General features: G+C 60.9%; 52 protein-coding genes, 1 pseudogene and 1 other annotated feature (1 of these 54 running past the window's edge). Of the genes and pseudogenes, 24 read left to right on the forward strand and 29 right to left on the reverse strand.

The window, feature by feature from the left end; all coding sequences use genetic code 11:
* The 3 genes from C1N62_RS08860 to C1N62_RS08870 form a co-directional block, all read left to right on the forward strand.
* Positions 1–126, forward strand: partial view of an exoribonuclease II gene (locus C1N62_RS08860; protein WP_137763291.1) — the end only. 1,809 nt of this gene lie to the left of the window's left edge; 126 of the gene's 1,935 nt are visible here — the last part of the coding sequence; its start codon lies beyond the left edge, outside the window; its stop codon occupies positions 124–126.
* 206 nt (positions 127–332) lie between these two features.
* A complete protein-coding gene (locus C1N62_RS08865) occupies positions 333–2,399 on the forward strand; it encodes a carbon starvation CstA family protein (RefSeq protein WP_137763292.1) in 2,067 nt (688 codons plus the stop codon).
* Positions 2,392–2,685, forward strand: coding sequence for a YbdD/YjiX family protein (locus C1N62_RS08870; protein ID WP_137763293.1), 294 nt, complete (start codon positions 2,392–2,394; stop codon positions 2,683–2,685). The genes C1N62_RS08865 and C1N62_RS08870 overlap by 8 nt, the downstream gene beginning before the upstream one ends.
* A 51-nt stretch (positions 2,686–2,736) precedes the next feature.
* Here C1N62_RS08870 and C1N62_RS08875 read toward each other — a convergent pair whose 3' ends face one another.
* The 3 genes from C1N62_RS08875 to fsa form a co-directional block, all read right to left on the reverse strand.
* Positions 2,737–4,461 (reverse strand): hypothetical protein, encoded by a 1,725-nt coding sequence (locus C1N62_RS08875; RefSeq protein ID WP_137763294.1) that lies wholly within the window; start codon positions 4,459–4,461, stop codon positions 2,737–2,739.
* Between the two features lie 298 nt (positions 4,462–4,759).
* The gene (kdgT, locus tag C1N62_RS08880; protein ID WP_137763295.1) at positions 4,760–5,749 is read right to left on the reverse strand and encodes a 2-keto-3-deoxygluconate transporter; all 990 of its coding nucleotides are present in this window, start codon (positions 5,747–5,749) and stop codon (positions 4,760–4,762) included.
* 285 nt (positions 5,750–6,034) lie between these two features.
* A complete protein-coding gene (fsa, locus tag C1N62_RS08885; RefSeq protein WP_137763296.1) occupies positions 6,035–6,700 on the reverse strand; it encodes a fructose-6-phosphate aldolase in 666 nt (221 codons plus the stop codon).
* Between the two features lie 129 nt (positions 6,701–6,829).
* Here fsa and C1N62_RS08890 point away from each other — a divergent pair, with 129 nt between their 5' ends.
* The 3 genes from C1N62_RS08890 to C1N62_RS08900 all read left to right on the forward strand — a co-directional run bounded on the left by C1N62_RS08890 (position 6,830) and on the right by C1N62_RS08900 (position 10,980).
* Positions 6,830–7,729, forward strand: a complete 900-nt coding sequence (locus tag C1N62_RS08890) for a glycyl-radical enzyme activating protein (RefSeq protein ID WP_137763297.1) — start codon at positions 6,830–6,832, stop codon at positions 7,727–7,729.
* A 3-nt stretch (positions 7,730–7,732) separates the two neighbouring features.
* A complete protein-coding gene (locus tag C1N62_RS08895) occupies positions 7,733–10,165 on the forward strand; it encodes a formate C-acetyltransferase/glycerol dehydratase family glycyl radical enzyme (RefSeq protein WP_137763298.1) in 2,433 nt (810 codons plus the stop codon).
* Positions 10,166–10,233: 68 nt separating this feature from the next.
* Positions 10,234–10,980, forward strand: a complete 747-nt coding sequence (locus C1N62_RS08900; RefSeq protein ID WP_137763299.1) for a DNA-binding transcriptional regulator YciT — start codon at positions 10,234–10,236, stop codon at positions 10,978–10,980.
* A gap of 6 nt (positions 10,981–10,986) precedes the next feature.
* Here C1N62_RS08900 and araD read toward each other — a convergent pair whose 3' ends face one another.
* Positions 10,987–11,682, reverse strand: coding sequence for an L-ribulose-5-phosphate 4-epimerase (araD, locus tag C1N62_RS08905; protein WP_137763300.1), 696 nt, complete (start codon positions 11,680–11,682; stop codon positions 10,987–10,989).
* Between the two features lie 449 nt (positions 11,683–12,131).
* Between araD and osmB the strand changes: the two genes are divergently transcribed.
* Positions 12,132–12,350: an osmotically-inducible lipoprotein OsmB gene (osmB, locus tag C1N62_RS08910; RefSeq protein WP_137763301.1), complete on the forward strand. Its 219-nt coding sequence runs from the start codon at positions 12,132–12,134 to the stop codon at positions 12,348–12,350.
* Positions 12,351–12,614: 264 nt separating this feature from the next.
* Here osmB and yciH read toward each other — a convergent pair whose 3' ends face one another.
* From yciH to pgpB, 5 genes are all read right to left on the reverse strand, one after another.
* On the reverse strand, positions 12,615–12,938 hold the full coding sequence (gene yciH, locus C1N62_RS08915; RefSeq protein WP_137763302.1) for a stress response translation initiation inhibitor YciH: 324 nt from the start codon (positions 12,936–12,938) through the stop codon (positions 12,615–12,617).
* A gap of 10 nt (positions 12,939–12,948) precedes the next feature.
* Positions 12,949–13,677 carry an orotidine-5'-phosphate decarboxylase gene (gene pyrF, locus C1N62_RS08920; protein ID WP_137763303.1) on the reverse strand — a complete coding sequence of 243 codons (729 nt, stop codon included), beginning with the start codon at positions 13,675–13,677 and terminating at the stop codon, positions 12,949–12,951.
* A 125-nt stretch (positions 13,678–13,802) separates the two neighbouring features.
* On the reverse strand, positions 13,803–14,972 hold the full coding sequence (gene lapB / locus C1N62_RS08925) for a lipopolysaccharide assembly protein LapB (RefSeq protein ID WP_137763304.1): 1,170 nt from the start codon (positions 14,970–14,972) through the stop codon (positions 13,803–13,805).
* A gap of 6 nt (positions 14,973–14,978) precedes the next feature.
* Complete coding sequence (locus C1N62_RS08930; protein WP_137763305.1) at positions 14,979–15,287, reverse strand: LapA family protein; 309 nt, start codon at positions 15,285–15,287, stop codon at positions 14,979–14,981.
* 202 nt (positions 15,288–15,489) lie between these two features.
* Positions 15,490–16,251: a phosphatidylglycerophosphatase B gene (gene pgpB / locus C1N62_RS08935; RefSeq protein ID WP_137763306.1), complete on the reverse strand. Its 762-nt coding sequence runs from the start codon at positions 16,249–16,251 to the stop codon at positions 15,490–15,492.
* A 262-nt stretch (positions 16,252–16,513) separates the two neighbouring features.
* Between pgpB and ribA the strand changes: the two genes are divergently transcribed.
* Entirely contained in the window at positions 16,514–17,104 is a 591-nt protein-coding gene (gene ribA, locus C1N62_RS08940; RefSeq protein ID WP_137763307.1) for a GTP cyclohydrolase II, read from the forward strand.
* 73 nt (positions 17,105–17,177) lie between these two features.
* Here ribA and acnA read toward each other — a convergent pair whose 3' ends face one another.
* The 3 genes from acnA to topA all read right to left on the reverse strand — a co-directional run bounded on the left by acnA (position 17,178) and on the right by topA (position 23,976).
* Complete coding sequence (acnA, locus tag C1N62_RS08945; RefSeq protein WP_137763308.1) at positions 17,178–19,844, reverse strand: aconitate hydratase AcnA; 2,667 nt, start codon at positions 19,842–19,844, stop codon at positions 17,178–17,180.
* Positions 19,845–20,093: 249 nt separating this feature from the next.
* Positions 20,094–21,068, reverse strand: coding sequence for an HTH-type transcriptional regulator CysB (gene cysB, locus C1N62_RS08950; protein ID WP_137763309.1), 975 nt, complete (start codon positions 21,066–21,068; stop codon positions 20,094–20,096).
* Between the two features lie 313 nt (positions 21,069–21,381).
* The gene (gene topA / locus C1N62_RS08955) at positions 21,382–23,976 is read right to left on the reverse strand and encodes a type I DNA topoisomerase (RefSeq protein WP_137763310.1); all 2,595 of its coding nucleotides are present in this window, start codon (positions 23,974–23,976) and stop codon (positions 21,382–21,384) included.
* Between the two features lie 432 nt (positions 23,977–24,408).
* Between topA and C1N62_RS08960 the strand changes: the two genes are divergently transcribed.
* Positions 24,409–24,660 carry a DUF2498 family protein gene (locus tag C1N62_RS08960; RefSeq protein ID WP_137763311.1) on the forward strand — a complete coding sequence of 84 codons (252 nt, stop codon included), beginning with the start codon at positions 24,409–24,411 and terminating at the stop codon, positions 24,658–24,660.
* A gap of 38 nt (positions 24,661–24,698) precedes the next feature.
* Here C1N62_RS08960 and sohB read toward each other — a convergent pair whose 3' ends face one another.
* Positions 24,699–25,742, reverse strand: a complete 1,044-nt coding sequence (sohB, locus tag C1N62_RS08965; RefSeq protein WP_137763312.1) for a protease SohB — start codon at positions 25,740–25,742, stop codon at positions 24,699–24,701.
* Positions 25,743–26,040: 298 nt separating this feature from the next.
* On the opposite strand from sohB, the gene C1N62_RS08970 reads away from it, so the two are divergent.
* Together C1N62_RS08970 and cobO are read left to right on the forward strand one after the other, a co-directional pair.
* Entirely contained in the window at positions 26,041–26,802 is a 762-nt protein-coding gene (locus C1N62_RS08970) for a YciK family oxidoreductase (RefSeq protein WP_137763313.1), read from the forward strand.
* Between the two features lie 7 nt (positions 26,803–26,809).
* Positions 26,810–27,397, forward strand: coding sequence for a cob(I)yrinic acid a,c-diamide adenosyltransferase (gene cobO, locus C1N62_RS08975; protein WP_137763314.1), 588 nt, complete (start codon positions 26,810–26,812; stop codon positions 27,395–27,397).
* Position 27,398: 1 nt separating this feature from the next.
* Here cobO and cobT read toward each other — a convergent pair whose 3' ends face one another.
* The 6 genes from cobT to C1N62_RS09005 all read right to left on the reverse strand — a co-directional run bounded on the left by cobT (position 27,399) and on the right by C1N62_RS09005 (position 32,350).
* On the reverse strand, positions 27,399–28,445 hold the full coding sequence (gene cobT / locus C1N62_RS08980; RefSeq protein ID WP_137763315.1) for a nicotinate-nucleotide--dimethylbenzimidazole phosphoribosyltransferase: 1,047 nt from the start codon (positions 28,443–28,445) through the stop codon (positions 27,399–27,401).
* Between the two features lie 63 nt (positions 28,446–28,508).
* Positions 28,509–29,240 (reverse strand): adenosylcobinamide-GDP ribazoletransferase, encoded by a 732-nt coding sequence (cobS, locus tag C1N62_RS08985; protein WP_240775678.1) that lies wholly within the window; start codon positions 29,238–29,240, stop codon positions 28,509–28,511.
* Between the two features lie 272 nt (positions 29,241–29,512).
* Complete coding sequence (gene rluB / locus C1N62_RS08990; RefSeq protein ID WP_137763317.1) at positions 29,513–30,385, reverse strand: 23S rRNA pseudouridine(2605) synthase RluB; 873 nt, start codon at positions 30,383–30,385, stop codon at positions 29,513–29,515.
* A 190-nt stretch (positions 30,386–30,575) separates the two neighbouring features.
* Positions 30,576–30,692, reverse strand: a complete 117-nt coding sequence (locus C1N62_RS08995; protein ID WP_137763318.1) for a YmiA family putative membrane protein — start codon at positions 30,690–30,692, stop codon at positions 30,576–30,578.
* Between the two features lie 141 nt (positions 30,693–30,833).
* Entirely contained in the window at positions 30,834–31,454 is a 621-nt protein-coding gene (locus tag C1N62_RS09000; protein ID WP_137763319.1) for an L-threonylcarbamoyladenylate synthase, read from the reverse strand.
* Between the two features lie 29 nt (positions 31,455–31,483).
* Positions 31,484–32,350 (reverse strand): PHP domain-containing protein, encoded by an 867-nt coding sequence (locus C1N62_RS09005; RefSeq protein ID WP_255508600.1) that lies wholly within the window; start codon positions 32,348–32,350, stop codon positions 31,484–31,486.
* Between the two features lie 228 nt (positions 32,351–32,578).
* Positions 32,579–32,679 (forward strand) — a sequence feature (Trp leader region).
* Between the two features lie 28 nt (positions 32,680–32,707).
* On the opposite strand from C1N62_RS09005, the gene C1N62_RS09015 reads away from it, so the two are divergent.
* From C1N62_RS09015 to C1N62_RS09045, 6 genes and pseudogenes are all read left to right on the forward strand, one after another.
* Complete coding sequence (locus tag C1N62_RS09015) at positions 32,708–34,270, forward strand: anthranilate synthase component 1 (RefSeq protein ID WP_137763322.1); 1,563 nt, start codon at positions 32,708–32,710, stop codon at positions 34,268–34,270.
* A pseudogene (gene trpD, locus C1N62_RS23330) lies at positions 34,270–35,888 on the forward strand (bifunctional anthranilate synthase glutamate amidotransferase component TrpG/anthranilate phosphoribosyltransferase TrpD). The gene C1N62_RS09015 and the pseudogene trpD overlap by 1 nt, the downstream one beginning before the upstream one ends.
* A gap of 7 nt (positions 35,889–35,895) precedes the next feature.
* The gene (gene trpCF / locus C1N62_RS09030; protein WP_137764962.1) at positions 35,896–37,257 is read left to right on the forward strand and encodes a bifunctional indole-3-glycerol-phosphate synthase TrpC/phosphoribosylanthranilate isomerase TrpF; all 1,362 of its coding nucleotides are present in this window, start codon (positions 35,896–35,898) and stop codon (positions 37,255–37,257) included.
* A gap of 40 nt (positions 37,258–37,297) precedes the next feature.
* Positions 37,298–38,488 (forward strand): tryptophan synthase subunit beta, encoded by a 1,191-nt coding sequence (trpB, locus tag C1N62_RS09035; protein ID WP_137763325.1) that lies wholly within the window; start codon positions 37,298–37,300, stop codon positions 38,486–38,488.
* Positions 38,488–39,294, forward strand: coding sequence for a tryptophan synthase subunit alpha (gene trpA, locus C1N62_RS09040; RefSeq protein ID WP_137763326.1), 807 nt, complete (start codon positions 38,488–38,490; stop codon positions 39,292–39,294). The genes trpB and trpA overlap by 1 nt, the downstream gene beginning before the upstream one ends.
* A gap of 164 nt (positions 39,295–39,458) precedes the next feature.
* Complete coding sequence (locus C1N62_RS09045; RefSeq protein ID WP_137763327.1) at positions 39,459–39,773, forward strand: BON domain-containing protein; 315 nt, start codon at positions 39,459–39,461, stop codon at positions 39,771–39,773.
* A gap of 55 nt (positions 39,774–39,828) precedes the next feature.
* On the opposite strand, the gene ompW is transcribed toward C1N62_RS09045, so the two are convergent.
* The gene (ompW, locus tag C1N62_RS09050) at positions 39,829–40,461 is read right to left on the reverse strand and encodes an outer membrane protein OmpW (protein ID WP_137763328.1); all 633 of its coding nucleotides are present in this window, start codon (positions 40,459–40,461) and stop codon (positions 39,829–39,831) included.
* 287 nt (positions 40,462–40,748) lie between these two features.
* Between ompW and C1N62_RS09055 the strand changes: the two genes are divergently transcribed.
* The 4 genes from C1N62_RS09055 to yciA all read left to right on the forward strand — a co-directional run bounded on the left by C1N62_RS09055 (position 40,749) and on the right by yciA (position 43,149).
* A complete protein-coding gene (locus C1N62_RS09055) occupies positions 40,749–41,141 on the forward strand; it encodes a YkgJ family cysteine cluster protein (RefSeq protein WP_137763329.1) in 393 nt (130 codons plus the stop codon).
* 49 nt (positions 41,142–41,190) lie between these two features.
* Positions 41,191–41,943, forward strand: a complete 753-nt coding sequence (locus C1N62_RS09060) for a YciC family protein (protein ID WP_137763330.1) — start codon at positions 41,191–41,193, stop codon at positions 41,941–41,943.
* 170 nt (positions 41,944–42,113) lie between these two features.
* Complete coding sequence (locus C1N62_RS09065; RefSeq protein ID WP_137763331.1) at positions 42,114–42,671, forward strand: septation protein A; 558 nt, start codon at positions 42,114–42,116, stop codon at positions 42,669–42,671.
* 52 nt (positions 42,672–42,723) lie between these two features.
* Complete coding sequence (gene yciA, locus C1N62_RS09070; protein ID WP_137763332.1) at positions 42,724–43,149, forward strand: acyl-CoA thioester hydrolase YciA; 426 nt, start codon at positions 42,724–42,726, stop codon at positions 43,147–43,149.
* A 55-nt stretch (positions 43,150–43,204) separates the two neighbouring features.
* Here yciA and C1N62_RS09075 read toward each other — a convergent pair whose 3' ends face one another.
* A complete protein-coding gene (locus C1N62_RS09075) occupies positions 43,205–43,951 on the reverse strand; it encodes an energy transducer TonB (protein ID WP_137763333.1) in 747 nt (248 codons plus the stop codon).
* A 200-nt stretch (positions 43,952–44,151) separates the two neighbouring features.
* Here C1N62_RS09075 and C1N62_RS09080 point away from each other — a divergent pair, with 200 nt between their 5' ends.
* Positions 44,152–44,448: a YciI family protein gene (locus C1N62_RS09080; protein WP_137763334.1), complete on the forward strand. Its 297-nt coding sequence runs from the start codon at positions 44,152–44,154 to the stop codon at positions 44,446–44,448.
* A gap of 43 nt (positions 44,449–44,491) precedes the next feature.
* On the opposite strand, the gene C1N62_RS09085 is transcribed toward C1N62_RS09080, so the two are convergent.
* Entirely contained in the window at positions 44,492–44,665 is a 174-nt protein-coding gene (locus C1N62_RS09085) for a YciY family protein (protein ID WP_137763335.1), read from the reverse strand.
* Between the two features lie 262 nt (positions 44,666–44,927).
* Here C1N62_RS09085 and cls point away from each other — a divergent pair, with 262 nt between their 5' ends.
* Together cls and C1N62_RS09095 are read left to right on the forward strand one after the other, a co-directional pair.
* Positions 44,928–46,388 carry a cardiolipin synthase gene (gene cls / locus C1N62_RS09090; RefSeq protein WP_137763336.1) on the forward strand — a complete coding sequence of 487 codons (1,461 nt, stop codon included), beginning with the start codon at positions 44,928–44,930 and terminating at the stop codon, positions 46,386–46,388.
* A 111-nt stretch (positions 46,389–46,499) separates the two neighbouring features.
* Positions 46,500–46,823 (forward strand): HI1450 family dsDNA-mimic protein, encoded by a 324-nt coding sequence (locus C1N62_RS09095; protein ID WP_137763337.1) that lies wholly within the window; start codon positions 46,500–46,502, stop codon positions 46,821–46,823.
* A 284-nt stretch (positions 46,824–47,107) separates the two neighbouring features.
* Here C1N62_RS09095 and oppF read toward each other — a convergent pair whose 3' ends face one another.
* The 7 genes from oppF to C1N62_RS09130 all read right to left on the reverse strand — a co-directional run bounded on the left by oppF (position 47,108) and on the right by C1N62_RS09130 (position 55,832).
* Complete coding sequence (gene oppF / locus C1N62_RS09100; protein WP_137763338.1) at positions 47,108–48,109, reverse strand: murein tripeptide/oligopeptide ABC transporter ATP binding protein OppF; 1,002 nt, start codon at positions 48,107–48,109, stop codon at positions 47,108–47,110.
* Complete coding sequence (locus C1N62_RS09105) at positions 48,106–49,125, reverse strand: ABC transporter ATP-binding protein (protein WP_137763339.1); 1,020 nt, start codon at positions 49,123–49,125, stop codon at positions 48,106–48,108. Before C1N62_RS09105 ends, oppF begins: the two co-directional genes overlap by 4 nt.
* Before the next feature lie 10 nt (positions 49,126–49,135).
* Complete coding sequence (gene oppC, locus C1N62_RS09110; RefSeq protein ID WP_137763340.1) at positions 49,136–50,044, reverse strand: oligopeptide ABC transporter permease OppC; 909 nt, start codon at positions 50,042–50,044, stop codon at positions 49,136–49,138.
* 15 nt (positions 50,045–50,059) lie between these two features.
* Positions 50,060–50,980 carry an oligopeptide ABC transporter permease OppB gene (gene oppB, locus C1N62_RS09115; protein WP_137763341.1) on the reverse strand — a complete coding sequence of 307 codons (921 nt, stop codon included), beginning with the start codon at positions 50,978–50,980 and terminating at the stop codon, positions 50,060–50,062.
* A 101-nt stretch (positions 50,981–51,081) separates the two neighbouring features.
* Positions 51,082–52,728, reverse strand: coding sequence for an oligopeptide ABC transporter substrate-binding protein OppA (oppA, locus tag C1N62_RS09120; protein WP_137763342.1), 1,647 nt, complete (start codon positions 52,726–52,728; stop codon positions 51,082–51,084).
* Between the two features lie 172 nt (positions 52,729–52,900).
* Positions 52,901–54,496, reverse strand: a complete 1,596-nt coding sequence (locus C1N62_RS09125) for an ABC transporter substrate-binding protein (protein ID WP_137763343.1) — start codon at positions 54,494–54,496, stop codon at positions 52,901–52,903.
* 691 nt (positions 54,497–55,187) lie between these two features.
* Positions 55,188–55,832, reverse strand: coding sequence for a YchE family NAAT transporter (locus C1N62_RS09130; protein ID WP_137763344.1), 645 nt, complete (start codon positions 55,830–55,832; stop codon positions 55,188–55,190).
* Positions 55,833–56,235: the final 403 nt, after the last annotated feature.

Here is a 56,235-nt window from a genome sequence, read left to right on the forward strand (position 1 = left end):
AGCCAGGAGACCGGCACCGTGCAGATCAAGGGCGAAGTTGCCTACCGCCAGAGCGATGTGATTGAGGTGGAGATCGCCGAAGTGCGCATGGAAACCCGCAGCGTGATCGCCCGTCCGGTCGCCTGATCGCTGTCGCATTGACTGTCTGAATAATCCTGCACCCCGGTGCAGGATTTTTTTTATCTACCAAAATCCCGCCTGCTTCACACTTCTTCGCCGCCCTGCTTCTCAAGCGCGCCACAAGCCCTATGTTTAACGGGTTCAACGGTCTTCGCCGCCCGGCGTCGCCGCTTGAAACCCCCTCTCCCCTATAACGACAAGGAGCAGTTCCCATGAGCAACGTCAAAACCAGAGTGGTCTGGTTCGCGGTGGCGTTAGTTGGCGCCCTGGCCTTCGCCATGCTGGCCCTCCAGCGCGGTGAGCCGGTCAACGCCCTGTGGCTGGTGGTGGCGGCCGTCGCCTGCTACAGCATCGCCTACCGTTTCTACAGCCGGTTTATCGCCGACAAGGTGTTTGAGCTGGATGACCGGCGCATGACCCCGGCGGAGCGCCACAATGATGGGCTGGACTATGTGCCGACCAACAAGTGGGTGCTGTTCGGCCACCACTTTGCGGCGATTGCCGGTGCCGGGCCGCTGGTTGGCCCGATTCTGGCGGCGCAGATGGGCTTTTTGCCCGGCACGCTGTGGATTTTGATTGGCGTGATGCTGGCCGGTGCGGTGCAGGACTTTCTGGTGCTGTTTATCTCCACCCGCCGCGATGGCCGGTCGCTGGGCGAGATGGCCAAGCAGGAGCTGGGGGCGTTTGCGGGCGTGGTGACCATGCTCGGCGCGCTGGGGGTGATGATCATCATTCTGTCGGCGCTGGCGCTGGTGGTGGTGAAGGCGCTGGCCGACAGCCCGTGGGGGCTGTTCACCATTGCCGCTACCATCCCGATCGCGCTGCTGATGGGCATCTACATGCGCTTTATCCGCCCCGGCAAGATCGCCGAAGTCTCTATCATCGGCTTCGTGCTGATGATGCTGGCGATCGTCTACGGCGGCAACGTGGCGCAAGACCCCTACTGGGGGCCGCTGTTTACCCTCTCCGGCACCTCGCTGACCTGGGTGCTGGTGATCTACGGCTTTGTTGCCTCGGTTCTGCCGGTCTGGCTGCTGCTGGCGCCGCGTGATTATCTCTCCACCTTCCTGAAGATTGGTGTAATCGTCGGGCTGGCGATCGGCATCGTGTTCGCCATGCCGGAGATGAAGATGCCGGCGGTGTCGCGCTTCATTGATGGCAGCGGGCCGGTGTTCGCTGGCAGCCTGTTCCCGTTCCTGTTCATCACCATCGCCTGCGGTGCCATCTCCGGCTTCCATGCGCTGGTCTCCAGCGGCACCACGCCCAAGCTGGTGGAACGCGAGAGCCACACCCGCTTTATCGGCTATGGCGCGATGCTGATGGAGTCGTTCGTCGCCATCATGGCGCTGATCTGCGCCTCGGTGATTGATCCGGGCGTCTACTTCGCCATGAACTCGCCCTCCGCGCTGATTGGCACCACGGTGCAGAACGCCGCCGAGGTGATCAATGGCTGGGGCTTTGTGGTGACGCCGGAGATGCTGTCGGGGATCGCGCGTGATGTCGGCGAGGCCTCGATCCTCTCCCGCGCCGGTGGCGCGCCCACCTTTGCGGTCGGCATGGCCCACATCATCACCGAGGTGTTCAACAGCCGGGCGATGATGGCCTTCTGGTATCACTTCGCCATCCTGTTTGAGGCGCTGTTCATCCTGACGGCGGTGGATGCCGGTACCCGCGCCTGCCGTTTCATGGTGCAGGATCTGGCGGGCGTGGTGGTGCCGGGGCTGGCGAACAACCGCTCCTGGCTCGGCAACATGGCTGGCACCACGGTGGCGGTGGCCTGCTGGGGCTTCTTCGTCTATCAGGGGGTGATTGACCCGCTCGGCGGCATCAATACCCTGTGGCCGCTGTTTGGCATCGGCAACCAGATGCTGGCCTCCATGGCGCTGATCCTCGGCACCGTGGTGCTGTTCAAGATGAAGAAACAGCGCTACGCCTGGGTGACAATTCTGCCCACCGTCTGGCTGTTCATCACCTCGATGACCGCTGGCTGGCAAAAGATCTTCCATGAGAAACCGGCCATCGGCTTTTTGGCACAGGCGCGCAAATTCTCCGCTGGCATCGATGCCGGGACGGTGATCGCCCCGGCCAAGTCGCTGAAGGATATGGAGACCATCGTGTTTGCCAACCAGATTAACGCCGTGCTGTGCGGCTTCTTTATGCTGGTGGCGGTCACCATGCTGGTCGCCGCCTTCTTTGCCATCCGCCGTGCGCTGCGCGCTGACCGCCCGACGGTGCATGAGACCGATGCCCGCCTGCGCCCGGAGGTGAAACATGGCTGACCTGCCCTATGCCGCGCCGCGCCGCCCGGCCTTCACCATCATCCGCTGCTGCCCGCTTAGCGAGCCGCTGCCGCGCACCTGGCCGGGCCGGGTACGGCGCGTTTTCCGCCGGCTGGCGCAAAGCTTCCGGCTGATGGTGGGCGTGCATGACTACCCGGCCTACCTGCGCCACCACCAGCTGCACCACCCCGGTGAGCCGCCGCTGAGCGAGGCGGCCTTCCATCGCCGCTGTCTGGAGGCGCGCTTCCCCAGCCAGGGGGGAAAAATGGGCAAATGCCCCTGCTAAAAAGGCAAAAAAAACGGCTCCCGAGGGAGCCGTTTTGCTGCATGTCGAATGTTAAGGCAATTTCACAACCGGCGTCCAAGCCACGGCCCCATTGGTGTTGACGTAAACCAGCCCGGCCTTGGCGGTATCCACCCCCAGCCGTTCGGTAAATGTCCCGGCTGGGTAGTTGGTGCCCGTCGGTGTCGCCCACTTGGTGACTTTCGTCGCGCGGCAGCCGCGGGTGATATACCCTACTTCGCCGGTATAGGCGAAACTGTCCATCAGCACGTCATTGAAGATCACTGCCGCCCCACTCACCAGATTGACGTCGGTCAGGTGGCCGCCGTTGATGACGGCAGACTGGCGGTAGGCGCCACTGTAGGTGCCGGTGATGTTACAGTCGTTGAAGGTGACAGGTGCATACCCGGCCGCTGGCACTTTGGTGGCGGTGATGTCACCGCTGATATAGGTGCCGTTGAAGGTAATGTCCCCTTTGATGTTGTTCGGGAAACTCACGTTGGTGATGTTGCCCTTGGTGATTTTGACCTTGTTGGCGTTGTAGAAGAACGACAGGTTGGTCGCCGTCGGGTTAACGATGTTGAGGTCAGACTCCACCATAAAGACGTTTGACACCGCCGGCTCAATCACTGACAGGTCATAGGTCGGCGCCTTGATGTACCAGGAGCCAAACAGGCAGGTGGAGTAGACCGAGTTGGTGCCGTAGGCGGTGCTCACCACCGAGCTGCCGCAGTTCCAGTTGCGGAACTCCGAGCGGTCGGCCGCCAGATAGATGGAGGGCACCAGCGAAACGCCCACCGTCTGCTGGGTCACGCTGTCCACCTTGTCCGCATCGATGATCACCTGCTGGATGATGGAGTTACCGGCCACGATGTAGTGGTTCATGTACTTCAGGCCGGACGCCAGCCCCGTGGTGCCGTCATCCTCTTTCAGGATGATCAGGCGCTCGGCGTGGATGTTGTTGATGACGTTACGCACCTTGTTGGAGATTTTGATGCCGCGATGGTACGCCTGCTCACACTGCACCGAGGCGATGTGGGTGGCGTTCATGGTGTCGGTGTCCGACCCCATCTCCAGCGCATAGTCCGTCAAGTTGCCGCAACGCTCCACGCTCAGGCGCTGGAAGGTGGAGTCCCAGATGGTGTCCTGATGGATGCCGATGCCGTTAAAGCCCTGAGCACGGATATGCTCGCCCACGAACCACTGCCCCTTCATATAGATGCCGTTCAGGACGGTGTCGCGGCTGTCACACTCCACCACCAGCGAGCCATCGATGATCTGCCGACTGGTACGACCGGCGTTGGCGGCCTTGGTCGGGTCGCCCAAGGTCAGCACGTATTTGCCGGTAAAGCCTTTCGGCGTCACTTTGAAGCGACCGGCCTGATCGGCAATGATACGGGTGACGTTGGTCAGGTCGATGGTGGCATTGACGCGCCACGGGCCATACCGGAAGTCCACCACCTTCCCGGCGGAGGCCGTGACATAGGCCTTCATCTGGGTGGTGCAGTCCACGGTACCGCCTGGGCGGCAACCGAAGTGCACCGGCAGCAGCTGATCAACCGAGCGTTTCCAGCGTTTACCGCCGGCGGTGACGATGACGGAGCCGCCATTGTCAACGCTGGTGGTGTCCTTGGCGTCATAGGCGAACAGCCCGCCGCCGTTTGGCACGCTGTCGGTATAGGTCACACCGGCATAATAGGCGGCAATGTTGACGGTTTCACCGTCAGCACTCGGTTCAATTTTACGCAGGGCGGTAATATCAGCACATTGTGTAGCCATGTTTACTTCCTCCTGTTCACTATGAACGCCTGCAAAATCACGAAAGGCTGTGGCAGGCATGAATCGCTAACTTAAGGGGCGATAATGATTTTTCGCCTCCCAGCACTCTGAAGACTAGCGAAATCAGGCGTAGTGAGGAGTAAACAAACATCACTAATCAACACTGTTAATGTTTAAACGGGAAAGGGTGGAAACCGGGGCGGCAGAGGGGTGTGAAAAGGGCCTGAAAATGATAGGGCTACTGCATAAAAACCCTGCCCATTGAGGGGCAGGGTTTCAGGTAATGCATATAAATGAGCTATTTCACCCGCGCCGCCTGCTCATCGAGGCTGGTTTTGCGCGCACCCTTTACTTTCCTTGACCAGATGGCGGTCAAAATTGGCACCAGTACCGAGGTAACAATCACCGAGGTCGCCACCAGCGCCGTGGCAGCCGGTGCCACACTTTTGAACTGCGGCACCATCTCCGCGATCAGTACCGGGGTGGCCACCGCCGCGCCAGCAGAGCTGGAGGCGGCCAGACCAGCGGTGCCATCCCCGCCGCCAATCAGTTTGTCGGCAATAATCAACGGGATGCCGGTGATGATAATCACGCTTACCCCCAGCAGGATGCCGAGCAGCCCGGTCTGGGCAATCACGCTCAGGTTGATGGTGTTGCCGAGGGCAAAGGCAAAGAACGGGATCAGCGTCTGAACTGCCTTGCCAAAGAAGTCACGCAGTTCCGGGTCCAGGTTGCCGAGGGCAAAGCCCACCAGGAACGGCAGCACCGCGCCGATAAAGACATGCGGCTCAAAGGAGGCGATACCCGCGGTGCCGAGGATAATCATGGTCATCAGCGGCCCCGACTCCAGCGACATCAGCACAAACGCGCCAGCCTCCTCTTTGGTGCCGTACTGCTGCATGATGGAGGCATACAGCCCGCCGTTGGTCATGTCCATCGCTGCCACCAGCGCCAGCGTGGAGAGGCCAGCGAAGAAGCCAATCTCCACCCCATTCTCCGGCAACAACCGTGAGGCCACCGCCGCCACCAGCCAGGCCACCGCGATTTTGGTCACCACCAGCGTGCCGGACTTGCGCAGCACGGTGCCGGTGGCGCTGAGCTTGATCGACGCGCCCATGCAGAAGAACCACACCGCCAAAATCGGCACCGTCCCGGAGATCAGGCCATTGGTGAACGAGCCAAAATATTTGCCAGCATCTGGCGCGAAGGTGTGGCACAACGCCCCAATGAACAGCGGCACCAGCATCATGCCGCCAGGGATTTTTTCAATCGCACGTTTGATTTGCATGGACTTTTTCGCCTCAGAGAGAATTAAACCGGATGGGGTGCCGGACTGCGCGGCACGCTGTTATTTATTGGTGAGCCATTAGTTGAGTAACTTAACTGTTCACCCGGTGAATAAAAATGATCTCACCCACAAAATTGAAACACTGTTTCTTTTTTTGTGAATGCCCAGGTTCATCTTCTCATCATCGTTGGCTAAAAAATCTCATTGAGATCTCATTCGCTTAAAAAAAGCGCAGCGTGGGGGCATAAAAAAGCCCGCCAGCGGCGGGCTTGCGTTCGAGCAGCCTTAGCCCAGATGGCGGGCACCAAACGCATGTTGCCAGTCATCGCTGAAGGCGCGGGTGGCGGCCTCCACCGCCGGGGTGGAGAGCATTTGCTCCGCCACATCCACCGGCAAGGTAATGGCGCGGCAACCGGCCAGCAGGCAATCCACTGCCTGACGCGGGGTGCGGAAACTGGCCGCCAGCACCTGGGCGTGCGGCGCGTGCTGGGTCAGCAGGCTCTGCAACTGGCGCACCATCTCAATGCCATCACTGCCCTGCGCATCCAGCCGGTTGACGTAGGGCGCGACATACTCCGCGCCAGCCAGCGCCGCCAGCAACCCCTGCCCCGCGCCGTAGACGGCGGTGCCGAGCGTCGGAATGCCCAGCCCCTTGAGCATCTTGATCGCCGCCAGACCCTCGGCATTCACCGGCACCTTGACGATCAACCCCGGCACCCGCTGCGTCAGCAGCTGCGCCTCGGCCACCATGCCATCGGCCTGCTCCGCCAGCACCTGGGCGAACAGCTTGCCCGTCCCGCCCAGCGCATCACGCAGCGCGGGCAGCACCTCCCACAGCGGCTTGCCCGCGCGCGCCACGATGCTCGGGTTGGTGGTGACGCCCTGCAACGGCAGGATACGCGCCAAACGTTTGACGGCATTGACGTCCGCCGTGTCCAGATATAGCTCCATCTCACTCTCCTGAATGGCTCAATTTCACACTGTTTGCATGGTAGACGAAAAAGCCTGCCTCTTGTTGACCCTTATCAAAATACCTTTCGTTCGAAACAACTTTAATCTACGAACGAAAAAGGAGTCCCTATGCTGTTTAACCTGCAACGCTACTCAACCCATGACGGCCCCGGCATCCGCACCGTTGTATTCCTGAAGGGGTGCTCGCTGGGCTGCCGCTGGTGCCAGAACCCGGAGAGCCGCGCCCGCACCGCGGAGCTGCTGTATGACGCGCGCCGCTGCCTGACCGGGTGCCACGCCTGCCAGCAGATCTGCCCGCACGCCGTGGAGATGGCGGATGGCCGCCCCCGGCTGCACCGCGATCGCCTGACGCCCGAGGATCTGCCGCGGCTCGCTGCCGCCTGCCCGACCCAAGCCCTGACGCTGTGCGGCGAGGCGCTCGATCTGGAGGCGGTGGTGGAAACCGTGCTGCGCGACCGCCCCTTCTACCAGCGCAGCGGCGGGGGCGTCACCCTCTCCGGCGGCGAGCCGTTCATGCAGCCGGAGGCGTGCGCCACGCTGTTGCAGCGCTGCCGCGCCGAGGGGCTGCACACCGCGGTCGAGAGCTGCCTGCATGTGCCGTGGGCCTACATCGCCCCGTCGCTGCCCCACCTGTCGCTGCTGCTGGCGGATCTCAAGCATGTTGATGAGGCGCGTTTCCACGACTGGACGGACGGCTCCGCCAAACGGGTGCTGGATAACTTCCGCCGGTTGAAGGAGGCCGGTACGCCGCTGATTGTGCGGGTGCCAGTGATCCCCGGTTTCAACGCCGATTGCGCCTCGCTGCGCGCCATCATCGATTTTGCTGCCGACGAGACACGCTGCAACGAGATCCATTTCCTGCCCTACCACACGCTTGGCATCCAGAAGTATGCCCTGCTTGACCAACCCTACCGCGCCCCGGCCGTCCCTCTGGATGACCCGGACCTGCTGGCCTTTGCCTGCCACCATGCCCGGCGGCGCGGCCTGACTGCCCTGCTGAGAGGATAAACCATGACCCAACTCAATCTTGATATTCTAAGCGACCGCATCCGCGCCCATAAGGCGGCGCTGGTTTCCATCGTCAAGCCGCCGATCTGCACCGAGCGCGCCGAGCACTACACCGCCATCTACCAACAGCATCAGGACAAGCCGCTGCCGGTGCGCCGCGCGCTGGCGCTGGCCCACCACCTGGCGCAGCGCACCATCTGGATCAAGCATGATGAGCTGATTGTCGGCAATCAGGCCAGTCAGGTGCGCGCCGCGCCCATCTTCCCGGAGTACACCGTCGGCTGGATTGAGAAGGAGATCGACGATCTGGCCGATCGCCCCGGCGCGGGCTTCTCGGTATCGGCCGAAGACAAGGCGGTGCTGCACCGTGTCTGCCCGTGGTGGCGCGGCCAGACGGTGCAGGATCGCTGCTACGGCATGTTCACCGATGAGCAGAAGGCGCTGCTGGAGGCTGGTATCATCAAGGCCGAGGGCAACATGACCTCCGGCGACGCCCATTTGGCGGTCAACTACCCGCTGCTGCTGTCGCTTGGCCTGCACGGGCTGCGCGCCAAGGTGGCGGAGCGCCGCGAACGGCTGGCGCTCACTGACTGGGATGACCTGCATAAAGAGCAGTTCCTGAAGGCGATTGACCTGACGCTCGAGGCGCTCTCCCAGCACATCCTGCGTTTTGCCGTGCTGGCGCGTGAGATGGCGGCCAGCGAAAGGCGTGAGGCGCGCCGGGCTGAGCTGAACCAGATCGCCGCCAACTGCGAGCGGATTGCCCACCAGCCGCCGGAAACCTTCTGGCAGGCGTTGCAGCTCTGCTATTTCGTGCAACTGGTGTTGCAGATTGAGTCCAATGGCCACTCTGTCTCCTTTGGCCGGTTGGACCAGTACCTCTACCCGTGGTATCGCCGCGACGTGGAGCTGACCGGCACCCTGCCGCGCGAACAGGCGATCGAGCTGCTGCACGGCTGCTGGCTGAAGTTGCTGGAGGTGAACAAGATCCGCTCCGGCAGCCACTCCAAGGCCTCGGCGGGCAGCCCGCTCTACCAGAACGTCACCATCGGTGGGCAGATCTGGGCCGACGGCCGCGCGCGTGACGCGGTCAACCCGCTCTCCTACGCGGTGCTGGAGTCCTGCGGCCGCCTGCGCTCCACCCAGCCCAACCTGAGCGTGCGCTACCATGCGGGCATGAGCGATGACTTTTTGGATGCCTGCGTGCAGGTGATCCGCTGCGGCTTTGGTATGCCCGCGTTCAATAATGATGAGATTGTGATCCCCGAGTTCATCAAGCTGGGCGTGGAGGAGGCGGACGCCTATGACTACGCCGCCATCGGCTGCATCGAAACCGCGGTCGGCGGCAAGTGGGGCTATCGCTGCACCGGCATGAGCTTCATCAACTTCGCCCGCGTGATGCTGGCGGCGCTGGAACAGGGGCGCGACGCCCAGAGCGGCCATACCTTCCTGCCGCAGGCGCAGGGGCTGTCACAAGGGAACTTCACGGATTTCGCGCAGGTGATGGCGGCCTGGGATCGTCAAATCCGCTACTACACCCGCAAATCGATTGAGATTGAGTGCGTGGTGGACACGGTGCTGGAGGAGAATGCCCATGACATCCTCTGCTCGGCGCTGGTGGATGATTGCATCGAGCGCGGCAAAAGCATCAAGCAGGGCGGCGCGAAGTATGACTGGGTTTCCGGCTTGCAGGTCGGCATTGCCAACCTCGGCAACAGCCTGGCGGCGGTCAGGACGCTGGTGTTTGAGCAGGGGCTGGTTGGCCAGCAGCAACTGGCGGCGGCGCTGGCCAGCGACTTTGACGGGCTGGATGGCGAGATGCTGCGCCAACGGCTGATCAATGGCGCGCCCAAATATGGCAATGACCGGGACGAGGTGGATCAGCTGCTGGTGCGCGCCTACCAGACCTACATTGATGAGCTGAAGCAGTACCACAATACCCGCTTTGGCCGTGGCCCGATTGGCGGCACCTACTACGCTGGCACCTCCTCCATCTCCGCCAACGTGCCGTTTGGCGCGGCCACCCCCGCCACCCCAGATGGCCGCAAGGCCCATACGCCGCTGGCGGAGGGGGCCAGCCCAGCCTCCGGCACCGACACCCTTGGCCCGACGGCGGTGTTCAACTCGCTGGGCAAATTGCCGACCGCGGCAATTTTGGGCGGCGTGCTGCTCAACCAGAAACTCAACCCGGCGACGCTCGACAACCCGCGTGACCGCGAGAAGCTGATGGCGATGCTGCGCACCTTCTTTGAGGCGCACCGGGGCTGGCACGTGCAGTACAACATCGTGTCACGCGACACGCTGCTGGCCGCCAAGGCGCATCCAGACCAGTACCGCGACCTGGTGGTGCGGGTCGCGGGCTACTCAGCCTTCTTTACGGCCTTATCGCCAGACGCTCAGGATGATATTATTGCGCGTACCGAACACACGCTCTGAGAAACCTCGGTTTTTTTCAGCAACACTATCGTGGCAGCCGGTTGGCTGCCCTTTTCGTCTGGGCCGTTATGAACGCACGACAACAACATATTATGCAGGTGGTCAACCAACATCGCCGGGTGAGCGTCACTACCCTCGCGCAGCAGTGCGGCGTTTCGGAAGTCACCATCCGGCAAGACCTGAACCGGCTCGAGCAACGCAGCTACCTCAAGCGTATCCACGGCTACGCCGTGGCGATTGAGAGCGACGATCTGGACGCGCGCATGATGTCCAACTTCGCGCAAAAGCAGAAGCTGGCGCAGTATGCCGCTTCGCTGGTGGAGGATGGGGAGACCATCTTTATCGAGAGTGGCAGCAGCAACGCCCTGCTGGCGCGCTACCTGGCCGAGCGTAAGCACATTACGCTGATCACCGTCAGTAGCTATATCGCCCACCTGTTGCGCCCCACCCCCTGTGAGGTGATCTTGCTGGGCGGCATGTACCAGAAAGAGAGCGAAACCGTGGTTGGCCCGCTGACCCGGCTCTGCATTCAGCAGCTCCACTTCAGCAAGGCCTTTATCGGCATTGACGGCTTCTCCGTCGAGAGCGGCTTTACCGGCCGTGACATGATGCGCGCCGACGTGGTCAACACCCTATTGGCGAAGGGCGCGCAGAATATCGTGCTGACCGACTCCTCCAAGTTCGGCCACATCACCCCCAACGTGCTTGGCCCGCTGGACTCCTTCAGCCGGGTGATCACCGATGACAAGTTGCCCGCGCACTATGGGCAGGCGCTGGAGGCGCAGGGCATCCAGGTCGATCGCGTGGGCGAGTGACCGCCCTTACTGGCCGTAGTAGGCGTTTTTGCCGTGCTTGCGCAAGTAGTGTTTGTCCAGCAACTGCGGCTGCATCGCTGGCAGGTCAGGCGTGAGCTGGCGCGAGAAGATGCCCATATAGGCCACCTCCTCCAGTACCACCGCGTTGTGCACCGCGTTGTCGGCGTCGCTGCCCCAGGCGAAGGGGCCGTGTGAGTGCACCAGCACCGCCGGCACCTGCTGCGGGTCGATGCGGCGCTCGCGGAAGGTCTCCACAATCACCTCCCCGGTCTCCCACTCGTAGCGGCCGGCAATCTCCGCCTCATGCATCAGCCGGGTACAGGGGATCGGGCCGTAGAAGTAGTCGGCATGGGTGGTGCCCCACGCCGGGATGTCCAGCCCGGCCTGCGACCAAATGGTGGCATGGCGCGAGTGGGTATGGACAATGCCACCAATGCCGGCAAAGTTGAGGTAGAGCACGCGGTGGGTATCGGTATCCGAGGAGGGTTTCTTCGTGCCCTCGACCACCCGGCCGCTCTCCAGCTCCACCACCACCATATCCTCCGCCGTCATGTGCGCGTACTCCACCCCGGATGGCTTGATCACCACCAGCCCCTGCTGCCGGTCAACGGCACTGACATTGCCCCAGGTAAAAGTGACCAGATTATGGCGCGGCAGGGCCAGGTTGGCCTCCAGAACCTGTTGTTTTAATTCAGTAAGCATCATCGTGTCCTTTATCACTGCGCTGATGCCCTATTCTGGGAGCGCGCCCGCATGGCCGGTATGGGCGAAATCGCTAAAGAGTGCGTAGAAACCTGCTGTCTGCGGCGGCTTGTCATTTTGTGCGGCGGCATTTTTTTGGGAAACAAATTAAGAATATTTACCTACCAGTAGTAACGGCGATAAATAAAATAGGCGCCAATTGGGATGCCCCGTCCGGGTGTTTTGGCCGCGCTTTTTGCGGTGGCGCAAAATAGAACGCCGGCAGCGCGGGTTTATTTCCGGCTTTGGCCGGCATGGGCGTGGATAATCCCTATTATCTGCTGTGTGAAATTCGCCCGGCAGAGACGCTAACCCCGGCATTATTGCCTATAATGAAGTGAATGCCAGGACGGAGTGATAAATTTCACTTAAGTCTATAGTGGGCATGTTCACCTTCAAGGAGATATAAAATGATGAAGTTCAACAAACGTTTGGCGACTGCTGCTCTGGCTGCCACCCTGGCGCTGTCCCTCTCTGCCTGCTCCAACATGTCGCACCGTGACCGCAACACCGCCATCGGCGCGGGCGCGGGCGCACTGGGCGGCGCAGTCCTGACTGACGGCAGCACCCTGGGTACTCTGGGCGGCGCAGCCATCGGCGGGATTATTGGTCACCAGGTTGATCGTTAATTCACGCGTAAATAAATGTCTGCCTGGGTAAAGTTATTTACCCGCCGCGCAGAGAGGCGAAAGATTCGCCGCAGGATCGTTTGATAATAAGAATGTCGGCCCCATGAGGGGGCGAGAGTTAAAACAATGATGTGCGCTATTTTTTATTCGCCAGTGCGAAAAGAATATCGCCGCCACCTTTCGCGATGGCTCCTTAAGCCACAGGTTTAACGACGCTCAGCAACCCAACACAACCCGCGAGGCATGCCCCGCGGGTTTTCTGTTTTAGCCACCGGCCAGTTTGACTTTCATTCCCTTGGCTTCCAGCAGCTGTTGCAGCAATTCCCGTTTGTCGCCCTGGATCTCAATGACGCCCTCCTTCACCGACCCGCCACAGCCGCACTTCTTTTTCAACTCGGCCGCCAGCTTTTCCAGCGCCGCGTCATCCAGATCAATGCCGGTGATGACGCAGACGCCCTTGCCCTTGCGGCCGCTGGTCTGGCGCTGGATGCGCACCACACCATCGCCCTTCGGGCGCGCCGGTTTGACCTCTGGCGCGCTGATGCGGCCGCTGTCGGTGGAGTAAACTAAAGGATTGTCTCGGCTCATGCTCTTCTCCTCAGGCCAGGCTGGCCAGAATGGTGCGCAGGGTGGCGGCCGGATCGGCGGACTGGGTAATCGGGCGGCCGATCACCATATAGTCCACGCCCGCCGCCTGCGCCTGCTCCGGGGTCATGATGCGGCGCTGGTCGCCCGCCTCGCTGCCCGCCGGACGGATGCCGGGGGTGATCAGCTGGAACGCCTGACCGCAGCGCTGTTTCAGCCGCACCGCCTCATGGGCGGAGCAGACCACGCCATCCAGCCCGCAGTCGCGGGTCAGCAGCGCCAGACGCTCGGCGTGCTCGGCCGGTGACAGGTCGATGCCCACATCGCGCAGATCCTCCGCCTCCATGCTGGTCAGCACCGTGACCGCAATCAGCAGCGGCGCGTCCGCCCCAAAGGGCACCAGCGCCTCACGCGCGGCGGTCATCATGCGGCGGCCGCCGCCAGCGTGGACGTTGACCATCCAGACGCCGAGATCGGCCGCGGCCGCCACCGCTTTGGCGACGGTGTTGGGGATGTCGTGGAATTTAAGGTCAAGAAACAGCTCAAAGCCCCGGCTGTGCAGGTCGCGCACCAGTTGCGGCCCAAACAGGGTGAACATCTCCTTGCCGATCTTCAGCCGACAGTCGCGGGGATCGATGCGGTCGGCAAAGGCCAGTGCGGCCGCCTTGTCGGCATAGTCGAGCGCGACAACAACCGGGGAGGAGACAGGGAGACGGGAGGTCGGGGTGTGGGCAGACGCCATTTCTTCATCCTTATGCGCAGGTGGGGGCAGGATTCGCCGTTTTAACCGCCCGCATTCTACATGCCAGCGGACGGAAAGCCCAGCCGCCCGCCCGCCGGTGGCGCTGGCCGGTGAAGAAAGCGCCGCTACTGGCCGTCGAGGCCGCGGATTGGCTTGACCGAGGCCCACGCCCGGCAGGAGGGGCAGTGCCAGTAGAGGGAGTGGGCGGTGAAGCCGCACTTGTGGCAGCGGTAGCGCGGCTTGGTGCGGATCTGCTCGCCCACCATGTCGCGCAGCAGTTGCAGGCTCTCTTTGGCGCGCCCCTCCTCTGCGTCCGCCAGGTGGTAATCCATCAGGCGGTAGAAGACGCGCATCGTCGGGTGGCGCTGCAACTGGCGGTTGATATAGACCTGCGCCACGTCGCGCCCCTCATCCCGCTCCAAAATCTCCGCCAGATAGAGCTCGGCGATCGCCCCGGTGTTGCTCTCCACGCAGCGCTTGAGGAAGGCCGTCCACTGCTCTGGCTGTTGCAGGTGCTGGTAGCACTCATGCAGCATGGTCAGCGCCTCGCTGACCATCTCCTTATCCTGCTCCAGTACCCGCTCCAGCGCGGCGGCGGCTTTCGCCCACTCGCCCTGCGCCATCAGGATACGCCCCTGCATGATGGAGATGCGCGCACAGTCGCGATCGGCGGCGAAGCCCTTCTTCAGCAACGCCATGGCGCGGTCGAGATCGTCGCTGCCCATCGCCAGCAGCGCCAGTTCGCAGTAGAAGTGGGCGATCTCGGCGCGCTTGTCCTCCTTGCCGAGGCGGGTGAGTTTCTCCGCCACGTCGATGGCCTTCTGCCAGTCGCTGGTGGCCTGATGGATCACCAACAACTGTTGCAGCGCGGAGTGCTGGAAATCCTCCTCCTTGATCAACTGGGTGAACATGTCCTCCGCCCGGTCATAGAGGCCGGCCGCCATGTAGTCACGGCCCAGTTGCTGCACCGCCAGCAAACGCTGCTCGAAGCTCAGGGAGGCGCTCTCCATCAACGCCTGATGGATGCGGATGGCCCGGTCAACCTCGCCGCGCGAGCGGAACAGGTTGCCCAGCGTCAGGTGGGCCTCCACGGTGGTGCTGTCCTCTTTCAGCATGTCGAGGAACAGGTCTACCGCTTTGTCCTGCTGGTTGGAGAGCAGGAAGTTGACGCCAGCCACATACTCCCGTGACAGGCGGTTCGCCTCCTGCTGTTTGTTCTGCTGAGCACTCCGGTGACCCATGTACCAGCCGTAGGCGGCAGCCACGGGCAACAACAGAAACAGCAGCTCTAACATAGAGGGTTATTCCTTGCTGAGAGGGGCCTGGGCCGCAGGCACACCCTCACCGGCCGGAGCAATCTGCTGCTCCAGTCGCTTTACCTTGCGCTGCGCACGGCCCAGCGCCAGCCGCACCCGCAGGTAGAACAGGCCGCAGATGACCCAGCCGAGCACAAAACCGGTGCCGAACAGCGTTGCCAGCAGCGTCGAGACGCGGTAGTCGCCCTGGGCGAGTAAGTAATTGAAGGTGACAACTTGATCGTTATGGGCGCCTAACGTGATGGAGATCACGATGATCACCAGCAAGACCAAAAAAATGAGCAGATATTTCACATTCATTCCTGTAATGCCGGGTTAACCGGATGAATTAAGCCAACAATTGTGGCGTCCTGAACTATTAAGTTAGCATTTCCCACTAGGGCTGGGAAACCCTGCGCCACGATAAAGCCGCTTACTGCCGCTATTCTGCGCACCGCGCACGCTGGCCAGAAGGATATGGGGGCGGCGCGGGCCTGTTGCAAGCGCCGCCCGCCCTTTATGAGGGCTTGCGCTGGTCTATTTCGCGATGCTCGTCTGGCTCCACGGTCAGCGGCCCGATAAAGCGCTGCACCGCGCAACAGGCGAGGGTCACCATGCCCCAGCTCATCACCGTCGCCATCAGCAGATCGCGCGGCCAGTGCATTCCCAGCACCAGCCGGCTGCCCATCACCGCCACCGCCCAGATCATCAGCAGCGCCAGCGTTTTGTAGCGGCGGCGCGGCCAGAGCAGGCCAACGCCGAGCAGCGCCCAGCTGGCGGCAAACAGGGTGTGGCCGGAGGGGAAGGCAAAGCCGGTTTCGAACTGCCAGTGCGCTTTCAGCCAGGCCGGCACCACGTGGTTGTCACGCAGCTGCTCTGCCACCAGCGCGCTGCGCCCGTCGCGCGGCAGCCGGTAAAAGTCCTTGTTATCCACCTGATAATCGCGCTCCAGCCACACCACGAAGGGGCGCGGCTCCTGCACATGCTCCTTTACGATGCTTTTGAGTTGCTGGCCGAGCAGGATCACCGCACCAAGCAGCAGCGCCAGACCAATCGCGCCACGCAACTGGAAGCGCAGGCACCAGAGGAACCAGCCAATCAGCAGCACGCTGGTCAGGATGCCCCAAGGGCGGGTGACGGTCTGGGTGATCCAGTAGAGGACGCGCAGCACGGCGTTGCCCTCCCCCGGCTGCCACTGCCAGCCGGAGAGCCAGACCGCCAGCGGCATCAGCGCCAACAGCAGCGCCCCCAAGGTAGTACGTTTCACAATCTCTAACATGGTGACATCCTTGCTAAAATAGAACATGAGTCTCACAACTGTGTCATAAGCTTGACACAATAAATCCATTTCGCCTCACTGGAATCAGGCATAGTATTTCAGGCACTGCCGGCAGCACGGCAACGCCCGCCGGTGCGGCGCTTGTTTTTCCTGCCCATCGCCCCCATCTGAGGGTAAAGCGGCCTTAGGGCTGGTCAAGGCGCGTTGCAAAACGTAGGATGCGCAGCAAGAGTATCGATTATCAGTTTTTTTGGAGAGTAACATGCAGCTTAAACGGGTCGCCGAGGCAAAATTGCCGACGCCTTGGGGCGATTTCCTCATGGTCGGTTTCGAAGAGTTGGCCACCGGCCACGATCACCTGGCGCTGGTGTACGGTGACATTACCGGCACCGAGCCGGTGCTGGCGCGCGTGCACTCCGAGTGCCTGACCGGCGACGCGCTGTTCAGCCTGCGCTGCGACTGCGGTTTCCAGCTCGAGGCGGCCCTGACGCACATCGCCGAAGAGGGGCGTGGCATTCTGCTCTACCACCGTCAGGAGGGGCGCAACATTGGCCTGCTGAACAAAATCCGCGCCTACGCCTTGCAGGACAAGGGCGCTGACACGGTGGAAGCCAACCACCAGCTCGGTTTCGCCGCCGATGAGCGCGACTTCACGCTGTGCGCCGACATGTTCACCCTGCTGGGCGTCAGCGCGGTGCGCCTGCTGACCAACAATCCGAAGAAAGTCGCCATCCTGAGCGAGGCTGGCATCAATATCGTGGAGCGCGTGCCGCTGATTGTCGGCCGCAACCCGAAAAATGAGCACTATCTGGCCACCAAGGCCGCCAAGATGGGCCACCTGCTCGACAAGTAAAGGTCAGCACAAAAAAAGGGCACCTTCGGGTGCCCTTTTTGCATGGCGGCAGTCAATCGCCGCCTGTTGCAGATCACAGCATTTTACGGATCACATAGTGCAGGATGCCGTCATTATTGAAGTAGGTCAGCTCATTGCCGGTGTCGATGCGGCAGCGCGCGTCCACCTCTTCGGTGCGGCCATCGGCGTAGGTGAAGAGCACCTTGACGGTCTGGCCCGGCGTCAGCGATTGCAGGCCGCGGATGGTAATCTGCTCCTCGCCGGTCAGCGCCAGCGTTTTGCGCGTCACCCCTTCCGGGAACTCCAGCGGCAGGATGCCCATGCCAATCAGGTTGGAGCGGTGGATACGCTCGAAGGTTTCGGCGATCACCACACGGATGCCCAGCAGGCGTGGCCCCTTCGCCGCCCAGTCACGGCTGGAGCCGGAGCCATACTCCTTGCCAGCCACCACCGCCAGCGGCACCGACTCCTGCTGGTAGCGCATCGCGGCGTCATAGATCGAGAGCTGCTCCTGTGACGGTAGGTGGCGGGTATAGCCCCCCTCCACGCCCGGCACCAGTTCATTGCGGATGCGGACGTTGGCGAAGGTGCCGCGTACCATCACCTCATAGTTGCCGCGCCGCGAGCCGTAGGAGTTGAAATCTTTTGGCTCGACGCCGTGATCCATCAGGTAGCGCCCCGCCGGGCTTTCGCGCTTGATGCTGCCGGCCGGCGAGATGTGGTCAGTGGTCACGGAGTCGCCGAGCATCGCCAGAATGCGCGCGCCCTCAATATCCTGCACTGCCTTGGGTGCCGCTTCCATGTCATCGAAGAAGGGCGAGTGGCGGATGTAGGTGGAGTCACCCTGCCAGCCGTAGGTCGGTGAGCCTTTGACATCAATCGCGCGCCAGCTCTCGTCGCCCCGGAACACCTCAGAGTACTCCTTGAGGAACATCTCGGTGCGCACCTTCTCCACCGCCTGCGCAATCTCATTGGCGCTGGGCCAGATCTCATGCAGGTAGACCGGGTTGCCCTCTTTGTCCTGCCCCAGCGGCTCCTCGCTCAGGTTGACCTTCATGTTGCCCGCCAGCGCGTAGGCCACCACCAGCGGCGGCGAGGCCAGCCAGTTGGTTTTGATCAGCGGGTGGATGCGCCCCTCGAAGTTACGGTTGCCCGAGAGCACTGCCCCGACGGTAAGATCGCCCTCTTTGATCGCCTGCTCAATCTCCCCCAGCAACGGGCCGGAGTTGCCGATGCAGGTGGTACAGCCGTAGCCCACCAAGTTGAAGCCCAGCTTGTCGAGGTAGGACATCAGCCCGGCCTTGGCCAGGTAGTTGGTCACCACCATCGAGCCGGGCGCCAGCGAGGTTTTGACCCACGGCTTGCTCACCAGCCCGCGCTCCACCGCCTTTTTCGCCAGCAGGCCAGCGGCCATCAAGATGCTGGGGTTGGAGGTGTTGGTACAGGAGGTGATGGCGGCGATCACCACCGCGCCATTCTCCAGCCTGACCTCCTGCCCGCGCAGCTGGATGTTCTCCGCTTCGCTGCCGGGGCGGCTGTTGAGATCCAGTTCGGTGGCGGCCTTGAATGCCTGCGGCACGCCGGGCAGTGACACGCGATCCTGCGGGCGTTTTGGCCCGGAGACGCTCGACTCCACGGTGCCCATGTCCAGCGACAGCGTACTGGTAAAGATCGGCTCGTCGCCCTCCAGCCGCCACAGCCCCTGCGCCCGTGTATAAGCTTCCACCAGTGCCACCTGCTCGTCGCTGCGGCCGGTCAGCTTCATGTAGCTGAGGGTCACCTCGTCCACCGGGAAGAAGCCACAGGTTGCGCCATACTCCGGTGCCATGTTGGCGATGGTGGCGCGATCCGCCAGCGGCAGATCGGCCAAACCGTCGCCGTAGAACTCCACAAACTTACCGACCACCCCATGCTTACGCAGCATCTGGGTCACGGTCAGCACCAGATCGGTGGCGGTAATGCCCTCGCGCAGCTTGCCGGTCAGCTTGAAGCCCACCACATCCGGGATCAGCATCGACACCGGCTGGCCCAGCATCGCCGCCTCCGCCTCAATGCCGCCAACGCCCCAGCCGAGTACGCCCAGACCGTTGATCATGGTGGTGTGGGAGTCGGTGCCGACCAGCGTGTCAGGATAAGCGACGCGGCCGCCCTCCTGCTCCTCATGCCAGACGGTCTGGCCGAGGTACTCCAGGTTGACCTGATGGCAGATGCCGGTGCCCGGCGGCACCACGCGGAAGCGGTTAAACGCCTGCTGCCCCCAGCGCAGGAACTGGTAGCGCTCATGGTTGCGCTCCATCTCCAGCCGGACGTTCTCATCAAAGGCACCGGGGTCGCCATACTCATCCACCGTTACCGAGTGGTCAATCACCAGATCCACCGGCGACAGCGGGTTGACCTGCTCCACCTGGCCGCCGAGGCGCTTCACTGCCTCACGCATCGCCGCCAGATCCACCACCGCTGGCACGCCGGTGAAGTCCTGCATCAACACCCGCGCCGGGCGGTAGGCGATTTCACGGTTGGCGTGGCCGCTCTTCTGCCACGCCACCATCGCCCGCAGATCCTCTTCCGTGACAGTGTCACCGTCAATGTGCCGCAACAGGTTCTCCAGCAGCACTTTCATCGATTTGGGCAACCGGGTGATATCCCCCAGCGCCGCCGAGACCGCATTCAGGCTGTAGTAGTGGTACTCGCGCTGCTGCGCCTCAAGCTTTTCCTTACTTTGCTCACGAAGATTAGACATGGCTCTCCTCCCATTTAGATTTTTCATATCGCACAACGCGCAATGGTGTGGGGTTCAGCAGGGACTCCGGACAATATCCTGTCGGGTTGTACGTCTATATTAAAGATAACACAAACATTGCGTAACGATTTGATAACAACCCTTTTTGATCAACGGCAGAGCGGCAAACCCTTGCCAGACAGGGAAAAGTAGGAGAAATGGGTGGTGCGGAGGGAGAAAAGTAGCCGGGCGCATGGCCCGGCCGGGGGATCACTTCACGGGCAGGGAGACATCCTTGAACATCGCCTCAATCTCCTCGTTGGAGCGCAGGGAGACGGCGCTGTCCACCACGTCCCGCGTCAGGTGCGGGGCGAAGCGGTGGATAAAGTCATACATATAACTGCGCAGGAAGGTGCTGCGGCGGAAGCCAATTTTAGTGGTGCTGTAGGTGAAGATGTCGCTGGCATCCACCGTGACCAGATCGGGGTCTTGTACCGGGTCCACCGCCATGCTGGCGATCACCCCGACGCCCAGCCCCAGCCGAACGTAGGTCTTGATCACGTCGGCGTCGGTGGCGGTAAAGACGATACGCGGCGTCAGGCCAGCGCGGTTGAAGGCGGTGTCCAGCTCCGAGCGGCCGGTAAAGCCAAAGGTGTAGGTAACGATCGGATAGGCCGCCAGCTCCTCAATGGTGACGTGGGATTTGCCAGCCAGCGGGTGATCCGGCTGCACCACCACCGCGCGGTTCCAGTGGTAACAGGGCAGCATCACCAGATCGTCATAGAGGTGCAGCGCCTCGGTGGCGATGGCGAAATCCGCAGTACCCTTGGAGACCGCCTCGGCAATCTGCGTTGGCGACCCTTGGTGCATATGCAGCGACACGCGCGGGTAGCGCTCAATAAAGCCCTTGATCACCGTTGGCAGGGCGTAGCGCGCCTGCGTATGGGTGGTGGCGACATAGAGCGAGCCTTTGTCCGGGTAGGTGTGCTCGCCAGCGACCGCCTTGATGGCGTCCACCTTGGAGAGCACTTCACGGGCGATGCGGATGATCTCCTGCCCGGCTGGCGTGACCTGAGTAAGGTGCTTGCCGCTACGGGCAAAGATCTGAATGCCCAGCTCATCCTCCAGCATCCGCACCTGTTTGCTGATGCCGGGCTGGGAGGTGTACAGCCCCTCAGCGGTGGAGGAGACGTTGAGGTTGTGATTGACCACTTCCACAATGTAACGAAGCTGCTGCAATTTCATATCTTTACCGTCCTAGGTTTCGCCCTGCCCCGCGGGTAGCCAGGCAAGTGAGAGGTCGCATGGTATGGCGATAACGCCGCGCGGATAAACGCCAGGGCGCAAAATGTCAGTCGATAAATAGCATATTAGAATAAAAAGCTATTTTATATAACCATTATATCGAATAGAGCGGCGATGTATAGATCCCCGGCTGGCTGACGTCACCATTTATTATCTATGGCGATTAATTTATATCGGTGCCTGATAATAGATCCACGGGCTATAAAAAAACCAGCGTTTGCACGCTGGTTTTTTTCATTGGTGGGACAAGAGGTTATTTTTTGCCTTCCACCCATTTGCCATCCACGTAGAAGGCAGACCAGCCGGTGGCTTTGCCCTCCTTCTCCGAGGAGACATACTGCTGTTTGGTTTTGCGGCTATAGCGCACCAAGGTTTTGTTGCCTTCCGGGTCAGCGACCGGCGCATCCGCCAGATAGACCAGCTTCTCTGGCAGGCGATCGCGGAAGCGGGCCAGCTCCTCCACCAGCGGCGCGCGGGTTTCGCGCGATTTCGGGAAGGTATTGGCCGCCAGGAAGACACCCGCCGCGCCGTCACGCAGCACGAAGTAGGCGTCAGACTTCTCGCACGGCAACTCTGGCAGCGGCACCGGATCCTCCTTCGGTGGCGCCACTTCGCCATTGCGCAGGATTTTGCGGGTGTTTTTGCACGCCTCGTTGGTACAGCCCATGTACTTGCCGAAACGCCCCATCTTCAGGTGCATCTCTGAGCCGCACTTCTCGCACTCCACCACCGGGCCGTCGTAGCCTTTCAGGCGGAACTCGCCCTCTTCCACCTCATAGCCTTCACAGGCCGGGTTGTTGCCGCAGACGTGCAGCTTGCGCTGGTTGTCGATCAGGTAGCTGTCCATCGCCGTGCCGCATTTCGGGCAGCGACGGCGGGCGCGCAACGCATTGGTTTCGGCGTCTTCGCCCTCCAGCACGTTCAGTACCTCATTTTCCGGCACCAGATTGATGGTGGTTTTGCAGCGCTCTTTCGGTGACAGCGCATAGCCGGAGCAGCCGAGGAATACGCCGGTGCTGGCGGTGCGGATGCCCATTTTGCGGCCGCAGGTCGGGCAGTCAATGTCCGTCAGCACCATCTGGTTCGGGCGCATACCGCCTTCGGTTGGGTCGCGCTCCGCCTGCTCCAGCTGGTGGCTGAAGTCTTCGAAGAAGCCATCCAGCACCGCTTTCCACTCAGCCTGATTGTTGGCCACCTGATCGAGGTCATCCTCCATGCGGGCGGTGAAGTCATAGTTCATCAGCTCGCGGAAGTTCTCCTCCAGACGGTCGGTCACGATCTCACCCATCTTCTCGGCGTAGAAGCGGCGGTTCTCTACCCGCACATAGCCGCGATCCTGAATGGTCGAGATGATGGAAGCATAGGTTGACGGACGGCCAATGCCGCGCTTCTCCAGCTCCTTGACCAGCGAGGCTTCGCTGAAGCGTGCCGGCGGCTTGGTGAAGTGCTGGCTTGGCAACAGCTGTTGCAGCGTCAGCTCGGTGCCGATCGCCACGTTAGGCAGCGTGCGATCTTCGTCACCCTTGCGCAGCGCAGGCATCACCCGCGTCCAGCCATCAAAGCGCAGGATGCGGCCACGGGCACGCAGCTGGTAGTCGCCTGCCTGCACCGTCAGGGTGGTGGAGTCATATTTCGCTGGCGTCATCTGACAGGCCACGAACTGGCGCCAGATCAGCTGGTAGAGCTTCTGCGCGTCCGCTTCCATGTCCTTCAGCTGCTCCGCCTGCACCTGTACATCCGATGGACGGATCGCCTCGTGCGCCTCTTGGGAGTTCTCTTTGCTGCTGTAGGTGTTCGCCTCTTTCGGCAGGTACTGGTCGCCGAACTCGCTGCCGATGTAGCCGCGCACCATCTCCACCGCATCCTTGCTCAGGTTGGTGGAGTCAGTACGCATATAGGTGATGTGGCCGGCCTCATACAGGCGCTGCGCCATCATCATGGTCCTCTTCACGCCAAAGCTCAGGCGGGTACTGGCGGCCTGTTGCAGCGTGGAAGTAATGAAGGGCGCGCTCGGGCGGCTGCTGGTCGGTTTGTCTTCGCGGTCGCGCACCGTGTAGCGCGCCTTCTCCAGCAGCGCGACGGCGGCGTGGGTCTGCTCGCGGTTGACCGGCTTGAACGGTTTGTCATGGAGGTGGGTCACCTCCATCATCAGCTGGGCATCGGCATTATTCAGCTGGGCGTGCAGCTCCCAGTACTCCTCTGGCACGAACGCCTTGATTTCGCGCTCGCGCTCCACCACCAGCCGCACCGCCACGGACTGCACCCGGCCTGCTGACAGGCCACGGGCGATCTTCTTCCACAGCAGCGGCGAGACCATGTAACCCACCACGCGGTCCATAAAGCGGCGCGCCTGTTGGGCATTCACACGGTCGATATTCAGTTCGCCCGGCTGGTTGAACGCCTGCTGGATGGCGTTTTTGGTGATCTCGTTGAACACCACCCGGCTGAAGCGCTTGTCATCGCCGCCGATCACTTCCCGCAGGTGCCAGGCGATGGCTTCCCCTTCGCGGTCAAGGTCGGTTGCGAGATAGATGTGGTCAGCGTTTTCCGCCAGAGATTTCAGCTCCGACACCACCTTCTCTTTGCCCGGCAGGATCTCATACTGCGCCTGCCAGCCGTGATAAGGGTCGACGCCCATGCGGTTGACCAGCGCTGCTTTCTCATCCTTTTTTACTTTTTTCTTGGCTTTTTCTTCGGAAGATTCTGCATTTTTTTTCGCGGCCGAGCCGCTGGTGGGCAAATCGCGGATATGACCGACGCTGGACTTCACCACGTAGTCATTGCCCAAATATTTATTAATCGTTTTGGCTTTTGCCGGGGACTCAACTATTACGAGAGCTTTTCCCATATTTACCTTTACCTAAATTAATTCTTCCGAAAAAGAAGTTTTTTATCCCGTTATGCCGCAGCAATCTGCATCCTTTTTTTATATTGCGACAGTGAGGCTGGAGATCAAGACGTTTTTTATCATTGTCCCTCTGACTGCTCATCACTGCCGCAATCGGCCCGGCTTTGCCCTCAGGCTCCACCACGCCATCGCTGGCCGCCTGCTCCCTGGCCGGGGGTCAGCGCCAACAAAGGGCTGAGCGTAAAGTAAATCTTCCACCTGCCGGCGCGAAAGCCCACACTCTACCTGATAAAAAACGCCACGCAACCTAATTAGCATGGATTACGCATTTTCGCCAATCCCCGATTTCGCGACTGATAACCCCATCAGATTTGCGGGTTTTGGCCGTCAGCATTAGACTGGGCGCACATAATCAGCTGTGGAGTCATCAGGATGAACAAAAATAGAACGGCGATTTCCAAACAGCGTTTGCTGGAAGAAGCCAATATTATAATCAGGGCACATGAAGATTATTTGCACGGCATGGTGACCACCGATGTCAGGCAAAACGGGGATATACTGGTATTCAGCGGGGAGTTTTTCCTTGATGCTCAGGGGTTGCCGACGGCGAAAAGCACGGCGGTATTTAATATGTTTAAATACCTGGCGACCTATTTCTCTGATAAATATTTTTTAGAGAATTAATCATCATGAAAAAAGGGGCTAACGCCCCTTTTCCTTTCTTATAACATCGGTTTTTCACCACGCTGCCACCAGCGCAACATCAGCCGGTCAAGGCTCTCAGCGGCGCTGCCCGTGAAGCGATCCATCATCCGCTTGCGACGGCGGAAACGCACACTGATCACCTCATGGTTCTCCATCTCGGCAATCAGCAGATCGTCACTGGTGCCGATGGCGTCCACCAGCCCCTTTTCACGCGCCTGCAGGCCAAACCAGTGCTCGCCGGTTGCCACGCTGTCAATGTCCAGTGACGGGCGCTGCTGCTTGACGAAGGTCTTGAACAGCTGGTGGGTTTCGTCGAGATCCTCGCGGAACTTCTCACGCCCCTGCTCAGTATTCTCACCAAACAGCGTCAACGTACGCTTGAACTGGCCAGCGGTGTGCAGCTCCACATCAATATCATTTTTCTTCAACAGACGGTTAAAGTTGGGGATCTGTGCGACTACGCCAATCGAGCCGACGATGGCAAACGGCGCGGCGATGATGCGATCCGCCACGCAGGCCATCATGTAGCCGCCGCTGGCCGCCACTTTGTCCACCGCCACCGTCAGGCGGATGCCCGCCTGTCGCAGGCGCGTCAGTTGGGAGGAGGCAAGGCCGTAGCCGTGCACCACCCCGCCGGGGCTTTCCAGTCGCAACAGTACCTCATCCTGCGGTGTGGCCACCGCCAGCACGGCGGTGATCTCCTCACGCAGCGACGCCACCTCATGGGCATCGATGCTGCCCTTGAAATCAAGCACATAGAGGCAGGGCTTGCCGCTGTTGACGCCCTGTTTGGCGTTCAGTTTGGCCTGTTTGGCCTCGGCCTTGCGGCTCTTTTTCAGCACCTTGTCCTGTGCCTTGCGCGCTGCCTCGTCCAGACGCGATGAACGCATCTCCTGCTGCATCTCCCGGTACTGTTTGGAGAGATCCGTCAGGTGCAGCTCGCCCGGACGCTGCGCCTTGCGCGCCTTCAGGCTGAACACCAGTACCACCAGCGCACCGATTGCCACCACCAGCGTGATGACTTTGGCCAGAAACAGCCCATACAGAGAGAATAACTCCACGAATTTCCGCCTTTTTCTGTCAGTTAACATCTATGGGTTATCTTAGCCATTTCCCACCGCGCCGTCTTGCCTGATGCGCAAAGCGCCGCAGCGTTGCGCGGTTTTGTTACAAAACCAGAGGAAATGATGGTTATTCATTGAAATGTCGATCCATTTGAGGCATATACGTTCAATATTCTTCACACCCACGATTTCGCACCAGGGTGGCGAGCAGGTTGAGCCAGGCTCCCGCCGCCATCCTGGCATTTTGTGACCGGCCCACGCCGCCGGCACCCCAGCCACGCGAGAGGACTTCCCCATGCACTACCATCCGAAAAGCAACCTATTGGACAACCGCATCATTCTGGTGACCGGTGCCGGTGACGGCATTGGCCGCGAGGCCGCCCTGACCTACGCCCGCTTCGGCGCGCGCGTGATCCTGCTGGGCCGTACCGAGGAGAAGCTGCTGGCGGTGCAACAGCGCATCGCGCAGGCCGGGCTGAAACCGGCACAGGTGATCACACTGGATCTGCTGACCGCCACGCCGGCGCAGTGCCAGGCCGTGGCCGACACGCTGGCGCAGCAAGTGCCGCGTCTGGATGGCGTGCTGCACAACGCTGGCCTGTTGGGCGAGATCGCGCCCATGGCGCAACAGGACAGCGACCTGTGGCAACAGGTGATGCAGGTCAACGTCAACGCCACCTTTATCCTCACGCAGGCGCTGCTGCCGCTGCTGCTGAAATCCAGCGGCGGCTCGCTGGTGTTCACCAGCTCCAGCGTCGGCCGCGAGGGGCGCGCGGGCTGGGGGGCCTACTCGGTCTCCAAATTTGCCACCGAGGGGATGATGCAAGTATTGGCGGAGGAGTACAAACATTCCACCCTGCGCGTCAACTGCATCAACCCCGGCGGCACCCGCACCGCGATGCGCGCTTCCGCCTTCCCGCAGGAGGACGCCAACAAGCTGAAGACGCCCGCCGACATCATGCCGCTCTACCTCTATTTGATGGGCGATGACAGCCGCCGCAAGACTGGCATCAGCTTTGACGCACAACCGGGCCGCAAGCCCGGCCCGGCGGAGTGAGGCCGAGATGAGCGACAGACACCAGCAACGCCAGCAAAAACTGAAAGAGCAGGTTGACGCCCGCATCGCCGCCGCCCAAGAGGTACGTGGCCTGCTGATGGTGTTCACCGGCAACGGCAAGGGCAAGACCACCGCCGCCTTCGGCACCGTGACGCGCGCGGTGGGCCACGGCCTGCGCGCCGGGGTGATCCAGTTCATCAAGGGGGAGTGGCCGAACGGCGAGCGCAACCTGCTGGAGCCGCACGGCGTCGAGTTCCAGGTGATGGCGACCGGCTTCACCTGGGAGACGCAGAACCGCGACACCGACACCGCCGCCTGCCAGGCGGTGTGGCAACATGGCAAGCGGATGCTGGCCGATGAGACGCTCGATCTGGTGCTGCTCGATGAGCTGACCTACATGGTGAGTTACGGCTACCTCGATCTGGCGGAGCTGATGGCGGCGCTGGCGGCGCGCCCGGCCCACCAGACGGTGATCATCACCGGGCGCGGCTGCCACCGCGACCTGCTGGAGCAGGCCGACACGGTCAGCGAAATGCGCCCGGTGAAACACGCCTTCGACGCCGGCATCATGGCGCAGAAGGGGATCGACTGGTAACTCAGAGGGCGATATTGCACTCCGCCAGCGTCGCCATCTCATTGTGCATGGCGCAGGCGGCGTCAATCAGGTTGAAGGCCAGCGCCGCGCCGCTGCCCTCGCCCAGCCGCAGGGAGAGATCGAGGTAGGGCTGTAGCCGCAGGTGCGTTAGCGCAATCTGCGAGCCGCGCTCGGCAGAGGTGTGGGAGGGGATCAGGTAGGCCCAGACGGCTGGCGCAATCTGGCAGGCGGCCAGCGCCGAGGCGTAGGAGAGGAAGCCATCCAGCACCACCGGGATGCCAGCCGCTGCCGCGCCTAACATCGCGCCGCTCATCGCCACCAGATCAAAGCCGCCGACCTTCGCCAGCACCTCCAGGCCATCGTTCGCCTGTGGCCGGTTGATCGCCAGCGCCTGCTCAATCACCGCCACCTTGTGCCCCAGCTGCGTCGGCGGCAGGTTGGCACCCAGCCCGGCTACTTGCTCAGGCGGCTGGCCAGTGATGGCGGCAATCACCGCCGCGGCCGGGGTGGTGTTGCCCATCCCCAGCTCACCCACGCCCAGCACCGTCAGGCCCTGCGCTACCCGCTCGGCCACCCAGTTGGCGCCCCACAGCAGCAGCTGTTCCGCCTGTTCGCGCGTCATTGCCGGGCCACGGGCGATGTTGCCGCTGCCCTCGCCCTGATGGCATGCCACTGCGCCCGGCACCGGGCCGCCAATGATGCCGGTGTCCACCAGCGTCACGGCCGCGCCAGCGATTTTCGCCATCGCGTTGACGCCCGCCACGCCGCGCAGAATATTGCCAGCCTGAATGGCGGTCACCACCTGTGGCGACGGGGTGATCCCCTCCTGCCAGACGCCGTGGTCTGCGGCCATCACCACAATCTCTTTTTGCGGGAACTGCAACGGGCGGCCGCTGCCCCGGATGCCCGCCAGCTGTACCGCCAGCGCCTCCAGCCGACCAAGGCTGCCGGGCGGCTTCACCAGCGCATCGAGCCGGGTCTGGGCCTGCGCCATCGCCGCGCGGTCAGGTGGCGCGATGGCGTTAAGGATGTCGTTGACGGAATTCATGATTCACTCTCCATGTTGAAAGGCGGCGCGGGCGCCGCCGGGGGAAATGCGGGGGGATGGCGCTCAGCGCCACAGCAGGGCCAGCAAGAACACCACCTCAAACAGTTCAATGCCAGCGCCAAGGGTGTCGCCGGTCTGGCCGCCAATCTTCTCCTGTACCGCGCTGCGGAAGATCAGGCCGACAAACAGGGTGATCGCCACGGCCAGCAGGCTCATGACGCCGCAGACAAGGGCCACGCCCAGTGCGGTGATCAGCAGCGTGATCCAGAAACGGCGCGGGCAAATTTTGCCGATGTAGAGGTTGCCCAGCCCATCCTCACGGGCATAGGTCTGGCGGAACATCAGAATCGGCAGCAGGCCGCGGCTGACCATCGGCGTGGCGAGCAGCACTGGCAGCATGGCGTAGCCGCTGACGCTCATCTGGTAGAGGGCGGCGACGCGCATCAGCAGCGTCAGCAGCACCGCCGCCGCGCCATAGGTGCCGATGCGGCTGTCACGCATGATCTCCAGCGCCCGCTCGCGGCGGGCATGGGCAAACAGCCCGTCGCAACTGTCGGCCAGCCCATCGAGGTGGAACGCGCCGGTCACCAGCACATTGGTCACCACCGCCAGAATGGCCGCCATCAATGGCCCGAGCGCGCCCGCGGTCAGCATATAGACCACGGTGCAGCACATTCCCACCACCAGCCCCACCACCGGGAACCAGTAGACGCCACGCGGGTAGTCATGCACGCTCATGCGGTCACAGGCGTTGCTCGGCACCGGCAGGCGGGTCAAAAATTGTAAGGTTGCCAAAAAGATTTTCATGACGCGGATCTGTCCATCGATATAAGTCCCAGCTCTTTAAGTGATTGTCTTACTTGCCCGCCTGGCATTGCGCCTGGCTATTAATAGCACAGGTTTCTCCCTCCTATTGAGGGCAACCGTCTGAAACCTGGCCTGTTTTTATTCAGGGATGAATATATTACTGAAATAATGCCATTTTCATATAATTTCACGGCTAATTTTCAGAAAAATTCAATAAAAAACCGCAGCCTGGGCTGCGGTTTGGGGAAGGTCGAAGGGGGTTAGCCGCGCTTGCTGGGGGCGCTGCGACGGCCGGGGGAGACCTGGCTGTGGCGCTTCACGGCGCGGCGGATCTGGTTGGCCTTGACGCGGCGGCGCTCCTTTTCTACCGGCAGCTTGCTGACGGTCTCCGGGTCCAGCTCCACCAGCTCGCGCAGGTAGTTGATCTCGGCCAGATCCAGCTCTTTCCAGCCACCGCGCGGCAGCCCTTTCGGCAGCGGCAGGTCGCCGTAGCGAACGCGGATCAGGCGGCTGACCTGCACGCCGACCGCTTCCCACAGGCGACGCACTTCACGGTTGCGCCCCTCGGTCAGGGTGACGTTGTACCACTGGTTCAGGCCTTCGCCGCCCTGGAAGCTGATGGTGCGGAAGGCGGCCGGGCCATCTTCCAGCTGCACGCCACGGCTGAGCTGCTTGATCTTGTCATCATCAACCTGGCCGAAGACGCGTACCGCGTACTCGCGCTCCACTTCCCGGCTCGGGTGCATCAGGCGGTTGGCCAGTTCACCGTCGGTGGTGAACAGCAGCAGCCCGGAGGTATTAACGTCCAGACGACCTACGGCCACCCAGCGCGCGCCGCGCAGTTTCGGCAGACGGTCAAACACGGTCGGGCGCCCTTCCGGGTCGCTGCGGGTGCACAGCTCGCCTTCCGGCTTGTAGTAGGCCAGCACGCGGCAGACAGCCTCGGCGGACTCTTTAATCGAGACCACGTGACCATCCATGCGGATTTTCATGCCAGGATTCACATCGACCCGATCGCCCAGGGTGGCGATTTTGCCATCCACGCTGACGCGGCCGGCCTGGATCATGGTTTCGATTTCGCGGCGGGAACCATGACCGGCCCGCGCCAGAACTTTCTGTAATTTCTCGCTCATTGAGCAACCTCTGTTGTCGCCTTCACAGGCGTCAGATGGGCCGCCGGGGAAAACCCACGGCCCAGAAATGGGGGGTTATAAGCTATTATGAAGTAAATCAAATACTTATAAAAAGTTTAGCCGACCATTATACACAGTTAAGCCAGCTTTGTATTCCCTATTATAGCCGGGAGCGGAAGGACGCGGCGCGCTAATAGCAGAGCAGCCAAATCAGCCCGAGCCAGAACAGGCCACAGCCGGCCAGTACGGCCAGCCATACCCGGCGGCGCAATCTGTGGTCTTCCTGTTCGGGGAGTGAGGTGCCCATGCGTTTGCCTGCAAAAAAATAAGCACCAGCTTATTGGCAAAGCCCTTCGGCAGACAATCGTTTGCCGCGCAGAATGCGGCCTGGGCCATAGTTATGGCACAAAAAGGGGCGCGAGGCCCGGCGCGCTGGCCGGGCGACGCCTTAGCGGAACGGCGCGGGGTCGCCAGCGCCCTCGCGGATCACCTCTGGCGTGGTGTCCGTGAGGTCAACCACCGTGGTCGGCTGCTGGCCGAGGAAACCGCCGTGGATCACCAGATCCACCTGCTTGCCCAACACCTCCTTGATCTCCTCCGGGTCAGACTCGGCGAAGTCATTGCCCGGCAGCATCAGGGTGGTGGACATCAGCGGCTCCTGCAACACATCCAGCAGCGCCAGCGCGATGGGGTTGGAGGGCACGCGCAGGCCGATGGTTTTGCGCTTCTCGCTCATCAGGCGGCGCGGCACCTCTTTGGTCGCCTTCAGGATGAAGGTGTAGTGGCCGGGGGTGTTGTTCTTGATCAGGCGGAAGGCGCTGTTGTCCACGTAGGCATAAGTGGATAACTCGCTCAGGTCGCGGCACACCAGCGTGAAGTTGTGGTTGCTGTCGAGCTGGCGGATGCGGCAGATGCGCTCCATCGCCCCCTTCTCTTCCAGGCGGCAGCCCAAGGCGTAGCCGGAGTCGGTAGGATAGACAATCACCCCGCCCTTGCGCAGCACGTCTACCGCCTGATTGATCAGGCGCAGTTGCGGGTTTTCAGGGTGAACATAAAAAAACTGGGTCATCAAATACCTCGTTATCGTTGATGGGTCCGTCAGGCGGCTGGCCAGTCACGCCAGACAGGCTCCACGCCGCCCGGCAGCCAGAGCTTGCGCCCCAGCTCAATCCACGGGCAGGGCTGGTGGAAGTCCGATCCCTGTGAGGCGAGCAGCTGGAACTGCTGGGCATAGGCGGCCAGTTGCGTGCGCTCGTTTGGCGCCTGCTGGCACTGGGCGACCTCCATCGCGTCGCCGCCGTGGGCAGCGAAGTAGGCCAACAGGCGTTTCAGCCACTTGGCGGACAGATCATAGCGGCCAGGGTGGGCAACCACCGCCTGACCGCCGGATTGATGAATAACATCAATGGCCTGTTCTATTGTACACCACTGCGGCGGCACATAGCCGGTTTTCCCCTTGGCCAGGTACTTTTTGAACACCTGTGCCATGTTGTCTGCCTTGCCAGCCTCCACCAAAAAGCGCGCGAAGTGGCCGCGTGTCACCGCGCCGCCATTGGCGAAGCGCAAGGCCCCCTCCAGCGCGCCGGGGATGTGCGCCTTCTCCAGCCGGTGCGCCATCTCCTCCGCCCGCTGGTGGCGGTAGGTGAGCTGTTGCGCCAGCAGTGCCTGCATGGCCGGGTGCTGCGGCTCGATGTTCAGGCCGACGATGTGGATCTCGTGGTTCTCCCACAGCGTGGAGATCTCCACGCCATTGACCAGCCGCAGCGGCAGTTGCTGCGCGGCAATCGCCTCGGCGGCGGCGGCCAGCCCCTCGACGCAGTCGTGGTCAGTGATCGCCAGTACCCCGACCCGCATCTCCACCGCGCGCGCCACCAGCGCGGCGGGCGTCAGCAGGCCGTCCGAGGCGGTGGTGTGGCTGTGGAGATCGAACAGGGTAAAGGCGGGGGAAGTGGCGTCAGTCAACATGGTCATCCTGCAAAAAAGCGTGGTGCCCCGTGGGGCGGTGGCGGCACGTTACCCCAGAGTGGCAAGCAGATGCCAGCCCTATCGCATATTCATCACTTTTATCATTTCAAGCCATTGCAGGTTAAATCATCTGGATGAGGGGTTGACATTGCGTCGCTGAACCATTTAACTAGTACACAAGTTCACAGACATGAGGCCCTGATAATGAAAACGATGCAGATGACCCGACTTGGTTGGTGGCGCTTCTCCCTTTGGCGGGCGGCGTAATCACGCATCTCTGTTATCAGAGTGTCGATTTGCAGAAGCCCGCACCCCGCGGGTTTTTTTGTGGCTTAAAACTAGGCAGGAACAATAAAAATGAACACACCTCGTCCCGATCTGGAGTTACTGAGCGTCAGCGGCCTCTACCGCAATGACCCGACCACCCTGTTCAACCAGCTGTGCGGCGCACGCCCGGCCACGCTGCTGCTGGAGTCCGCCGAGATCACCAGCAAGGAGAACCTGAAGAGCCTGCTGATCGTTGACAGTGCATTGCGCATCACCGCGCTGGGTCGCGAAGTCTCCATTCAGGCGCTGACCGCCAACGGCGCGTCGCTGCTGCCTCTGCTGGATGCGGCGCTGCCGCCAGAGGTGGCCGTGTGTGTACGGCCAAACGGCCGCGAGCTGACCTTCCCGGCCATTGACCCGTTGCAGGATGAGGATGCCCGCCTGCAATCGCTGTCGGTGTTTGACGCGCTGCGCCGCCTGTTGGCGCTGGTCAACAGCCCGGTCGAGGAGCGCGAGGCGATGTTCCTCGGCGGCCTGTTTGCCTATGATCTGGTGGCCGGGTTTGAGGAGCTGCCGCCGCTGCGGGCCGACCAGCGCTGCCCGGACTACTGCTTCTATCTGGCCGAGACCCTGCTGGTGCTGGATCACCAGACGCGCGCCTGCCGCATTCAGGCCAGCCTGTTCACCCCCTCCGCCAGCGAGCGCCAACGGCTGCAACAGCGGCTGGAGCAGGTGCAGCATCAGGTGCAGCAACCGGCGTACGCCATCCCGCGCCCGGCGGTGCAGGACATGGCGCTGAGCTGCAACCAGAGCGACGAGGCGTTTGGCGCGGTGGTCAGCGGGTTGCAGGCGGCGATCCGCGAGGGGCAGATCTTCCAGGTGGTGCCGTCGCGCCGCTTCTCCCTGCCCTGCCCGTCACCGCTGGCCGCCTACCAGACCCTGAAGGAGAGCAACCCCAGCCCCTATATGTTCTTCATGCAGGACAACGACTTCCAGCTGTTCGGCGCTTCGCCGGAGAGCGCCCTGAAGTATGACGCCGAGAGCCGCCAGATTGAGATCTACCCGATTGCCGGCACCCGCCCGCGTGGCCGCCATGCCGATGGCTCGCTGGATCGCGATCTCGACAGCCGCATTGAGCTGGAGATGCGCACCGACCACAAAGAGCTGGCCGAGCACCTGATGCTGGTGGATCTGGCGCGCAACGATCTGGCGCGCATCTGCGAGCCGGGCAGCCGCTACGTCGCGGATTTGACCAAGGTGGATCGCTACTCCTTCGTGATGCATCTGGTGTCGCGGGTGGTGGGCACCCTGCGCCACGATCTGGATGTGCTGCACGCCTATCAGGCCTGCATGAACATGGGTACCCTGAGCGGCGCGCCGAAGGTGCGCGCCATGCAGCTGATTGCCGCTTCCGAGCAGAGCCGACGCGGCAGCTACGGCGGCGCGGTGGGCTACCTGACCGCCCACGGCGACCTCGACACCTGCATCGTCATCCGCTCCGCCTATGTCGAGGAGGGCATCGCCACCATTCAGGCCGGTGCCGGTGTGGTGCTGGACTCCGTGCCGCAGGCGGAAGCCGATGAGACCCGCAACAAAGCCCGCGCCGTGCTGCGCGCCATTGCTACCGCACATCACGCCCGGGAGGTGTTCTGATGGCCGATATTCTGCTGCTCGATAACGTTGACTCCTTTACCTACAACCTGGTGGACCAACTGCGCACCTTCGGCCACCGGGTGGTGATCTACCGCAACCATATCCCGGCCGACACCATCATCAATAAGCTAAAAGAGATGGAACAGCCGATCCTGATGCTGTCACCCGGCCCCGGCGCGCCCTCTGAGGCGGGCTGTATGCCACAGCTGTTGCAGCGCCTGCGCGGCCAGCTGCCGATCATCGGCATCTGCCTCGGCCATCAGGCGATTGTTGAGGCCTATGGCGGCCACGTCGGGCAGGCCGGTGAGATCCTGCATGGCAAGGCGTCGTTGGTGGAGCACGATGGCGAGGCGATGTTCGCCGCCCTGCCAAACCCGCTGCCGGTGGCGCGCTACCACTCGCTGGTGGGCAGCGACATCCCGCAGGGGTTGCAGGTCAACGCCCGCTTCAATGGGATGGTGATGGCGGTGCGCCACGATGCCGACCGCGTCTGCGGTTTCCAGTTCCACCCTGAATCCATTTTAAGCTCACAGGGCGCGCGTCTGCTGGAGCAGACCCTGGCCTGGGCGTTGGCCTGAGACAAGGAGAGAGAGCCATGACTACCCTCACCCACGAGAGCAACGCCGCCATCCTTGAGCGCCTCTACCGCGCTGGCACCATGAGCCAGGCGGAGAGCCGCCAGCTGTTTGGCGCGATTATCCAGGGCGAACTGGCCCCAGAGCAGCTGGCGGCGGCGCTGATCAGCATGAAGGTGCGCGGCGAGCGGCCGGAGGAGATTGCCGGTGCCGCACAGGCGCTGCTGGCGGATGCCCAGCCCTTCCCGCGCCCGGACTACCTGTTTGCCGACATCGTTGGCACCGGCGGCGACGGCAGCAACAGCATCAACATCTCCACCGCCAGCGCCTTTGTGGCGGCGGCCTGCGGGGTACGCGTCGCCAAGCATGGCAACCGCAGCGTCTCCAGCCGTTCCGGCTCCTCTGACCTGCTGGCGGCCTTTGGCATCCGTCTTGACCTGCCAGCGGCCGAGGCGCGTCAGGCGCTGGACGATCTGGGCGTCTGCTTCCTGTTCGCGCCTCAGTACCACACCGGGTTCCGCCACGCGATGCCGGTGCGCCAACAGTTGAAAACCCGCACGCTGTTCAACGTGCTGGGGCCGCTGATCAATCCGGCACGGCCGCCGCTGGCGCTGATTGGCGTCTACAGCCCGGAACTGGTGCTGCCGATCGCCGAAACCCTGCGCACCCTCGGCTACCAGCGCGCGGCGGTGGTGCACGGCGGCGGCATGGATGAGGTGGCCATCCACGCGCCGACCCAGGTGGCGGAGCTGAATCAGGGCGAGATCAGCCACTATCAGCTCACCCCGGCCGACTTCGGTTTGCCGAGCTACCCGCTTGAGGCGTTGCAGGGCGGCGCGCCGGAAGAAAACCGTGACATTCTGGCACGCTTGTTACAAGGTAAAGGTGAACCCGCGCATGAGGCGGCGGTGGCCGCCAATGTCGCGCTGTTACTGAAGCTGTTTGGCCAGGAAGAGATTAAACAGAACGCGCAACAGGCGCTGGCGGTGATCCGCAGCGGCGACGCCTACCAGCGTGTCAGTGCATTGGCAGCAAGAGGATAAGTGAGTGATGCAGGAAACCGTGCTCCACCGGATCGTCCGTGACAAGGCAGTTTGGGTTGCGGCCCGCCAGCAGCAACAGCCGCTGGCCGAGTTTGAACATCTGCTTGGCCCCAGCCAGCGCAGCTTCTACCACGCGCTTCAGGGCGCCCGCACCGCCTTCATTCTGGAGTGCAAAAAGGCATCGCCCTCCAAGGGGCTGATCCGCGAGGATTTCGACCCGGCACAGATCGCTGGCGTCTATAAGCAGTATGCCTCCGCCATCTCGGTGCTGACCGATGAGAAGTATTTTCAGGGCAGTTTTGACTTCCTGCCGCAGGTGAGCGCCGTGGCGACCCAGCCGGTGCTGTGCAAGGATTTCATTATTGATCCCTACCAGATCTATCTGGCGCGCCACTATCAGGCCGACGCCATCCTGCTGATGCTCTCGGTGCTGGATGATGAGCAGTACCGCCAGCTGGCGGAGGTGGCACACAGCCTGAAGATGGGCGTGCTGACCGAGGTGATCAGCGAGGAGGAGGCGGCCCGCGCGGTGCGCCTCGGCGCCAAAGTGGTGGGCATCAATAACCGCGATTTGCGTGACCTGAGCATCGACCTCGACCGCACCCGCCGCCTCGCGCCGCTGCTGCCTCCGGGCGTGACGGTGATCAGCGAGTCCGGCATCAACACCTACGGCCAGGTACGCGCCCTGAGCCGCTTCGCCAACGGCTTCCTGATTGGCAGCGCGCTGATGGCCGAGGAGGATCTGGGTGCGGCGGTGCGCCGGGTGATGCTGGGTGAAAACAAGGTGTGCGGCCTGACCCGCGCGCAGGACGCCCAGACCGCGGCAGAGGCCGGGGCCGCCTATGGCGGGCTGATCTTCGCCGCCCGCTCGCCGCGCTGCGTCAGCATTGCGCAGGCGCAACAGGTGATGGCGGGCGCGCCGCTGAAGTATGTCGGCGTGTTCAGCGACCAGCCGGTGGCCGAGGTGGCGGATGTTGCCGCCACGCTGGGGTTACATGCGGTGCAATTGCATGGCGCGGAGGATCAGGCTTACATCGATGCGTTGCGTGAGGCACTGCCCGCCGCCTGCCGCCTCTGGAAGGCGCTTTCGGTTCGCGACCACCTGCCCGCGCGCGATTTGCGCCACGTTGACCGCTATGTGCTGGACAACGGCGCGGGCGGCACCGGCCAGCGCTTCGATTGGGGCCTGCTGGCCGGGCAGCCGCTGGAGAATGTGCTGCTGGCCGGTGGCCTGAGCGCTGACAACTGCGTGCAGGCGGCCCAGTTGGGCTGCGCCGGGCTGGATTTCAACTCCGGCGTTGAGCAGGCACCTGGCATCAAGGATGCCGCGAAAGTGATGGCCGTATTCCAGACGTTGCGCGCCTACTGAGGCGCGCCGTTTCACCGTCTTTACCGACAGGACTGATAGCATGACTCTACTTAATCCCTACTTTGGCGAATTTGGCGGCATGTATGTGCCGCAAATCCTGGTGCCGGCGCTGAAACAGCTGGAAGAGGCCTTTGTCAGCGCCCAGCGCGACCCGGCGTTCCAGGCTGAGTTTATGGAACTGCTGAAAAACTACGCCGGTCGCCCCACCGCCCTGACCCTGTGCCGCAACCTGACCGCCGGCACCCGCACCAAGCTCTATCTGAAGCGCGAGGATCTGCTGCACGGCGGCGCGCACAAAACCAATCAGGTGCTCGGTCAGGCGCTGCTGGCGAAGCGGATGGGCAAGACAGAGATCATCGCAGAGACCGGCGCTGGCCAGCATGGCGTGGCCTCTGCCCTCGCCTCCGCGCTGCTCGGCCTGAAGTGCCGCATCTATATGGGCGCGAAAGATATCGCGCGTCAGTCGCCGAACGTCTTCCGTATGCGGCTGATGGGCGCGGAGGTGATCCCGGTGCACAGCGGCTCCTCCACGCTGAAGGATGCCTGTAACGAGGCGCTGCGCGACTGGTCGGGCAGCTACGAGACCGCCCACTACATGCTCGGCACCGCCGCTGGCCCGCACCCCTACCCGACGCTGGTGCGTGAGTTCCAGCGCATGATTGGCGAAGAGACCAAGGCGCAGGTGCTGGAGCGCGAAGGCCGCCTGCCGGATGCGGTGCTGGCCTGTGTCGGCGGCGGCTCCAACGCCATCGGCATGTTTGCGGACTTCATCGAAGAGGAGTCGGTCGGCCTGATTGGCGTGGAGCCTGCCGGGCTGGGCATTGAGAGCGGCCAGCATGGCGCGCCGCTCAAGCATGGCAAGGTCGGCATCTACTTCGGCATGAAAGCGCCGATGATGCAGACCGAAGATGGGCAGATTGAGGAGTCCTACTCCATCTCCGCCGGGCTGGATTTCCCCTCCGTCGGCCCGCAGCACGCCCACCTCAACAGCATTGGCCGCGCCGAGTATGTCTCGGTCACCGATGAGGAGGCGCTGGACGCCTTCAAGGCGCTCTGCCGCAGCGAGGGCATCATCCCGGCATTGGAGTCCTCCCACGCGCTGGCCCATGCGCTGAAGATGATCAAGCAGGAGCCGGAAAAAGAGCAGCTTCTGGTGGTGAATCTGTCCGGCCGTGGTGACAAGGACATCTTCACCGTTCACGACATTTTGAAAACACGGGGAGAGATCTAATGGAACGCTATCAGCAACGTTTTACCGAGCTGGCAACCCGCAAGGAGGGGGCCTTCGTCCCGTTTGTTACCCTTGGCGACCCTAACCCGGAGCTCTCCCTGGCGGTTGTCGATACGCTGGTGGAAGCCGGGGCGGATGCGCTGGAGCTGGGCATCCCCTTCTCCGATCCGCTGGCGGATGGCCCAACCATCCAGAACGCCACGCTGCGCGCCTTCGCCGCTGGCGTGACGCCCAACCGCTGTTTCGAGATGCTGGCGGCGATCCGCCAGAAGCACCCGACCCTGCCGATTGGCCTGCTGATGTACGCCAATTTGGTGTTCCACAAGGGCATCGATGCCTTCTACCAGCGCTGCGCCGAAGTGGGCGTTGACTCGGTGTTGGTGGCGGATGTGCCGCTGGAGGAGTCCGCGCCGTTCCGTACCGCCGCCCTGCGCCACCAGATCGCCCCGATCTTCATCTGCCCGCCCAACGCCGATGATGAACTGCTGCGCGAGGTGGCGGCCCACGGCCGTGGCTACACCTACCTGCTGTCGCGCGCCGGGGTGACCGGCACCGAGCAGCGCGCCCAGTTGCCGCTCGGCCACCTGATTGACAAGCTGGCGGAGTATCAGGCCGCGCCGCCGTTGCAGGGTTTTGGCATCTCTGAGCCTGCGCAGGTACGCGAGGCGCTGGCCGCCGGCGCAGCCGGGGCGATCTCTGGCTCGGCGATTGTGCGTATCATTGAGCGCCACCACACGCAGCCGGCGGAGATGCTCAGCCAGCTTGGCGCGTTTGTGCGTGAGATGAAGGCCGCCACCCGCCGCTAGTTCCCCCACGCCTTACCCTTTTGTGCGGTAAGGCGTTCTTTGTGCTACTTATTTCTCCTGTCGATTTGTCGAATCGCCATCTATCTACCAGACTTATTGAACCTGCGCTGGCCGCAGCCGTTGGCCGTGGCGCTCGCCACCCTAAATTGACATGGAGAATGGATATGAAGTTATTTAAAGCCTTATCTGCAATGTGCATGGCGCTGATGGTGGCGCTGACCCTGTCGGCCTGCGCGCCGACCGCCAAATCCGAGGGCACCGGCGGCTATATCGATGACACCGTGGTGACCACCAAGGTGAAATCTGCCCTGCTGGCGGATGACTCGCTGAAATCCCGTGAGATCAATGTAGAAACCTTCAAGGGCCGCGTGCAGCTGAGCGGGTTTGTCAGCTCCATGGCGGACGCCAACCATGCCGTCCAAGTGACGCGCCAGGTGACAGGCGTGAAGTCGGTTGAGAACGCGATGCAGATCAAGTAACGCGGCAGCCGCATAAAAAAGGCGCACCCCGGTGCGCCTTTTTTGCCTCTGGCGATCAGAAGCGGTAGCCCGCCCCAAACATAAACACCCAGGGATCGATGCGCGTGTCGATGCTCTGGTGCTCACCGCCAGCATTGAAGCGTGCCTTGGTTTCAATGTTCATCCACCAGACCGACATATTCAGCAGCCAGTGCGCGTTCAGGTTGTAGTCCAGCCCCGCCTGACCCGCGATGCCCCACGAGTCCTTCAGGCTGAGATCGCTCAGTCCCGCTGAAGTGCCGGTGTCATTGAACTTCTCATCAAAGAAGGTGGTGTAGTTGACGCCCACGCCCAGATAGGGGCGCAATTTGTCCTGTTTGTCGCCGAAGTAGTACTGCGCCATCAGGGTTGGCGGCAGTTGCTTCACCTCGGCGATGGTGCCCGTGGATTGCAGGCCAATCTTATGCTTGAAGGGCGTCGCCGCCAGCAACTCCACGCCGATGTTGTCGGTCACCAGATAGCTGAAGGTCAGCCCTAGCTGGGTATTGTTATCGACATTGAACGGGCCAAGCCCCAGCACATTGTCCGATCCCTCGGTCGGGCGCACCGTCGCTGTCCCGGCCCGGACGATAATGTCCCCGGCCTGATGCGCGGAGACCACCGCCGGCAGGGCCGCCGCGGCCAGCAGAATCCAAGACGCCTTCTTCATTTTCCACTCCTTTTGGCTCAAACACCTTCACGCGTAAATAGTTAATGTCATTGCATTTATATTTTGAATGCGTGCGCATCTTTACATTGATTTGACAAAGGTGTCATCCCGTCACTTCTTGCTGATTTCATTAAAAAACAATGAATTGATCTAGATCAAAAGCAGGTCACTTTTCTCGGGGCTTTTTTGGCTTAAAATTTCATTTGCGTAACGTGGGGGGCGTGGGTAAGTTGCTCACTCCCTGTGGGTTTTGGTTCGAAGCCGTAAGGAGTCGGTGGGTAATCAAGATGAGCGAACATCTTAATCCTTGTGTCAGTTGTGGCGCCTGCTGCGCCCATTTCCGGGTCTCTTTCTATTGGGCTGAAGCGGAGGACGGTGGCGGGGTTGTGCCTGTCGATCGTACCGAGCCGCTGACCCCGTTTCTTCGTTGCATGCAAGGAACCAACAGTAAATCGCCGCGCTGCGTCGCGCTTGAGGGCGATATTGGACACGCTGTCTCCTGCTCCATCTATTTGAACCGGCCGACCCCGTGCCGGGAGTTTGACCAATCCGGTGAGAACGGCGTGCATAATGATGCCTGCGACCGGGCGCGGGCGCGCTATGGCCTGCCGCCCCTGCCGGTCACTCTGCCGCCGGATGACGCCCTGACGCTGAACGCGGGGTGCCACACTGGTCCGTAACAGGTTACAATCAGCGGCTTACTGATTTGATTGTCGCCAAGGAGTTTTCATGCCCATCACGGCCAACACGTTGTACCGTGACAGTTTTAATTTTATGCGCAACCAGCTTGCCAGCATCCTGTTGCTGGCGCTGCTGACTGCCTTTATTTCTGTCTTGCTGAATCAGGCCTTTACCCCTGACAGCGGCCAGCTTGCCATTCTGGCCAATGCAGAGAGTGACCTGACCTCAACGGCTGGCATGGGGCTGCAGGAGATTATCCAGCAGATGTCCCCGGAGCAGCAGATGGTGTTGCTGAAAGTCTCTGCCGCGGCGACCTTCTCCGCGCTGGTGGGCAATGTGCTGTTGGCCGGCGGGATGCTGACGCTGATCCGCATGGTGTCTGAGCGACAGCCGACCAGCGTGCTGCGTGCGCTGGGGGCGTCCGCGCCGATCCTGCCGCGCTTGCTGCTGCTGATGTTTATCTGCACGCTGCTGATCCAGCTCGGCCTGATGCTGTTTATCCTGCCGGGCGTGCTGATTGCCATTGCGGTGTCGCTGGCGCCGGTGATGGTGGCGAGCGAGCGGATGGGCGTGGTGGCGGCGATCCGCCAGAGCGCCCGCCTCGCCTACGCCAACGTGAAGTTGGTGGTGCCAGCGATGATGCTCTGGCTGGCGGCCAAACTGCTGCTGCTGTTTTTGATCAGCCAGCTGACGGCGCTGACGCCAACCGTCGCCACCGTGGTGATGACAGCGCTGAGCAACCTCATCTCCGCCATGCTGCTGATCTATCTCTACCGTCTCTACATGCTGTTGCGCGCCTAAGCGCACTGCCCCAAAGGGCGCCTGCGGGCGCCCTTTGCCTTTCTGGCCGCCACCTTGTATAAAATACGCGCACTGCCGCCCTGACAGGCGGATAATGCACGGTGCCCCGAGATACACAGCCCCCATTGAATCCGGTATAGTCGGACGATGGATCGCTACTGGAATGAATTATGAAGCAGTTTCTTGATTTTCTGCCCCTGATTGTCTTTTTTGCCTTTTACAAGCTTTATGACATCTACATCGCCTCTGGCGCGCTGATCGCCGCCACGGCGCTGGCGCTGGTCTTTACCTGGGTAAAGTACCGCAAGGTGGAGAAGATGACCCTGATCACGTTCGTCATGGTGGCGGTGTTTGGCACCCTGACGCTGGTGTTCCATGATGATCTGTTCATCAAATGGAAAGTGACGGTGATCTACGTGCTGTTTGCCGCGGCGCTGCTGGTCAGCCAGCTGGTGCTGAAGAAGCCGTTGATCCAGCGGATGCTGGGCAAGGAGCTGACGCTGCCCGATCACGCCTGGGGCCGCCTGAACCTGGCCTGGGCGCTGTTTTTCCTGGTGTGCGGTCTGGCCAATATCTATGTCGCCTTCTGGCTGCCGCAAAACGTCTGGGTCAACTTTAAGGTCTTCGGCCTGACCGCCCTGACGCTGGTGTTTACCCTGTTCAGCGGCATCTATATCTACCGCCATATGCCGGAAGAGCAAAAAAAGCCTGAAGGGCAAAAAAAATAACTCCCCCTCCCGGCTGCGGCCGGGACATTCTTTTTTATTGTGAAGCAAGAGCATGAGTGAAAAACAGAGTTTACCCAACGGCGAGCTGGTGCTGCGTACGCTGGCGATGCCAGCGGATACCAATGCCAATGGCGATATCTTTGGCGGCTGGCTGATGGCGCAGATGGATATGGGCGGCGCAATTCAGGCCAAGGAGATTGCCGAGGGCCGCGTGGTGACCGTGCGGGTGGATGGCATGACCTTCCTGAAGCCAGTCGCGGTGGGCGACGTGGTGTGCTGCTACGCGCGCTGCGTGCGCACCGGCCGTAGCTCGATGACCATCCACGTCGAGGTGTGGGTGAAGAAGGTCTCGTCCGAGCCGCTCGGCCAGCGCTACCGCGCGACGGAGGCGGTGTTCACCTATGTGGCGGTGGACGATCAGGGCAAGTCACGCGCCCTGCCCGCCGGGAAAGGCAACTTCAGTCTGGACGAAGAGTAACTCCCCTCGCAAACAAAAAAGCCACGGCACAGGCCGTGGCTTTTTTTATGGCGGTTTACTGGATGCTGCTGCCACCATTGATCTTGAACACAATGGTTACCACCAGATCTTTGCCGGCCTTGTCATAGCGCCATTTGCGCATCGCCTGCTTCACCTCACGCTCAAACATGTTGCGCGGCTCAGCGGAGAGCACCCGCACATTGCTGACGCTGCCATCGCCTTCAACGTCAAACTGCACCTTAACACGCCCCTCGAGGCGCAGGGCAAAGGCGCGCTGCGGATAGAGCGGCTGGCTGCGCTGCAACGGGCGCGGCCCCTGCGATACCGTCGGCTGGGCCGCCGCGGCTGGCGCTGGCTGGGAGGTGGTCGCGGTTTTTTCCGTCTGCTCAAAGGGCGACGGCGCAGGCTCCACCTCACGTTTCACCGGCTTCGCCACCTCTTTCGGCCTCGGCTTCGGTTTGGGTTTCTCTACCTTCTTCTCCACCGGCTTGGGCTTAGGCTTCTCAATGGTGATGGCCTTGGGCGGCGGTGGCGGCTCGGGTTCCGGCTCAGGCTGCACCTCCGGCTCCGGCGGCGTCGGCTCTGGCTCGGCCTGCGGCGGCGCTTCTACCGGCTTGGGCGGCGCGAAATCGGCCGGGTTGACCATGGTGACGCTGATCGGCGTCTCCTGTTGGGGCGGCAGGGTGATCTCCCGGTTGAATGAGGCATAGAGCAAACCGCCCACTACCGCGGCGTGCAGCCCGACAGAGAGCACGACTGGCAGTGAGATCCTGCGATGAAATGTGAAGGTTGTTAGCGGCATAATGTTTCTTTTTCCTCTGGAGCCGCAAGTTTAAATGCAAATAGCAATCATATTCAATAAGCTTGAGGCAACTCTCTCGCTTTGATTGATCTGAAAACGGCAGGCGGCCATTTTTTCAGCAATCCACCCCCCCTTTCCGTCAGCCCACCGAATCGGCTATGGTAGAGGCCCATTCAGCCCACTGATATAAAAGGTGAAGTATGCTCTATCTGTTCTACTGTGAAGATTACCCCGATACCCTGGCGAAACGTCAGGCGGAGCGCCCGGCGCACCTGGCCCGTTTGCAGGCGCTGCATGACGCGGGGCGTCTGGTGGTGGCTGGCCCACACCCGGCCATCGACAGCAATGAGCCGGGCGACGCCGGGTTCAGCGGCTCGACCATCATTGCGGAGTTTGATTCACTGGCCGAGGCGCAAGCCTGGGCAGATGCCGAGCCATACCTGGCGGCAGGCATCTATCGCTCCGTGGTGGTGAAACCCTTCCGCCGCACCTTCTGAGCGGCCAATAGCAAAACAGTCCCGTCAGGGACTGTTTTGGCATTTACCATTGGTACACCGCGTTGAGCGCCAGGCGCCGCAGTTGATGATGGTTGACCTGGCGGATGCGGTAGATGTGCCGGTAACGGCGTGATTGGGCTTCCAGCCAGCGGCTACGGCGACGCTGTTGTTGACGGTGCATGCGCCAGCGGGCAACTTCATTTCTGCTGCGTTTCATGGAAAAGACTCTCAAACTTTGGGTGGCACGGGCATTATAGGCATTTCAATGTGTGATCCAAGTCTAAAAAGTGCCGCTGTTCACGGTTAAATCCTCTGCGTTAACAAGGCTATTCCCTGCCAGCCCGCGCCTGCCCTGACGCTCACGCCGTCGGCGCTTTCAGGTCTGATCAGTGGATGGATTAAGTACGACAAAAGGTTTCCCCTTTTCTTAACTCTGCGTAAACTCACTGAAATGGTTTGCGAACAGGAATGTCGCGCGTATGACAACATTTTACACCGTGATCAGTTGGCTAATGGTCTTCGGCTATTGGCTGCTGATCGCCGGGATCACCCTGCGTATCCTGATGAAACGCCGGGCCGTCCCTTCTGCCATGGCCTGGCTGTTGATTATCTATATCTTGCCGCTGGTGGGCATTGTCGCCTATCTCTCGTTTGGTGAACTGCACTTGGGGAAGCGTCGCGCCGAGCGGGCCAAGGCGATGTGGCCCGCCACCGCGCGCTGGCTGAATGAGCTAAAACACTCCAAGGATATTTTTGCCAGCGAAAACAGCGAGGTCGCCCTGCCGCTGTTCCAGCTCTGCGAACGCCGTCAGGGGGTGCCGGGCGTCAAGGGCAACCAGCTCCAGTTGCTGACCACCTGCGATGACACCCTGAAGGCGCTGATCCGTGACATTGAACTGGCGCGCCACAACATTGAGATGGTGTTCTACATCTGGCAGCCGGGCGGGCTGGTGGATCAGGTGGCGGAGTCACTGATGGCGGCGGCGCGGCGCGGCATCCACTGCCGGTTGATGCTCGACTCCGCGGGCAGTTTGCCGTTCTTCCGCAGCCCCTACCCGGCCATGATGCGCAACGCTGGCATTGAGGTGGTCGAGGCGCTGAAGGTAAACCTGTTCCGCGTCTTCCTGCGCCGGATGGATTTGCGCCAGCACCGCAAGGTGGTGCTGATTGATAACTACGTGGCCTACACCGGCAGCATGAACATGGTCGATCCGCGCTACTTCAAACAGGATGCTGGCGTCGGCCAGTGGGTGGATCTGATGGCGCGCATGGAGGGGCCGGTGGCGACCACCATGGGCATCGTCTACTCCTGCGACTGGGAGATTGAGACCGGCAAGCGCATCCTGCCGCCGGAGCCGGAAAGCTCGGTGATGCCCTTTGAACAGGAGAGCGGCCATACCATCCAGGTGATCGCCTCTGGCCCCGGCTTCCCGGAGGAGATGATTCATCAGGCGTTGCTGACGGCCGCCTACTCCGCCCGCGAGCAGCTGATCATGACCACCCCCTACTTCGTGCCAAGCGATGACCTGCTGCACGCCATCTGTACCGCGGCGCAGCGCGGGGTGAAGGTCAGCATCATCATGCCACGCAAGAATGATTCGATGCTGGTGGATTGGGCCAGTCGCGCCTTCTTCAATGAGCTATTGGAGGCCGGGGTCAACATCTACCAGTTTGAGGGCGGCCTGCTGCACACCAAGAGCGTGCTGGTGGATGGGCAATTGAGTCTGGTGGGCACCGTCAACCTCGATATGCGCAGCCTGTGGCTGAATTTCGAGATCACGCTGGTGATTGATGATGATGGGTTTGGCGCCGATTTGGCGCGGGTGCAAGAGGACTATATCGCCCGCTCCACGCTGCTCAACGCAAAAAAGTGGCTCAATCGGCCATTCTGGCACCGGATCGTTGAGCGGCTATTTTACTTTTTCAGCCCGCTGCTGTAAAAAGCGAACCACGCCCTCAGGCCGCACCATTATGGAATTGCGGCCTGGCAGTAAAGCGCGCCACGGCGCATGCTATGCTGACTGCATACCCCCTTGCTAACAGGATTGTATATGGATCTGAATAATCGCCTGACTGAAGATGAGACGCTTGAGCAGGCTTACGACATTTTTCTCGAACTGGCCGGCGACAACCTGGATCCTGCGGATATCCTGCTGTTTAACCTGCAATTTGAGGAACGCGGTGGCGCGGAGCTGTATGACCCGTCCGAGGATTGGCACGAGCATGTTGATTATGACCTCAACCCAGACTTCTTCGCTGAGGTGGTAATTGGCCTGGCGGAAGCCGATGGGGAACCAATCAATGACGTGTTTGCCCGCGTCTTAATCTGCCGCGAAAAAGATCACAAGCTTTGTCACATTCTGTGGAAAGAGTGATCTCCTGCTCCGCATGCCTGCATGCGGAGAGTCCTTGCGACTCTCAACCATACCCTCTTGCCTGACATTTGGCGGTGTGCCGCCGGTTGCTTATCTCTTTCATTTATCTCCTCTGCCCTCGTTATTCCTTTTCCCCTTTACTAAGCCTTCATCTCTCTGCTAACGAATATGCTGACGATGTTGGGCTTTAAAAGTATGTTGTAACTATATGCGAATTTTTTAGCCGCTGTCGCTCTTCCGGCGGATAGAAAAAAACACCGCGCCGGAGCGCGGTGTCAGGGGGATTACAGCGGATCGACTTTCAGGCAGGAGACCGCGTGGCGGAAACTGCCCTCCAATAGCGGGCGGGTCTGGGCGCACTCTGGCCCGGCAATCGGGCAGCGGGTGCGGAACACGCAGCCTGACGGCGGGTTAATGGGCGACGGCAGATCGCCCTCCAGCAGCTGGATCGTCTTCTCCTTCTCCTTGTCCGGGTCAGGAATGGGCACCGCTGACATCAGGGCGCGGGTATAGGGGTGCTGCGGGTTGTGGTACACCTCATCGTAGGTGCCCAGCTCCACCGCATGGCCCAGATACATCACCAGCACCCGGTCAGAGATATGCTTCACCACCGCCAAATCGTGGGCGATAAAGATCAGCGACAGCCCCATCTCACGTTGCAACTGCTGCAACAGGTTCACCACCTGCGCCTGAATCGAGACGTCCAGCGCCGAGACCGGTTCGTCACAGATCACCAGCTTCGGCTCCAGAATCAGCGCGCGGGCGATGCCGATGCGCTGGCACTGGCCACCGGAGAACTCATGCGGATAGCGGTTGATCAGGTTTGGCAGCAGCCCGACCTTCATCATCATCGCCTTCACCCGCTCCTTGATCTCCTGACGCGGCATTTTCGGATGGTAGGTGCGCAACGGCTCGGCAATGATCTCACCGATGGTCATGCGCGGGTTGAGCGAGGCCAGCGGGTCCTGGAAGATCATCTGGATGTCGCTGCGCGTTTCACGCCACTGGGCATCACTCATATTGAGCAGGTCTTTGCCCAGCCAGGCCACGCGCCCGCTGGTCGCCTTCACCAGCCCAATGATGGCGCGGGCAAAGGTGGATTTGCCACAGCCTGACTCACCGACCACCCCAAGGGTTTCGCCCTCATACAGGCGCAGCGTGACGCCATCGACAGCCTTCAGCCGTTTTGGCGGCTGCCAGAACCACTGTTTGCCATCTTTGATGTCGAAGTGGACTTTCAGGTCGGCCACTTCGAGTAACACTTTTTTCTCTGCGGTGCTGTTCATACCAACTCCTCCAGCGGCTTATAGCAGGCGCGCAAGCGGCCGTGGCCAAAGTGTTCCAACGGCGGCGGGTTGGCGCAGATCTCCATTGCATAGGGGCAACGCGGCTGGAACGGGCACCCTTTCGGCAAGCGCAGCAGGTTCGGCGGGTTGCCGGGAATGGTCATCAACGCCTCCCCTTCCGCATCCAGACGCGGCACCGCGTTCAGCAGGCCGATGGAGTATGGGTGGGTCGGCTGGTAGAACACCTCGCGCGCGCTGCCATACTCCATGGTGCGGCCAGCGTACATCACCAGCACCTTGTCACAGATGCCCGCCACCACGCCCAGATCGTGGGTAATCATGATGATGGCGGTATTGAACTCACGCTTCAGCTCATTGAGCAGCGTCATGATTTGCGCCTGCACCGTCACATCCAGTGCGGTGGTCGGCTCATCGGCAATCAGCAGTTTGGGCTGGCAGAGCAGCGCCATCGCGATCATCACCCGCTGGCGCATACCGCCGGAGAACTCATGCGGGTACATGTTCATGCGCTTGCGCGCCTCGGGCATCTTCACCGCGTCAAGCATCCGCACTGAGGCCTCAAATGCCTCACTGCGGCCCATCTTTTTGTGCAGCTGCAACACTTCCATTAGCTGCGCGCCCACCCGCATATAGGGGTTGAGGGAGGTCATCGGATCCTGGAAGATCATGGAGATCTCCTCGGCCCGCAGCTTGTTCAGCTGGGCTTCCGGCAGGTTGAGGATTTCACGGCCATTCAGGGTGGCCGAGCCGCCCACGCGGCCATTGCCCGCCAGCAGCCCCATTAGCGCAAAGGCGGTCTGGGATTTGCCGGAGCCGGACTCGCCGACGATGCCCAGCGTCTCACCGGCACGCAGCTCGAAGTTGAGATCGTTGACGGCAGTAACAGCACCGTCCGGGGTCGTGAAGGTCACGCGCAGGTCGCGCACGCTCAACAGGCTGCCAGTTTCCGCTGGCGCGGCACGGTGCAGGGGGGTAACGCTATCTAAGGTGCTCATGGCGCACTCCTTAACGATCTTTCGGGTCGAGGGCATCACGCAGGCCATCGCCGATAAAGTTAAAACAGAACAGAGTGACAACCAGGAAACCTGCCGGGAACAGCAGCAACCAGGGTGAAACTTCCATTGAGTTCGCGCCGTCGCTCAACAGCGCGCCCCAACTGCTCAACGGCTCCTGCGTGCCCAGCCCAAGGAAGCTCAGGAAGGACTCAAACAGGATCATGCTTGGCACCAGCAGCGAGGCGTAGACCACCACCACCCCCAGCACGTTCGGCACGATATGGCGCAGAACGATGCTGCGGGTCGAGACCCCGCACACCAGCGCCGCCTCAATGAACTCCTTGCGCTTCAGGCTGAGGGTCTGGCCGCGCACGATACGCGCCATGTCCAGCCACGAGACCATGCCGATGGCCACGAAGATCAGTAGGATGTTCTGGCCAAAGAAGGTCACCAGCAGGATGACGAAAAACATGAACGGGAAGGAGTTGAGGATCTCCAGCAGGCGCATCATCGCCGAGTCGGTTTTGCCGCCGAGGTAGCCCGACAGCGAGCCATACAGGGTGCCGACCACCACCGCCACCAGCGCCGCCGCCACCCCCACCATCAGGGAGATGCGGCCGCCAATCGCCACCCGCACCAGCAGGTCGCGGCCAGAGGAGTCGGTGCCGAAGTAGTGGCCGGACGCCATGTCCGGCGCGGCGGACATCATGTTCCAGTCGGTATCTTCATAGGTAAACTGCGCCAGCATCGGCGCCAACGTCACGAACAGGGCAATTAGGCACAGCACCACCAGACTGGTGACGGCCGCGCGGTTGTGCATAAAGCGGCGGCGGGCATCCTGCCACAGGCTGCGCCCCTCGACATCCAGCTTCTCGCTGAACTGCTCCAGAGCCTCGCTGTTTCTTTTACTGACAATCATACAGGTGCTCCAGCATCAATAACGGATTTTGGGATCGATCACGGCATAGAGCACGTCAACGATCGCGTTGAACAGGATGGTCAGGCCGCCGACCAGAATGGTCAGGCTCAGCACCAGCGAGTAGTCACGGTTCAGGGCACCGTTGACAAATAGCTGGCCAATGCCCGGCAGGCCATAGATGGTCTCGATTACCATTGAACCGGTGATGATGCCGACAAACGCTGGCCCCATATAGGAGATCACCGGCAGCATCGCGGGCTTCAGCGCATGGCGCAAGATGATGCGGCGCAGCGGCAACCCCTTGGCCCGTGCGGTGCGGATGAAGTTGGAGTGCAGCACCTCAATCATCGAGCCACGGGTGATGCGTGCAATGCTGGCAATGTAGGCCAGCGAGAGCGCCACCATCGGCAGGATGACGAACTTGGGCGCGCCGCCGTTCCAGCCACCGCCCGGCAGCCACTTCAGCGTGATGGCGAAGACCAGCACCAGCAGCGGCGCGACCACAAAGCTCGGGATCACCACCCCGGTCATCGCGAAGCCCATCACCGTATAATCCCACTTGGTGTTCTGGTTGAGCGCGGCAATCACGCCGGCACTTACGCCCAGCACCATCGCCATCAGGAAGGCGGCCAGCCCCAGCTTGGCCGAGACCGGGAAGGAGGCGGCGACCAGATCGTTGACCGTATAGTCCTTATATTTGAACGACGGGCCAAAATCCCCTTTCGCCAGCTGCTCCAGGTAGTTGAAATATTGTTTGTACATCGGATCATTGAGGTGGTATTTCGCCTCAATGTTTGCCATGACCTCGGGCGGAAGATTACGCTCGCCGGTAAAAGGGCTGCCAGGCGCAAGACGCATCATAAAGAACGAGATGGTAATCAGGATAAACAGCGTCGGAATGGCTTCCAGACAGCGGCGGAAAATAAACTTTAACATTGCCCGTACCTCGAAGCCGCAAATGCGGCTCTATCACAACAGCTCACAGTGTCTTTTCATTATCGTGGCAGGCAGGGGGCTTCCCCCCTGCCCTGATGGCATCAGTGCTTGATAATGTAGAGATCTTTGGAATAGACCGAGTCCTGCGGATCCTTGCCGGTGTAACCCCCGACGTAAGGTTTCACCAGACGCGCGTTCACGTAGTAGTAGGCCGGTACAATCGCCGAGTCCTTGTCCAGTTGCGCTTCGGCTTTTTGGTAGAGATCGGCACGCTCGCTGTCGGTTTTCACCGTCACGGTATCGGCGATCAGCTTGTCAAAGGCCGGACTCTTGTAGTGGGCGGTGTTGTTGCTGCTGTCTGAGAGCATGGTGTTCAGGAACGAGGTCGGTTCGTTGTAGTCCGAGCACCAGCCGGCGCGCGCCACGTCAAAGGTGCCCTGATGGCGGGTATCCAGGAAGGTTTTCCACTCCTGGTTCTCCAGCTTCACGTTCACGCCCAGGTTTTTCTTCCAGATGGAGGCCACGGCAATCGCCAGCTTCTTGTGCAGGTCAGAGGTGTTGTAGAGCAGGTCGAAGGTCAGCGGCTTGCCGGGGCCATAGCCCGCTTCGGTCAGCAATTTTTTCGCCTCTTCGTTACGCTTCTCCTGCGTCCAGCCGAACCACTCCGGCGCGGTCAGCTTGCCCTCTGCGCCATCGGTGTACGGCGGGGTAAAGCCATAGGCCGGCAGGTCGCCCTGATTTTTCACCTTGTTGACGATGATGTCACGATCGAGGCCCAGCTTGAGCGCGGTACGCACACGCACGTCGTTGAATGGGGCCTTCTGGTTGTTGATCTCGTAGTAGTAGGTGCAGAGGTAGGGGTCAACGTGCACCTCTTGCGGGATCTCTTTTTTCAGCTTCTGGAACAGCTCAATCGGCATGTTGTTGTAGGTCATGTCGATCTCGCCGCTGCGGTAGCGGTTGACGTCGGTCACTTCCGAGGAGATCGGCAGGTAGGTCACCTGATTAAGGGTAGTGTGGGCGTTGTCCCAGTACTGCGGGTTGCGCTCCAGCACGATGCGCTCATTGACCGTCCAGTTTTTCAGCTTATAGGCGCCGTTGCTGACGTAGTTCTGCGGCTGCGTCCACTTCTCGCCAAACTGTTCAACCACCTTCTTGTTGACCGGCTTCATGGAGGTGTGCGCCAACATCTTCACCAGATAGGGCACTGGCTCTGTCAGGGTCACTTGCAGGGTGTGGTCATCCAGCGCCTTCACGCCCAAGGTGTCCGGGCTTTTTTTGCCGGTGATGATGTCATCAATGTTCTCGAAGTGGCCATATTGCAGGTAGCTCTCATAGGGCGAGGCGGTCTGCGGATCGGCCAGACGCTGCCAGCTGAAGACGAAGTCGCTGGCGGTCACCGGGTCGCCGTTTGACCATTTGGCGTCTTTGCGCAGGTGGAATGTCCAGACCTTAAAGTCTTGGTTATCCCAGCTCTCAGCCACGCCCGGCAGGATGCTGCCATCTTTTGGCGAGGTGTTGACCAGCCCTTCCAGCAGGTCGCGAATGACGTTGGACTCCGGCACCCCTTCCACTTTATGTGGGTCAAGGGATTGCACTTCCGAGCCGTTGTTGCGCACCAGCTCCTGTTTGTCTGCCAACTGGACGCCCGCCGGAACGTCGGCTGCGACGGCGGCACCGGCCGTCAGGAGGCCGGAAGCCATCATGATGGCCGCAGCCAGGCGTGTTTTTTTCGTGATGTTGGTCATGCTGTTTTGAACTCCCATTTTTATTATGAACTCACCGCTGAACGGCAAGATTGTTCCGCGAACGGAGTGTTGCGGCCCCCCTGCCGGAACGACGGCAGAACGGCGGATCTTTGTGCACCCTCACCTCTCTATAGCAGGTAATTCTGCTGATAAATGGGGCTGCCTCACATTGTCAGGGTTTGGTGCGGTAGTAGTTTTTCAGGTCAGTCAGATCCTGCGGATCCTGGCCGGTAAAGCCGCCCACCGTGGGTTTTACCAGCCGCGCACTGACGCGGTAATAGACCGGGATCAGCGCCGAATCCTGATCCAGCTGGGCCTCGGCCTGCTGGTAAAGAGCGCGGCGCGCGGCCTCATCTGGGGCGGCCAGCGTCTGCGCCATCAGGTGGTCAAAGGCCGCGCTGCGATAAAACAGGGTGTTGTTGCTGCTGGTCGAGACCGCCATGTTGAGGAAAGAGGACGGCTCATTGTAGTCGGCGCACCAGGTGGCGCGGGCAATGTCAAAGTTGCCCTGACGGCGCGTCTCCAGCATGGTTTTCCACTCCTGATTTTGCAGCGTAACCTGCGCGCCCAAATTTTTCGTCCACATGGAGGCGGCGGCGATCGCCTGCTGCTTGTTCTGGTCGGAAGTGTTGTAGAGCAGCGCGATTTTCAACGGATGGGTTGCATTGAAGCCTGCCTGCGCCAGCAGCTTGCGCCCCTCGGCGTAGCGCTGCTGCGGGCTCCAGCCAGCCCAGTCCGGGGCGGCAAAGTCCGCGCCGGCGGTATAGGGAGGCGTCAGGCCATAGGCCGGGATCTGCCCCTGCCCCATGATTTTGTCAGTGATGATCTGCCGGTCCAGTCCCAGCTTCAGCGCTGTCCTGACCCGCACATCATTCAGCGGCGGGCGCTGGTTGTTCAGCTCATAGTAGAAGGTGCAGAGCAGCGGGTTGATGTGCAGCTGGTCGCCCAACTCCCGCTTTACCATGGGGAACAGCGTCGGTGGGATGGCACTGTTGGTGATGTCCGTATCGCCACTGCGATAGCGGTTAATGTCGCTCACTTCCGAGGAGATGGGCAGGAAGGTGGCCTGCTCAATCACCGTGTGGGCGTTGTCCCAATAGGTGGGGCTGCGCGCCAGATCAATGCGCTCGTTGACCACCCACCCCTTCAGACGGTAGGCGCCGTTGCCGACATAGTGTTCCGGCTGCGTCCAGCGGTCGCCAAATTTCTCCACCACCGACTGCTTGACGGGCTTCAGCGCAGTATTGGCCAGCAGCGTAACAAAATAGGGAACGGGTTCTGTCAGCGTGACCTGAAGGGTATGGTCATCCAGTGCCTTGACGCCCAGGGTATCAGGCGTTTTTTTGCCCGCCAAAATGTCATCAATATTGGCAACCTTGCCAAATTGCAGGTAGCTGGCATAGGGCGAGGCGGTTTTTGGATCAACCAGACGCTGCCAACTGTAGACAAAATCCTTGGCGGTGACCGGGGAACCATCACTCCATTGGCTATTTTGACGAAGATGGAACGTCCAGACCCGGTAACCGTTATTTTCCCAACTTTCTGCTACGCCGGGACGGAGTGCACCCTTGGCATCCGTCTCAACCAGCCCTTCCAGAAGGTTCAAGATAATATTAGATTCCGGGACACCCTCAATTTTATGCGGGTCCAGGGAGGAGACTTCAGAGCCGTTGTTAATCACGATGCTCTGCTTTTCTGCCAAGGCGGCACTGGCAGGAACGTCGGCGGCAAACAGGCTTTGTGCGGTGAAACAGCTGGACAATGCCATGAAACATGCGAAACGTGCGGGTGTCACCTTTAATGATCCTACTGCCACTCTCCCCTCCCCATTGCATTCATCTACAGATAAGTAAGCATTAACAAGCAATTTCCAAGCCTGCTTTTCGGCATGGCCGACTGAGTTCCCGCGACAGGGCGGCTTTGGAAATTAGCAGAAGCAAAAAACGGGTGCCAATATATTTTACGGAAATGTTAAGCATTTCTCTTTTATAAGCCTTCCACCTTGGAAGAAACAGGCTTGCTTCACGTGACTCAATAAAATTGGCAGTAATATCAGCCAGTTAATTGATTCACAATTTACATTGGCCCTGAAAAGTGGCGCTGTAACAAATTATTCAAAAACAAAGCGTTAACTTATGTCGCCGTCAAAGAATAAATCGCTATGCGGCTGCTGTTTAACACTAATAACATCTTGTCACACGTCCGACAAGTCCTTCAGAAAGATGTGATTAAATTAACATCATAGGTAAGTAGCGGGGAGAGATGGGGCAAGAGTAAAGCGGGGAAAATGTTTGAAAACAGTGAAGTGAACCGTTTTAGCACAACGACATCAATTTTATGCCACATTTTAGTGCAACTGCCGTTTAACACTGCGGATGTTGCACCAAATAATAGCATTTAATCTGGCGCGAATTATCTGATGCGCCCCACCGGGCGCATCAAAAAGAGAGGGAACTAGATTACAGCAGGCCGGGGAAAATGGTTTTGATACCGTTCACAATAAATTCAATGCCCAACGCCATCAGCAGCAGCCCCATGATGCGGGTAACGACGTTGATGCCAGTCTGGCCCAGCAGCCTGACCACCAGCGGCGCGGCGCGGAACAGTAGCCAGCAGCAGAAGGAGAAGAGCGCGATCGCCAGTGTCAGCCCCAGCAAATTTTGCCAGCTGTGGTAGCGCGAGCTCCAGACGATGGTGGAGCTGATGGCACCCGGCCCGGCCATCAGCGGCAGGGCCAGAGGCACCACGCCAACGCTTTCACGAATGGCGCTCTCGGACTTCTCCTGCTTGTTCTGCTTATCTTCCCCCAGCTTGCCGCTGATCATCGACATAGCGATGGTGACCACCAGAATGCCACCCGCGATGCGGAACGAGTCAATCGAAATGCCGAACAGCCGCAAAATGGCGTCACCCAAAAACAGGGAGGTGCAGAGGATAATGGCCACGGAGAGATTGGCGGTCAGGTTAGTTCTGTCTCTGCCTGCGGCAGCCTGATAGCTGGTCATGCTGATAAATACCGGCAGGATGCCAATGGGGTTGACCAAGGCAAAAAGGCCGATAAAAAATTTAATGTATCCTGAGAAATCTAACAGTGTCTGGCTCATGCAGAACTCCGCTAACAGGGCCATAGGGATGAAGTTTTGGAAGGCGCTAATGTAATAGAATCACCACCGGTAATCCATCAACTTCCCTAGCATTTAATATTGATATTAACCTACATCAAGAAATAATTAACCAAGTTTTGGTGCCTATATATTTTTACAGTTGCTTCGCGATTAAAAATAAAAGCCTGCTCTTATGTTTGAGAAAATTTATCGTTTAATTGCGCGCTGAAAGGTGTCAGCTTGGAGTTTTTTTGATCTAAATCAAAAAGAGCCACCCTGCAGGGGCGTAAAATCTTCACATACCCAACAACGGCAGGCCACTCGCTCTTGTCACACCAGGTTGCCACAGGCGCCGGCCCACTACACAGCAGCACTCTGACAAGCTCTTTCAGTAAATAAGCAA

The sequence above is a fragment of the Nissabacter sp. SGAir0207 genome (assembly GCF_005491205.1).
Taxonomy (GTDB): Bacteria; Pseudomonadota; Gammaproteobacteria; order Enterobacterales; family Enterobacteriaceae; genus Chimaeribacter.

What these genes read in the sequence shown, in the direction of transcription:
- C1N62_RS08865 (WP_137763292.1), top strand. Translation starts at nt 333, where the DNA reads ATGAGCAACGTCAAAACCAGAGTGGTCTGGTTCGCGGTGGCGTTAGTT.
- C1N62_RS08870 (WP_137763293.1), top strand. Translation starts at nt 2,392, where the DNA reads ATGGCTGACCTGCCCTATGCCGCGCCGCGCCGCCCGGCCTTCACCATC.
- C1N62_RS08875 (WP_137763294.1), bottom strand. Translation starts at nt 4,461, where the DNA reads ATGGCTACACAATGTGCTGATATTACCGCCCTGCGTAAAATTGAACCG.
- kdgT (WP_137763295.1), bottom strand. Translation starts at nt 5,749, where the DNA reads ATGCAAATCAAACGTGCGATTGAAAAAATCCCTGGCGGCATGATGCTG.
- fsa (WP_137763296.1), bottom strand. Translation starts at nt 6,700, where the DNA reads ATGGAGCTATATCTGGACACGGCGGACGTCAATGCCGTCAAACGTTTG.
- C1N62_RS08890 (WP_137763297.1), top strand. Translation starts at nt 6,830, where the DNA reads ATGCTGTTTAACCTGCAACGCTACTCAACCCATGACGGCCCCGGCATC.
- C1N62_RS08895 (WP_137763298.1), top strand. Translation starts at nt 7,733, where the DNA reads ATGACCCAACTCAATCTTGATATTCTAAGCGACCGCATCCGCGCCCAT.
- C1N62_RS08900 (WP_137763299.1), top strand. Translation starts at nt 10,234, where the DNA reads ATGAACGCACGACAACAACATATTATGCAGGTGGTCAACCAACATCGC.
- araD (WP_137763300.1), bottom strand. Translation starts at nt 11,682, where the DNA reads ATGCTTACTGAATTAAAACAACAGGTTCTGGAGGCCAACCTGGCCCTG.
- osmB (WP_137763301.1), top strand. Translation starts at nt 12,132, where the DNA reads ATGATGAAGTTCAACAAACGTTTGGCGACTGCTGCTCTGGCTGCCACC.
- yciH (WP_137763302.1), bottom strand. Translation starts at nt 12,938, where the DNA reads ATGAGCCGAGACAATCCTTTAGTTTACTCCACCGACAGCGGCCGCATC.
- pyrF (WP_137763303.1), bottom strand. Translation starts at nt 13,677, where the DNA reads ATGGCGTCTGCCCACACCCCGACCTCCCGTCTCCCTGTCTCCTCCCCG.
- lapB (WP_137763304.1), bottom strand. Translation starts at nt 14,972, where the DNA reads ATGTTAGAGCTGCTGTTTCTGTTGTTGCCCGTGGCTGCCGCCTACGGC.
- pgpB (WP_137763306.1), bottom strand. Translation starts at nt 16,251, where the DNA reads ATGTTAGAGATTGTGAAACGTACTACCTTGGGGGCGCTGCTGTTGGCG.
- ribA (WP_137763307.1), top strand. Translation starts at nt 16,514, where the DNA reads ATGCAGCTTAAACGGGTCGCCGAGGCAAAATTGCCGACGCCTTGGGGC.
- acnA (WP_137763308.1), bottom strand. Translation starts at nt 19,844, where the DNA reads ATGTCTAATCTTCGTGAGCAAAGTAAGGAAAAGCTTGAGGCGCAGCAG.
- cysB (WP_137763309.1), bottom strand. Translation starts at nt 21,068, where the DNA reads ATGAAATTGCAGCAGCTTCGTTACATTGTGGAAGTGGTCAATCACAAC.
- topA (WP_137763310.1), bottom strand. Translation starts at nt 23,976, where the DNA reads ATGGGAAAAGCTCTCGTAATAGTTGAGTCCCCGGCAAAAGCCAAAACG.
- C1N62_RS08960 (WP_137763311.1), top strand. Translation starts at nt 24,409, where the DNA reads ATGAACAAAAATAGAACGGCGATTTCCAAACAGCGTTTGCTGGAAGAA.
- C1N62_RS08970 (WP_137763313.1), top strand. Translation starts at nt 26,041, where the DNA reads ATGCACTACCATCCGAAAAGCAACCTATTGGACAACCGCATCATTCTG.
- cobO (WP_137763314.1), top strand. Translation starts at nt 26,810, where the DNA reads ATGAGCGACAGACACCAGCAACGCCAGCAAAAACTGAAAGAGCAGGTT.
- cobT (WP_137763315.1), bottom strand. Translation starts at nt 28,445, where the DNA reads ATGAATTCCGTCAACGACATCCTTAACGCCATCGCGCCACCTGACCGC.
- rluB (WP_137763317.1), bottom strand. Translation starts at nt 30,385, where the DNA reads ATGAGCGAGAAATTACAGAAAGTTCTGGCGCGGGCCGGTCATGGTTCC.
- C1N62_RS08995 (WP_137763318.1), bottom strand. Translation starts at nt 30,692, where the DNA reads ATGGGCACCTCACTCCCCGAACAGGAAGACCACAGATTGCGCCGCCGG.
- C1N62_RS09000 (WP_137763319.1), bottom strand. Translation starts at nt 31,454, where the DNA reads ATGACCCAGTTTTTTTATGTTCACCCTGAAAACCCGCAACTGCGCCTG.
- C1N62_RS09005 (WP_255508600.1), bottom strand. Translation starts at nt 32,350, where the DNA reads ATGTTGACTGACGCCACTTCCCCCGCCTTTACCCTGTTCGATCTCCAC.
- C1N62_RS09015 (WP_137763322.1), top strand. Translation starts at nt 32,708, where the DNA reads ATGAACACACCTCGTCCCGATCTGGAGTTACTGAGCGTCAGCGGCCTC.
- trpCF (WP_137764962.1), top strand. Translation starts at nt 35,896, where the DNA reads ATGCAGGAAACCGTGCTCCACCGGATCGTCCGTGACAAGGCAGTTTGG.
- trpB (WP_137763325.1), top strand. Translation starts at nt 37,298, where the DNA reads ATGACTCTACTTAATCCCTACTTTGGCGAATTTGGCGGCATGTATGTG.
- trpA (WP_137763326.1), top strand. Translation starts at nt 38,488, where the DNA reads ATGGAACGCTATCAGCAACGTTTTACCGAGCTGGCAACCCGCAAGGAG.
- C1N62_RS09045 (WP_137763327.1), top strand. Translation starts at nt 39,459, where the DNA reads ATGAAGTTATTTAAAGCCTTATCTGCAATGTGCATGGCGCTGATGGTG.
- ompW (WP_137763328.1), bottom strand. Translation starts at nt 40,461, where the DNA reads ATGAAGAAGGCGTCTTGGATTCTGCTGGCCGCGGCGGCCCTGCCGGCG.
- C1N62_RS09055 (WP_137763329.1), top strand. Translation starts at nt 40,749, where the DNA reads ATGAGCGAACATCTTAATCCTTGTGTCAGTTGTGGCGCCTGCTGCGCC.
- C1N62_RS09060 (WP_137763330.1), top strand. Translation starts at nt 41,191, where the DNA reads ATGCCCATCACGGCCAACACGTTGTACCGTGACAGTTTTAATTTTATG.
- C1N62_RS09065 (WP_137763331.1), top strand. Translation starts at nt 42,114, where the DNA reads ATGAAGCAGTTTCTTGATTTTCTGCCCCTGATTGTCTTTTTTGCCTTT.
- yciA (WP_137763332.1), top strand. Translation starts at nt 42,724, where the DNA reads ATGAGTGAAAAACAGAGTTTACCCAACGGCGAGCTGGTGCTGCGTACG.
- C1N62_RS09075 (WP_137763333.1), bottom strand. Translation starts at nt 43,951, where the DNA reads ATGCCGCTAACAACCTTCACATTTCATCGCAGGATCTCACTGCCAGTC.
- C1N62_RS09080 (WP_137763334.1), top strand. Translation starts at nt 44,152, where the DNA reads ATGCTCTATCTGTTCTACTGTGAAGATTACCCCGATACCCTGGCGAAA.
- C1N62_RS09085 (WP_137763335.1), bottom strand. Translation starts at nt 44,665, where the DNA reads ATGAAACGCAGCAGAAATGAAGTTGCCCGCTGGCGCATGCACCGTCAA.
- cls (WP_137763336.1), top strand. Translation starts at nt 44,928, where the DNA reads ATGACAACATTTTACACCGTGATCAGTTGGCTAATGGTCTTCGGCTAT.
- C1N62_RS09095 (WP_137763337.1), top strand. Translation starts at nt 46,500, where the DNA reads ATGGATCTGAATAATCGCCTGACTGAAGATGAGACGCTTGAGCAGGCT.
- oppF (WP_137763338.1), bottom strand. Translation starts at nt 48,109, where the DNA reads ATGAACAGCACCGCAGAGAAAAAAGTGTTACTCGAAGTGGCCGACCTG.
- C1N62_RS09105 (WP_137763339.1), bottom strand. Translation starts at nt 49,125, where the DNA reads ATGAGCACCTTAGATAGCGTTACCCCCCTGCACCGTGCCGCGCCAGCG.
- oppC (WP_137763340.1), bottom strand. Translation starts at nt 50,044, where the DNA reads ATGATTGTCAGTAAAAGAAACAGCGAGGCTCTGGAGCAGTTCAGCGAG.
- oppB (WP_137763341.1), bottom strand. Translation starts at nt 50,980, where the DNA reads ATGTTAAAGTTTATTTTCCGCCGCTGTCTGGAAGCCATTCCGACGCTG.
- oppA (WP_137763342.1), bottom strand. Translation starts at nt 52,728, where the DNA reads ATGACCAACATCACGAAAAAAACACGCCTGGCTGCGGCCATCATGATG.
- C1N62_RS09125 (WP_137763343.1), bottom strand. Translation starts at nt 54,496, where the DNA reads ATGGCATTGTCCAGCTGTTTCACCGCACAAAGCCTGTTTGCCGCCGAC.
- C1N62_RS09130 (WP_137763344.1), bottom strand. Translation starts at nt 55,832, where the DNA reads ATGAGCCAGACACTGTTAGATTTCTCAGGATACATTAAATTTTTTATC.